The sequence below is a fragment of the Leifsonia sp. 10N434 genome, assembly GCF_056394405.1.
In genome coordinates this window covers 228,555-284,123 of sequence record NZ_JBFTHV010000002.1, presented here as the reverse complement: position 1 = coordinate 284,123, position 55,569 = coordinate 228,555, and the positions used below count along the sequence as shown (strand labels likewise).

Genomic DNA, 55,569 nt, shown 5'->3' with positions numbered 1-55,569 from the left:
GGTGAGGGCGAACTCCAGGTGCACGGAAGCAGTCTTCTCGTGCAGTGGCTGCTGGAGCACGACCTCGTCGACGAGATGGAACTGCTGACCGTCCCCGTCATCCTGGGGCAGGGTGCCAGACTGTTCGCAGATTCCGGTCGGGACTTCGCGATGGACCTCATCGACTCGCACACCGATTCACGCGGAGTGATGATTCAGACCTTTCGGCCCGCCGGCCGCCCGCAGTACCACACCAACTGATCGCACGAAGAGAACGAAGGAGAGGATCGACATGCAGTATCTGGTTTCCGTCATCGATGACGGTCAGGCCTACGGGGCCGACAGGGACGAGTCGGCCAGTTCGGCCGAGGCGGCCGCGATCGACGAGTTCAACGACCGTTTGCAGGCCGAAGGCCATTGGGTGTTCGCCGGCGGCCTCGGCAGGCCCGTCGCCGCCACCGTCGTCGACAACAGGGGAGAGGCACCGATCGTCAGCGACGGGCCCTTCCTCGAGTCGAAGGAGTTCCTCGCCGGCTTCTGGATCCTCGAGGCCGCCGATCTGGACGTCGCGTTGGGGCTCGCGCACGACGCCTCCAAAGCGTGCAACCGCAAGATCGAGGTTCGGCCGTTCCTGGAGCCGTGAGCGCCGTCGACGACGCGATCACCCGGGCTCACCGCAACGAGTGGGCGCGGGTGGTCGCGACGGTGGCCAAGCGGTTCGGCGACCTCGATATCGCGGAGGAAGCGGCGAGCGAGGCCTTCGCCATCGCAGTGGAGCGCTGGCCGGCCGACGGTGTGCCGCCCAACCCCGGCGGCTGGCTGACGACCACCGCCAATCGCAAGGCGATCGACCTGATCCGCCGTGAGAACAAGCGCGACGGCAAACACAGGGAAGCACTGATGATCTTCGACGACGAGCCGGCCCCGTCTCTGGGCGCGATCGACGACGACCGGCTTCGACTGATCTTCACGTGCTGTCACCCGGCGCTCTCGATGGAGAGCCGGGTGGCGCTCACGCTGCGGATGGTCGGCGGCCTCAATGCGGATGAGATCGCGCGGGCGTTCCTCGTGCAGGAGTCCGCCATGGGACGCAGGATCACCCGCGCGAAGGTGAAGATCAGGGAGGCGCGCATCCCGTTCCGGGTGCCGGCGTCGGCCGACCTCCCGGAACGCATCTCCGGTGTGCTCGCCGTGCTGTTCCTCGTCTTCAACGAGGGCTATCTGGCGACGGGCGCCGACACGGATCCGGTGCGGGACGATCTCACGGCGGAAGCCATCCGGCTGGCCCGCGTGATCCACGAGCTGATGCCGGACGACGGCGAGGTGACAGGGCTGCTCGCGATGATGCTGCTCATCGAGGCGCGTCGCCCCGCGCGTGTCTCGACGAGCGGGGAGCTGGTCACCATCGACGAACAGGATCGCGGCGCGTGGAATCGGGACCTGATCGCGGAGGGGCACGCCCTCGTTCGGGAACGGCTGGCCACGGGCGAGCCCCCGGGGAGGTACCAGGTGCTCGCCGCGATCAACGCCGTGCACACCTCGGCCCGCGACGTGCGCGACACCGACTGGTCGCAGGTCGTAGCGCTCTACGACCAGCTGATCACGCTGGACCCGTCGCCGGTCATCGCCCTGAACCGGGCGATCGCGATCGCCGAGATCGATGGCCCGGATGTGGGGTTGGCGACGGTCGAAAGCCTCGAAGCCGCGTTGAACACCTACCACGCGTTCCACGCCACGCGGGCGGACCTCCTCCGCCGGCTCGGACGGAGCCGGGACGCTCGCGACGCGTACGATCGCGCCATCGAACTCTCGGGCAACACCGCCGAGACGGCGAATCTCCTTCGTCGCCGCCGGCAACTAGCGGGCTGACCGGTCCATCACCCGGGAGGGGCGAGCCTTACGCGAGGTAGCCGCCAAGAGCCTCGAGCAGGCCGCGCGTCCCCTTCTCGCGGCCGGGCCCGTCGGCCCAGAACTGGTCGAAGAAGACACCGTGCTCGGCGTGCGTGAAGCGCGTGCCTCCGTCGATGGGCTGGAACTCCAGCGACGCCACCGAGGTGGACATGTGGATCCCGTCGAGCCACATGTCGTACGTGGTGACGATCCGCTCGTAGTCGACGATGTCCGTGTACGTGGCGACGTAGCGCGAGACCGGGCCGTCGTGGAACTCGGCTTCGGCGACGTCGCGGCCGCCGACCCGGAAGTCGTATGCCCACTCGCGGGGCTCCGCGGCGTCGCCCGCGCCCCACCAACTGAGCTTCTGGCTCTCGTCGGCGAAGGCGTCCCAGACGCGTTCGACGGGAGCCGGGTAGTCGCGGGTCAGGGTGAACTCCGCGCGGGCGAGGCGGCGCTCGATGGTCATGCGTGCTGCTCCCGCGTGAACGTGACATGGATCGTGCCGCTCTCGGCCACCTCGGTCGTCACCGTGTGGGTGCGGTCGAGGGCTGGTACGCCATCCCACAGCCGGAGTCCCCGGCCGAGAACGATCGGGGCGACCATGAGGTGCAGGTCGTCGACCAGGTCGGCGCGCAGGAATTCGAGCGCGGTGCTGATACCACCGCCGACCCGCACGTCCAGACCGCCGGCAGCGTCGGTCGCCTCGGCGAGCACGTCTCCGATCGCAGCGTTCCGGAAATGGAACGTCGTCCCGCCGTCCATCGAGATCGAGGGACGGGGGGCGGTGCGGGTGAGGACGTAGACCGGGGTGCCGAACGGCGGCCGGTCGCCCCACCATCCCTTCCAGTCCGGGTCGTCGGGGAACGTGTGCAGGCCGAACATCCCCGCTCCCATGATCTCGGAACCGATGCCCTCGAAGAATGCCGCGGCGTACGTTTCATCGACGCCGGTCGTTCCGGCGCCGCTGGTGTCGCCGAAGATCCGTTCGCGGAACGTGCGAGTCGCCGTGTAGGCCGCCGTGAGGCGCCCCCAGTCCGGGCCCATCGGGTCGTCGGGTGTCGGGTCGGACGTCGTGTAGCCGTCCAACGAGACGAAGAGGTCCATGCGAACGCGGGTCATGTCAGGTCTCCTTCGGGGTGGTTCTGGTCAAGTGGATGCCGAGTCGGTCGGCCATGTGCTCGGCGGGGGTTCGTTGCTCGCCGAGCCACAGGTGCAGGATGTCGAGCGCGCCGGGCCGCAGGCTCACGGTCCGGACGCGGCCGTGCTTCACGGAGGTGACGAGGCTCGCGCTCTCGAGGACGCCCAGGTGCTGCATGAACGACGGCAGCGCCATCGGAAACGGCTCTGCCAGCTCCGACACCACGGCCGGAGACTTCACCAGGCGTTCTACGATGGCCCGGCGCGTGGGATCCGCGAGAGCGCGGAGCACGGCGTCGAGCTCATCGTAATACTTCGGCATATGCCTAACTATTGTCGATGCGGCCGAATTCGTCAACCCGGATGTGGGGGAGTGGCGAGCGGGGTGGTGGATGGCGGCGGGTGGCCGCTGCGAAACGACCGTATCGCTCGGCGACGCCCGAGGAATAAAATGCGCCATGGCCAGCACGGAGAACAGCAAGAGTCAGGTCGAGAATGCGGCGACGCAAGCCAGTGCGGAAGCCGACGCAGCGACGACGCTGCCGGAAGCCATGACGGGGAGGGCGAGTCCCGCGAAGGCGGCCGTCGGCGACAAGCCGGTCTTCGCCTACATCGCCGGCCTGCCGCAGCCGCAGCGCGGAATCGCCGAGGCGATCGACGCCCTGGCGGCCAAGACCCTTCCCGACCTCCAGCGTTCGGTGAAGTGGGGGATGGCGTACTACGGCGTCGGCGACGGCTGGTGCTTCAGCAGCGGCGGCTTCGCCCGCCACGTCAAACTCATGTTCATCAACGGCAACGCGCTCGATCCGGAGCCACCGGTGACACCGGTGGGGATGGGCAAGGCGACGCGCGGCGTGGAACTCGAGTCGCTCGACGACATCGACGACGACCAGATCGCCTCGTGAATGAGGCAGGTCACGTCGGTCCCCGGCGTCGGGGGCAAGAAGCACTGATACCGCTTCCGCCACGTAAGGTCTCACCCAGCCACTCAGGGCAGGATGGAAGCGGACAGGGGAGCGGAGGAGCACACGTGACAGAACGTCGTTCGCGGAAGGGCGCCGAGCGGACGGACGACGCCACCCACGACGGGTTGTCACGGCGGGGCTGGATCCTGCTCGCCTCCGTCACCGCCGCGGTGGCCGTCGGCGCCGTCGTTCTGGCCGTGGGCTTCATCGCGGGCGGAATTCCTGGTGGAGACTCCCGAGCATCCGCTTCCTCGACACTCCAGGCGGCTCCGCCGCACATCCCGAGCCTCGCACCGGCGCCGACGCCGCTGGGGCTTCCTCCGCGGCCGACCCCGACCCACGTCGCCACCGTTCCCTCGACCTCGTTCGACTCGGTGAAGCCCGGTGATTGCCTTCAGACCTACGACTCGCAGTGGGCGAACGCCTACCCGGTGGTCGGCTGCTCGGCACCGCACATCGCGCAGCTGCTGACCAGGGGAGTGCTCCCTCAGCCGTCGGGAGCGGCGTTCCCCGGCACAGACGCATTGGACACCCAGGTCAGCGACCTCTGCGAGCCTTTTTTGAACTGGGACTGGGTCGCGGTCTGGAACGAAGACGTCCAGCTCGGTCTGCGGTATCCGAACACCAGTCAGCAGTGGGCGACGGGAACACGCTCGTACTCCTGCTTCGTGTACACGTTCTCACGACACGAGCTCACGGGGAGTGCGATGCGCTAGTCGGCTGTCCGCCGCACTCACTCCTCGGAGGGCGGTCGACGCTGCTTCTTCGTCTCCGAACGCCGGCCCTTCGCGGCGAGCCGCCGGAGTTCGGATCCGCGGGTCGCTTTGGTCGGGCGACGGGGAGCGGCATCCGGAGCCAGCGCGGCAGCGAGTATCTCGGCCAATCGGTCGAGCGCGGTCTCGCGATTGCGCAACTGGGACCGTCGTTCCGAGGTCGTGACGACCACGGAACCGGCGACGAGCCGATGCCCGAGACGCGACAGAAGTATGGCTCGTTGACTATCGGACAGCGCCTTCGACCCGCGGATGTTCCAGATCAGTTCGACCCTGCTGTCCGAGGTGTTCACGTGCTGGCCGCCAGGACCCGATGATCGCGAGAATCGCCACGCGAGTTCAGACGACGGAATCGTCAGCGCAGGTGACACGACGAGGTCCATGCATCAAGGGTGGCATGTCCAGACCGGACGGGGGAGAGCTGGCGGAGCAGCAGGTGCCGTATCCGACGCCAGTCGGTGATTGGCCCAACCCGGGAACCTCCGTCGCGCCTGACGAGGTCCCCGGGTTGCGCCGGTCGTCAGGCCGTGTGGAGGTGCTTCTGGACGAAGGCTCCGACTTCGGCGGACACAGCGGCCTCTTCCGGTGCGTTGCCGTACCCGGCGTGGGGGCGGCCGTCGAAAATGTGCAGGTCGGCATCCACACCGGCCTCGCGCAGCTTTCGGTGCATACGAACGGTGTTCGAGAGGTACAGGTCGCGGGTTCCCGAGATCAGGAGCGTCGGCGGGAACCCGGTGACGTCGCCGAAGAGCGGGGAGAGGTATGGCTCGGTGAGGTCATGCCCGTTCGCATAGAGGGCGTTGACGTCGAGAAGGCTCTGCAGGCCGACGCTGACATCGGCCAGGGTGGTGAAGCTGTCTCCCGATTCGGTCAGGTCCACCTCGGGAGTCAGCAGTACGAGGCCGGCGGGCATGGGCAGGTTCTCGTCTTTCGCTTTCAGGATCAGAGCTGCGGCGAGGTTGCCTCCGGCAGAACCGCCTCCCACGATGATCTGGGAAGGGTCGCGGACTTCCAGGAGCGCCCGGTAGACGGCCATGACATCGTCGAGGCCGGCGGGGTAGGGGTGCGCGGGCGGCATCCGGTAGTCCGGCGCCCAGTGGACGAGGGGCGAGCTGAGCGCGGAGATCTCGGTCATGACCCTGGTGAGGTCGCCGCCGCCCATGATCAGAGCGCCACCGTGGATGCTCAGGAACACGGGGGAGTCGTCGCCGGTCGGGGCGCCGGAGGGGGTGACGACATAGGTCGGGACGCCGGCGATCTGTTCCAGGGACGACTCCATCGGGAAGGCCATCCCACTGAGCATGTCGGCGACGAAGGCGTCGGACTGCTCGACGTAGGTGGTCCAGCCGGCGACATCGTCCACGGCGGGGAACGGGGTTCGAACGATCGGGACGTCGAGTCCAGCCCGGGCCGCTTCACTGAGAAAGCTCGGGGCGGCTGGGGGAATGACGGGAATGACGGTGTCTTCGGGCATTGCATCTCCTTTGATGGTCACGGCAGTCATATTGAATACGGCCCGTCTCCTAATTGCAAGCATTGATGGGATACTCTCAGGGCGTGAGCGCAGAGCAGGAGCCTTCGGGTACACGTCGGGGTCGACCACGTGACCCGCAACTGCGTGCCCAGGTCTTGACCGCCGCGTCCCGTCAGCTGGAGAACGCCGGCTACACGGCCATGACGATGGAGGGCATCCTCGCGGACACCGGGATCGCCAAGCGCACCCTGTATCGGTGGTGGCCGAGCAAAGCTGCAGTCGTCGCCGAGGCCATTTTGGAGGGCTTCGTTTCGGTGCCCGAGAACAGGATCGCGCATACCGAGGATGTGTGGGAGGACCTGCGCAACTGGCTTGAGTCCGTCGCGGTCTCGGTGCGTGGATCGTATGGCGAGGTACTCCGCGCGGCAACGGCGATCGGCGCGACCGACGCCGCATTGGGGGAGAGTCTCACGAACGCGTTCGCCCGCCCCGCACGGGCCGACGTCATCGCGCGGCTGCAAGCGGCGGCGAAACGCGGTCAGGTCTCCCCGGGCGCCGACCTCGATGCGGTGGTCGACCTGTTGATGGCGATCATCGTCTATATCGGGGTGAGCCGCGATGATGCTGCCCGTATTCCGGGAGCCCTGGGGGTCATTCGGTTAGGCATCGAACCTTAGTGTCACGAGCGCCCGACCAGCGCTGAGACGACGGCACCTGGCGCGGCGGGGTTTGCGCCTGGGGTGAGTGCCCCGAAGAGAACGGTGCCGATGAGGGCATCCGCGACTGCGATTTCATCGACCTCGACGCGCAGTTGCCCAGCGGCTTTGCCTTTCGAAATTCGGTCGACCAGGCTCTGACGAACGGGGCCGGTAGTCATGGAGTACAAGAGTCGCGCCTCCTCCGGATCGTCGGATGCGGCAGTGATGAGCGCGCGTGTGATGGATGCCTGGAGCGGATCTCGCATGGCCGCGGCGATAGCCTCGAGCCAGCTCGTGAGGTCCCGCTCCAGGCTGCCCGTATCCGGAACTGCTTCGGACGGTAGGTCAAGTTCTCCGGCGAGCAGCAGGTCGGCGATGATGAGCGCCTTCGTCGCCCACCACCGGTAGATCGTCTGCCGACCCGTTCCCGACCGATCCGCGATCTCCTGAATGGTGAGCCGCTCGTAGCCCTTCTCGGCGAGGATCTCTCGCGCGGCCGTCAGGATGGCGCGCCGAGCAACCTCACTCCTCGGACGCCCTCGGGAACTTGTCGGCACGAATCGATTCTAAGTCGCTTGCTTGATTTCGAGACAGGTGTATCGTAAATACGTTCGCACGTGCTCAAAGGAGAAAAATGACGAAGACTGCCGTGATCACCGGTGGGACCGGCGGGATGGGGATGGCCACAGCCAGGATCCTCGGAACTGATCACCGCATTGTTCTGGCTGATCTGAACCAAGAGCGCATTGACGCGGCGATCGTCGAGCTCAGTGCTTCTGGCATCGATGCTTATGGAACGGTGTGTGACATCACCGATCGGGCTTCGGTGGAGAAGTTGATGGTCTTTGCGGAAGCGGGGGATCACCACGTCCGAGCTGTCGTACACACGGCCGGCGTCAGTCCCCAGATGGGCTCAGCCCAGTTCGTTGCGCACATCAATGCAATCGGCACCGTCAATGTGACGGAGGCCTTCCTCGCGCGGGCGGCCGAGGGGGATGCTCTCGTGAACGTCGCCTCCGTCGCAGGCCACGGTTTGCCAAAGGTGCTTGTTCCTTCGGGTGCCTTCCCGAAAGCGGCGAGCGACCCGGTCGCGTTCGAGAAGATCATCGTCCGGCGGTCGCGTGTGTTCGGGAAGAAGCTGCATTCTGGCCTTGCTTACAGCTTCAGCAAGGCGTTCGTCATCTGGTACTCCCGCAAGCAAGCTGCAGCATTCGTGCCCGGGGAGCGCGCATCGTCTCCGTTTCACCCGGCAGCTTCGATACCGCGATGGGCAAGCTCGAGGCAGATCACGGCGCTGCAGACTTGCTCACGTTCTCGGCCATCAAACGATTCGGCAAACCGGAAGAAGTTGCTGCCGTTCTCGCCTTTTGCGCGAGCGAGGCACCGGGTTACCTAACCGGCACGGACATCCTTGTCGACGGTGGCACACGAGCCGGTCAGGAGTTCAAGAAGTCCTGATCGACCGCGCGGCAACCAAGATCGGTCGCACCATGGGGTGCAGGGTTTCTGATGAAGCGAGCAGCAGACTCATCGCCCTGGGCACGGCAGGACCCTATTGCGGCATCGGTATGCAGGGATTCGAAATCCCTGGATGACGCAGCTCTGAATACGGTTCGCAGGAAAGCGGAGCATGGTTCTCATCGAGCATGCGGGCGAGTGCCCGCTCACTGAAGGAGACTTTCCATGCCCCGCGCACCCATCGAGATCGCCGTACCGGACCTGACCGGCAAGCTCGCGCTCGTCACAGGCGCCAGCGACGGGATCGGGCTCAGTATCGCCGCCCGCCTCGCCGACGCCGGCGCAGAGGTCCTGATGCCCGTCCGCAACAAGACCAAGGGAGACTCGGCCGTACAAAGCATCCTGACGCGCACGCCCGAAGCGAAGCTGTCCCTGCGCGAGCTGGACCTGTCATCGCTGACCTCGGTGGCCACCCTTGCCCGCAGGTTGCTGGAAGAGGGCCGGCCGATCGACATCCTGATCAATAACGCAGGGGTGATGACTCCGCCGACCCGCCAGGTCACGAAGGACGGCTTCGAGTTGCAGTTCGCGACGAATCACCTCGGGCATTTCGCCCTGACCGCGCAGTTGCTGCCTCTGCTGCGCGAGGCCGGGTCGCACGTGACCAGCCAGGTCAGCCTGTCGGCGAACCAGCACGGGATCAACTGGGATGACCCGAACTGGGAGAAGGGTTACAACCGATTCGCGTCATACAGTCATTCCAAGATCGCCCTTGGACTCTTCGCGATGGAGCTGCAGCGTCGCAGCGTCGCCGAAGGCTGGGGGATTCAGAGCAACCTTTCGCACCCCGGAATCACTCCCACCAACCTCCTCGCGGCGCAACCCCAGATGGGGCGCCCGAAGGACACGATGGCAGTGAGGAGCATCCGCGCGATGTCGCGGCTTGGCTTCCTCGTCGGCACGCCCGAATCCGCGGCGTTGCCTGCCGTCTACGCCGCAACGAGCCCGGATGCCGAGGGAGGGCATTTCTACGGACCGAAGGGATTCAATCACCTTGGCGGCGCGCCGGCCGAAGAGCCGCTGTACAACCGCCTCGTCAGCCCAGAGGACAGTCGCAGGATGTGGGAGCTGTCGGAGCGATTGGTCGGCGTGAACTTTCCCGCGTGAACCCGGTGGCATACAGATGAACTGACATAATGTGCATTATCAGCGCATCGAAATAACCGATTCCAGAGTCTCGTCACGCGTCGGCCCAGTATCGTGACCTCGACCCGAACATTCGCTTCACGAGTACTGAAACCGACCACCGACTCACGCCAGGAGCGACATGACCGCCGCCGTGTTGCCCGAGATGCTCTGGGAATCCGCCGATCCTCAAGCCGAGCTGGCCCGCAGGTTCCGCTTCGTCTCACCCGAAGCCGCCGTCCGCTGGGCCAGAGATCTGTTGGCCGACGACTACGGTCTTCGCGTTGCGAGCATCGACCGAATAGTGATGAGCTCTCATAATCTGATGATCTGGGTGACGTCCCGCAGTGCCGGCCGACTGGTGATCAAGGCATGCCACCTCGCTGGGGCGCACGGTTGGCTCACCGCCCGCGGCGCGCTTGTGGTCTGGCTGGCCGACCGCGGCCTGCCGGTCGCCGCACCATTGCCGACCCTCCGCGGCGACCACCAAGTGCTACGGGACGGCCGATCGATCGCCGTCCAGCCGGTGCTGCCCGGTGACCTACTGGACGCCACAGACGCCGAGCACGTCCGCGCCGCCGGAACAGCCTTGGCCGCTCTCCACAGCGAACTGGCTTTGTGGCCAGACGCGCACCTGCTCGAAAATGTGCAGCCGGTGGCCGGAGGCAACAAGCTCTGGGTGTATCCGGAGGGGCACTCCGAAACGATTCCCCCAGACCTCCGCGACCGGCGCGACCGGCTCGCCCTGGGGGTCGTCGACCTGCCCGAGCTTCCTCGTCAGCCGATTCACGCGGACTTCCGGGGTGCGAACGTGTTGTACGCCGACGGGAGGATCTCCGGCATCATCGACTTCGAGGAATCGAGGAACGACGCCGCGGTGGTCGACCTCGCGAATGCCGTGTGCCTGCTCGGCACGTGGTATCACGATTGGCAGCCGATCTCACGTCAGGCGCAGAGTCTCTTCCTCGCGAGCTACGCCGAGCGCCGCCCGCTCACCGACGCCGAGCACGCGTGGCTCTCCCCTCTGATCGGCTGGGTCATGCTCCGGCAGGGATGGTGGGACGATGCGCGGCATTGGCTCCCCTAGGACCGACGGAACACGCGCCCTCAGCGCCGCCGCCGCAGGAAGATGCCGACGCCCACGACGATGATCACCAGCAGGACGGCGCCGACGATCCACGGACTCGAGTTGAAGCCATCGGGCTTCACAGCGACCAGATGCAGCACGTCGTCAGCTTACTGAGCACTGCTCGGACGGCCGAGCTCCCAACGCCTCACGCGCCGACGTACGCCGCCAGATGCTCGCCGGTCAGCGTGGAGCGACCGGCGACGAGGTCTGCCGGCGTTCCCTCGAAGACGATCCGTCCACCGTCGTGGCCCGCGCGCGGTCCGATGTCGATGATCCAGTCGGCGTGCGCCATCACGGCCTGGTGGTGTTCCACGACGATCACCGACTTGCCGGATTCGACCAGGCGGTCCAGCAACCCGAGCAGGTTCTCGACGTCGGCGAGGTGCAATCCGGTGGTCGGCTCGTCGAGGATGTAGACCCCGCCCTTCTCCCCCAGGTGCGTCGCCAGCTTCAGCCGCTGACGCTCGCCGCCCGACAGCGTCGTCAGGGGCTGCCCGATGGTCAGGTAGCCGAGCCCGACGTCCTTCAATCGGCTCAGGATGGCGTGCGCCGCCGGGGTCTTCGCGTCGCCCGAACCGAAGAAGGCCTCCGCTTCGGCCACCGACATCGCGAGCACCTCGCTGATGTCCCTCTCCCCCAGTTTGTAGTCCAGCACGGACGCCTGGAAGCGCTTTCCCTCGCAGACCTCGCAGACGGTCGATACGCCCGCCATGATTCCGAGGTCGGTGTAGATGACGCCGGCGCCGTTGCAGTTCGGGCAGGCGCCCTCCGAGTTGGCGCTGAACAGGGCCGGCTTCACGCCGTTGGCCTTGGCGAACGCCTTGCGGATCGGCTCGAGCATCCCGGTGTAGGTGGCCGGGTTGCTGCGGCGTGAGCCCCGGATCGCTGCCTGATCGATCGAGACCACGCCGTCGCCCTCCGGGATCGAGCCGTGCACGAGGGAGCTCTTTCCCGAGCCGGCCACGCCCGTCACGACCACGAGCACGCCGAGCGGGATGTCCACATCCACGTTCTGCAGGTTGTTGGAGCTCGCGCCGCGCACCTCGAGGGCGCCATCCGGCGTTCGCACCTGCTCTTTGAGGCGGGCACGATCGTCGAGGTGGCGGCCGGTGAGGGTGTCGCTCGCGCGCAGCCCTTCGACGCTCCCCTCGTAGCAGACCGTTCCTCCGGCGGATCCGGCGCCCGGGCCGAGATCGACCACGTGGTCGGCGATGACGATCGCCTCCGGCTTGTGCTCGACGACGAGCACCGTGTTCCCCTTGTCGCGCAACTGCAGGAGCAGCGTGTTCATCCGTTCGATGTCGTGCGGATGCAGCCCGATCGTCGGCTCGTCGAAGACATAGGTGACATCCGTCAGCGACGACCCGAGGTGCCGGATCATCTTGGTGCGCTGCGCCTCTCCCCCGGACAGCGTCCCCGCCGGCCGGTCGAGCGAGAGGTACCCGAGCCCGATCTCCACGAACGAGTCGAGGGTCTGCTGCAGCGCGTTCAGCAGCGGCGCCACGGAGGGCTCGTCGAGTCGACGGATCCACTCGGCCAGGTCGCTGATCTGCATCGCGCAGGCGTCGGCGATGTTGACGCCGGCGATCCGCGACGAGCGCGCACCCTCGTTCAGGCGCGTCCCGTTGCAGTCCGGGCAGGTGGTGAAGGTGACCGCGCGATCCACGAAAGCCCGGATGTGCGGCTGCATCGCCTCGCGATCCTTCGACAGGAACGACTTCTGCACCTTGGGGATCAGACCTTCGTACGTCAGGTTGATGCTGCCCACCTTGACCTTCACCGGTTCCTTGCGCAGGAAGTCGTCCAGTTCCTGCTCGGTGTAGTCGCGAATCGGCTTGTCCGCATCAAGGAAGCCGGATTCAGTGAAGATGCGCACACCCCAGCCGTCGGCGGTGTAGCCCGGGATGGTCAGGGCGCCCTCGCTCAGCGACTTGCTGGCGTCGTAGAGCTGGGTCAGGTCGATGTCGTTCACGGTGCCCATGCCCTCGCAACGCGGGCACATACCGCCGGTGAGCGTGAAGTCGCGACGCTCCTTGGTGACGGTCCCTGCGCGCTCGTAGGTGACGGCTCCCGCGCCGGACATCGACGCGACATTGAACGAGAACGCCTGCGGCGAACCGACGTGCGGCTGTCCGAGCCGGCTGAACAGGATGCGCAGCATCGCGTTGACATCGGTGGCGGTGCCGACGGTGGAACGCGCGTTGGCTCCCATCCGCTCCTGGTCCACCGTGATCGCCGTCGTGAGCCCCTCGAGCACGTCGACGTCGGGTCGGGCCAGCGTCGGCATGAATCCCTGCACGAACGCGCTGTAGGTCTCGTTGATCATTCGCTGCGATTCGGCGGAGATGGTGCCGAACACCAGCGAACTCTTTCCCGAGCCGGAGACGCCCGTGAACACCGTCAGGCGGCGTTTGGGGATCTCGACGCTGATGTCTTTGAGGTTGTTCACGCGCGCGCCTTGCACGCGGATCACGTCGTGGCTGTCGGCACCGTGCGGCGCATGTCCCTGCGCGTCGGTCGTCGTGGCCGTACTCATCGGTCTCCCTCTGTCGGTGCGGTGTCCGTCGGGATCACTCTACGGACGACCGGGCGGTACCCGCTTCTCCATACGTGCTCGGGCCGCTACGGGTGACGCGTCCTGCCGCGTACGCGTCGTTCGAGGCACACATACAACTCTCAGGAAACGCCGGGAATCACCCGCTCCCCTGCCCCGAGCGGCGCTACTGTCTCCCCACGGTCGCATCTCGCGCGACCCGTAAGGAAGGGGATCATCATGACGACCACAGACCCGGTCGACTCCGTACTGCACGACTTCTCGCTCGACGCCAAGAACCTCACCCGCTCCGCGATCAACGGCGTGCGCGTGGCTCTCGGAATCAGCGGCGTCGCCGCGCTCGTCCTCGGCATCGTGCTGCTCTTCTGGCCCGTCAAGACCCTCGCGGTCGCGGCGGTCTTCCTCGGCATCTACTTCATCATCTCCGGTGTGATGCGTGTCGCCCTCGGCATCTTCAGCAAGGGCATCAGCGGCGGCCTCAGAACGCTCAACATCATCCTGGGCGTGCTGCTGGTGATCGCCGGCATCATCGCGCTGAAGAACGTCTCGGCCGCCGCGGTGACGCTCGTCATCGTCGCGATCGCCTTCGTCGGCGTCGGCTGGATCATCGAGGGTGTCATGTCGATCGCCGAGTCGGGCCGCGCTTCGTCGTCGGGCTGGGCCATCACCTACGGCATCATCAGCATCCTCGCGGGAATCGTCGTGCTCTTCCTCCCGGCGTCGTCCGCCGTGTTCCTGCTCTGGTTCGCCGCGATCGCGCTCGTCGTGCTCGGCGTCATCGGGATCGTGCGCGCCTTCACCTTCGGCCGCGAGACGCTCAAGGCGACAGCGGCCACCCCCGCGACGGCCTGACACTCCGGCGTACGACGAAGGCCCCCGCTCTGCAGCGGGGGCCTTCGTCATGCCACAGGCGAGTGCGGCTCAGAGCGCGTTGCGCGAACTCGGCAGATACCGTGCCCACCAGTCCAGGATGGCGTCGAACCGTTCGCGACGATGACGCGGGCGTCCGCCGCGGCTGAGTTCATGGTCCTCGCCGGGGAAGACCAGCAGTTCCGCCTCGGCGCCGTTGCGCTTCAGCTCGGCGTAGTAGCGCTCGGCCTGGCTGAGCGGGCAGCGCAGGTCATTGGCCGAGTGCATGACGAGCGTCGGCGTCGTCACCTGCTCGACGACGGCCTGCGGACTCTGCGACGCGATGAGTTCGGGATCCGTTCCCGTGTACTCATCGCCGAAGAAGCTGCCGATGTCGCTGGTTCCGACGAACGCCACCGGGTCGAGGAACCCGCGCTCGACGATCGCGGCCGCGAACCGGTGGTCGTGCGCGATCGTCCATGCGGTGAGATAGCCGCCGTACGAGCCGCCCATGATCCCCACGCGCGACGCGTCGAAACCGGCGTTCGCCTCGAGCGCACCGTCGAGGAAGTCGAGCACGTCCGTCAGGTCGACCGTCCCCATCGCCTGACGGATCACCCGGCCGTGCTCCTGACCGTAGCCCGCCGACCCGCGCGGGTTGCACATGACGACGGCGTAGCCGGCGTCCGCGTACACCTGCGCCTCGTCGAACAGCGCTCCCGTGTACGACGCGTACGGGCCGCCGTGGATGTTCAGCAGCACCGGATGCGGGCCTTCGCCCTCGGGCACGACCACCCAGCCGTGCACCTGGTAGCCGTCGCGTGCGGTGACGGTAAGTTCGCGGGCGGCGATCACACCGCTCCCCCGCAGTGCGCGCGAGAAGTCAGTGAGGCGGCGCAGGCCGGTCGGCTCGACGACAGCGACATCACCGGCGCTCGTGGCGTCGGAGATCGAGACCACCACGAGCTCTCCTGCGGCCGCGGCTCCGTTGACGATGCTCTGCTCGTCGGTGAGGCGACGCGCTGCGCCCTGGGAGGTGACAGCGGTCAGCACGACCCCGCCACGCACCGCGTCGAGCACGAGCACCGAATCGTCTTCGAAGGCCACGATGTCCGAGCCGGTCAGGTCGACCGTCTCCGGATCGGTCAGGCGGCGCGGCGCGGAATCCACCGAGTCGAAGGCGAACAGGGCGGTGTTGCGGGCGACGAAGTCGCGTCCGGTCGGTCCGACGTCCTGAGCGCTGAAGTACAGGACCCCGTTGAGCCCGTAACCGACGGCTCCGGCCGAGAAGTCGCCGAACGCGCCCGTGACGTCGCGCGGCTCCTCGTCCGACCCGATCGTGAGCAGGAACACGTTCTCACGCAGGTCGTCGTCGCGGCTGTCGTGACGTGCCGAGAGGAAGGCCAGGGTGGTGCCGTCGGGCGAGAAGGCGACCCCGTGGTCGTCCCAGTCCCCGTCGGTCAACTGCCGCGGCTCGACGACGAGCGGGCGTGCCGGCGACGTGCCCTCCGCCGTCGGCGCCGGCTGCACGATCGGCTCGCCCCAGACATCCGGGACCGGGATCGAGAACACGTGCGAGCGCCGGTCGGTGATGTAGCCGACCCCGTTCGCGCGGTAGTTCAGAGTGCTGATGCGTCGGGGCGACTCGGCGTCGGGCTCCAGGCCGTCGACGGTCCCGTAGCGGCCCTGCTCCGGGGTGCGGCTCACGAACGCCAGGGAACGCCCGTCGGGCGCCCAGGCGAACTCGGACACCCCGAGCGTGCGGTCGGTCGCCTGCACCGGCTCGCCGCCCGCCGCATCCACCACGTAGAGCTGCGGAGCGGATTTCGGCACCGCACGCAGGAAGGCGATGAGCCGCCCGTCGGGTGAGAACTGCGGTGCGACATCGCGGAAGCCGCGCGTGAGCCGCTTGGGCGCCGCGTGGCCGGTGAGCGGGACGGTCCACAGCTGGCCGACGGTCGCGTCAGCCTCGAGCGACGGATGCGTCACGGACACGACGGCGCGGCCGCCGCCCGGGTGCACGGTCGGCGCGGAGACGCTGGTGAGGAGCCCGAGATCGACGGCCTTCATTCGGCGACCGGCACGAAGCTCGAGACGTCCCCGACCAGTCGGGTGTGGTCGGCCGGGATCGGGTCGACCACCGCCTGGGCGATCTCGGCCGCGAACTCGCTGACGTTGTACAGCTTGCCCGCTGCCTCCTTACGTGCGTCGATGGCGCCCGGGTTGAGGCGGTTGAGCAGGGTGGCCGTGATGGTGCCCTCGATCATGTCGCCGGAAACGACGACGAACTCGATGCCCTTCTCGGTGAGTGACGGGATGAGCGCACGCAGCGCGTCCTCGCCGGCCCGCTTGCTCAGCGCGACCGCCTCGTATTCGGGCATGGTCTCGGTCGTCGTGATGAAGTGCGCCTGGTGACTGGTGACGAACACAACACGGGAGCCGGGGCCGAGCAGCGCCAGCGCGGCGTTCAGCACATTCAACTGCGCGTCGCGGTTGAGCTGCATGGCGTAGTCCTCGGCCATACCCGACTCCATGCCGCCGGAGGCGTTCAGCACGAGCACGTCGAGACCGCCCCACTCCTCCTTCACCGTGTCGAACATGCCGGCGACCGACTCGGGGTCGGTCAGGTCGGCGCCGACCGTGATGGCCGTTCCACCTGCCTCGCGGATGGCGTCGGCGAGCTTGAGCGCGCGCGCCTCCTTGTTTCGGAAGTTGATGACGACGCCGGCGCCGGCCGAGGCCAGATACTGCGCAGTGTCAGCCCCGATTCCGCGCGAGGAGCCCGTGATCAGGGCGCGCTTTCCGTCGAGGCTGCCGGGGGCGAGAGGGTTGGACACGAAGACTCCTAGCAAGATCGGTTTCTCGTCCCTGAGACTACCAAGTGCGTTACCCGTAGCCGCCCTGTGCACCTGCTACCGTCGAATCATCCAGTGAAGGGAGCCGACATGGACATCACGTCTTTTGCCTGGATCGTGTGGCTCGTCCTCATCCTGGTCTTCATCATCATCGAAATGCTGACGCTCGACTTCGTCTTCCTGATGATCGCCGTCGGCAGCGTCGGCGGGTTGATCTCCGGGCTGTTCGGCGCCGAATGGTGGGTACAGCTGCTGATCGCCGCCGCCCTCTCGGTGCTGCTGATCTTCCTCATCCGGCCACCGCTGCTGCGCGCCCTCAAACGCGGCGGCGATCCGGCCAAGAGCAATGTGGAGGCGCTCATCGGCATGCCCGGCGTCGTCGTCTCCACGGTCTCCCGAACCTCCGGGCAGGTGAAGCTCGCCGTCGGCGAGACCTGGACCTCCCGGCTCGCGTCCGTCACTCCCCCGGCCCCGGCCGAGCTGGTGCCGGGCGAGCATGTCGTCGTCGTCGCGATCGAGGGGGCCACCGCAGTCGTCACTCCGGCGCCCATCGCGACCGGCGCCGGCGACGTCACAGAAAGGAGTGCGTCGTGAGCGACGCCAGCCAATTGGTCGTGCAGATCGTGGTGTTCGTCATCGTTGCGATCATCGCGATCTTCGTGCTCGTCACCCTGTTCAGGGCCATCCGGATCGTTCCGCAGGCCACGGCGGGCGTGGTGGAGCGCCTGGGCAGGTATCACAAAACCCTCAACCCGGGGTTGAACATCGTGGTCCCGTTCATCGACCGTGTACGGCCGCTCATCGACATGCGCGAGCAGGTCGTCTCCTTCCCGCCGCAACCGGTGATCACCGAGGACAACCTCGTGGTCTCGATCGACACGGTCGTCTACTTCCAGGTGACGGATGCGCGTGCGGCGACCTACGAGATCGCCAACTACCTCGGCGCGGTCGAGCAGCTCACCACCACCACCCTTCGTAACGTCGTCGGTGGCCTCAACCTCGAAGAGGCGCTGACCAGCCGAGACGAGATCAACGGACAGCTGCGCATCGTCCTCGACGAAGCCACCGGCAAGTGGGGTATCCGAGTATCGCGCGTCGAGCTGAAGGCGATCGACCCGCCCCTCTCCATCCAGGACTCGATGGAGAAGCAGATGCGCGCCGAACGTGACCGTCGTGCCGTCATCCTCACCGCCGAGGGAACCAAGCAGTCCGAGATCCTGAACGCCGAGGGCATGCGGCAGGCCGCCATCCTCAAGGCGGAGGGTGACGCGAAGGCGGCCGTGCTCCGCGCCGAAGGTGAGGCCAAGGCCATCACCACGGTGTTCGGCGCCATCCACGAAGGAAACCCCGACAACCTCCTGCTCGCCTACCAGTATCTGCAGACGCTCCCGAAGCTGGCGGAGGGTCCTGCGAACAAGCTGTGGATCATCCCCAGCGAGCTCACGCAGGCGCTCCAGGGGCTCGGACAGGCGTTCAGCCAGAAGAGCGCGCCGACGCCGGATGCGCCCGAGGCCTCGACGACCGGGCCAGTGGCTTCGGCTCGTCCGCCCGCGCCCGCCGCGGCCTCAGCGGCTCAGCCGGCCGCTGGTCCGGCCGGCAGCGAGTCATCCAGCCCGGCGTGACGTTCCTCTCGGGTCCGCTCCCGCGGATCATCGCTCACCGGGGCCTCGCTCTCGAGGCCCCGGAGAACACCCTCCTGGCGTTCCTCCGTGCCCTGAGCGCCGGAGCCACGCACCTCGAGACCGACGTGCACGCCAGTGCCGACGGCGTAGCCGTGATCAGTCACGACCCCGATCTCTCGCGACTCGTCGGCAGGGACGTGCGCATCGATCAACTCACGATGCCCGAACTCCGCCGCATCGACCTGGGACACGGTCAGACCTTCTGCTCGCTCGGCGAGGCCCTCGAAGCCTTCCCCGAGGCCCGGTTCAACATCGACATCAAAGACGCCCGCTCGGCCGCACCGGCCGCTACGGCGATCCTCACAGCCCGCGCGACCGATCGGGTGCTCGTCACCAGCTTCGACGAGAAGCGGCGGCGGGCGGCGGCGGACGCGCTCCCCGGCGTCGCCAGCTCCGCGTCCGCCACCCGGGTGCTGCCCGCCATCCTCGGTGCGAAGCTCGGACTCCCGGGCATCGTGCGTCGCGCCGTCGACGGCGTCGTCGCGCTCCAGATCCCCGAACGCCAGGGCCCGCTCCGCCTGGTGACCCGGCGAACGGTCCGTGCGCTGCACGCGGCAGGGGTCGAGGTGCACGTCTGGACGGTCAACGATCCCCTCACCATGGCCCGCCTGCTCGATCTCGGCGTCGACGGCCTGGTGACCGACCGCTGCGACATCCTGAAATCGCTGGTCGGATCGCGAATTTAGCCTGTGAGGGGCCTGAGAGAAACGCGCCCACGGAAAGAGAATCCCCAGCTTCTTGGTTTATAAAAGTGAAGCATCGCGCGAAGAGGAGACCACACAATGGCAGATCGCAGTTTGCGCGGAATGAGGCTCGGCGCCCAGAGCTTACAGAGTGAAGAAGGCGTCGTTTACTCCCCGCGTTCCCGTTATACGTACCTGTGCCCCGAATGCGGCCAGGAGACCGAGATGGTGTTCTCGGCCGAGGCGGAAGCCCCTGACACGTGGGAGTGCAAGCACTGCGGACATGAGGCCACGTTGCTGGTCGGCGACTCCCCCGTGGAAGTCGACCGTTCCGACGTGAAGACCCCGCGCAGCCACTGGGACATGCTCCTGGAGCGCCGGACGCGCGCCGAACTCGAGGAACTCCTCGAGGAGCGGCTTACCTACCTGCGCGCCCGTCGTGGTGGCGAGCACAAGATCGGCGCCTGAGCGCCGGCAGAACGAACCCCCTGGAAGCCGTTCTCACCGTCTGGTGGGAGCGGCTTTCTCCGTTGATGCGTGACTCACGGGGCCTTAGGGACGTTCGGGACGTTCGGGACGTTAGAGAACTCCGAGACGACCGACACGTCCGGGAACGGACGCTTGCGCGAACCGAAGGCGACCACGAGCGCGAAGAGCCCCAGACCGCTGACGAGCAGCTCGACTCCCCGGCTGGCGAGCGATGCGGGTGTCGTCGAGGTGCCGAGCGGCACATCCGCCACCATGTGGCCCGGCTGGAACGGCGGGATGCTCGAGATCGTCCGGCCGGACGGATCGATGATCTGACTGCTGCCGACTGTCGAGATGTTCACGAGTGACCGCCCCGACTCGATCGAGCGCAGCCGCGCGATGGCCAGCTGCTGCTGGTTCTCATCCGTCTGGCCGAAATCGGCGTTGTTGGTCTGCGCCAGGATGACCTGTGCTCCGCCGTTCATCATGTCGGTGAGCAGCTGATCGTCGACGATGTCGAAGCAGATGGAGATGCCCGCCCGCACCCCGTTGATGTCGAACACGTTGTCACGCGTGCCCGGCGTGTAGTCGCGCCCGATCAGATCGATCAGCGACGGCGCGAACTGCCGCCAGAAGCCCCGGTCGGGCACATACTCTCCGAACGGCACCGGATGCTTCTTGTCGTAGTAGTCGACGGCCCCCTGGCCGTCCTTCCAGAGCAGGGACGTGTTGAAGTACTTGCCGTCCCGCGACGTGATCGTTCCGACGACGAACGGGGCGCCCATCCGGCGGCTCAGCGCGTCCAGGATGGCGGCGGAGTCGGCGTCTCTGGTCGGATCCGGCTGCGCCGAGCCCTCCGGCCAGACCACCATGTCGACCTTCTCGTCCTCGATCTTCTGCGTCTCGGCGATCTGGCTGTTCAGCACCGCATCGGGCGCGGCGTTGTCGAAGTAGCCGGCGGGCCCGTTGCCCTGGACGGCCGCGACGCGCGTCGTGCCGTGGGTGGTCGCCGGCCAGGCCGGAATCACCAGCACGAGAGCGACGGCGCCGATCGCGAGAGCGCCCCGCCAGACGGTGCGCACATCCACCGCGAAGTACAGCTCGAGGAACAGCGCGACGAGCCAGACCATGACGAAGCCCAGGCCGGAGATGCCGAGCCACGCCACGAGCGGAGCGAACGGACTCTCCGACTGCGACTCGGCGACCCGGCCCCAGGAGAACCCACCGTACGGCCAGTTGCCCGCGACGAATTCGCGGAGCACCCACAGGCCGGCGACGACCACCGGCAGCAGGCCGACACGGCCGAGACGCGACGGCCACGCGCGGGGCACCCAGCGATAGGCCAACGCGATGAGCAGCCCGCCGAGCCCGAAGAAGAGTGCCTCGAGCGTCGAGAGCGCCACCCACGGGACGGGGCCGAGGTACAGGGAGGTCCACGCGACGTGCACGAGGTAGAAGGACTCCCCCGCCACCGTCGCGACGAGGAACGCGCTCCCCGCACGACGACCGCGCACAGCGAGCAGCACCATGCCGATGCCGACGAAGGTCAGCGGCCACCAGTCCATATCGGGGAAGCCCGCGTCGAGCACCGGGCCGGCCAGCATGGCCACCACGAGGGCGAGCCAGAGCGGCAGCGGCGCGCGGGGGGAACGGGTCACGGAGTCAGAGCCTAGAGCACGCGCGTGGGTGATCTCCGCACGAACGCTAGGCAACGGATGAGTAGGCGACGATTCCGCGCCGGATCGACTCGAGCGCCTGCCGGGCCGTGCGCCCGACAGGTCCCTGGGCGACGAGGGAGAGCTGGTCGAGCAGGTCGATGGTCTGCTTCGTCCACCGCACGAAGTCGCCGGCGGCCATGTCGGCCTCCGACAGCACCGTGTTCAGGCTCGTCCCCTTCGCCCACGCGTGCATGGCCAGCGCCAGGCTGGTCGACGGCGGCTCGCTGCCCTGAAGACGGTTGTCCCGCTCCAGGTCGTCGAGCCTGCTCCAGATGTCGATGGTCTTCTCGAACGCGGGCCGGAACGCGCCCCGCGGCAGATAGCGATCGTGGGCGAGGCCCTCGTCGCGCCGCGGCTCGAAGACGAGCGCGCAGGCCATCGCCGCGAGGCTCGGCGCGTCGAGCTGGTTCCAGATGTTGCGGCGCAGGCACTCCGCGACCAGGAGGTCGCGCTCACCGTAGATGCGCTTGAGGGTGCGTCCGTGAACCGTCAGCTGCGTGGTGCCGTCGGCAGCCGTGAGGTAGCCGAGTTCCAGCAGCACGTCGGAGACGCGGTCGAACACCTTCGCGACGGCACCGGTACGCGACCGGATCTGCGAGCTGAGGGCATCCGTCTCGCGCTTCAGCTTCCACCAGCGCTCCGCCCAGCGGGCGTGCTGCTCGCGGTCGGGGCAGCGGTGACAGGGGTGCTCCTTCATCCGCTTGCGCAACGCGGTCAGCTGCCGCTGACGCTTGTCGCGGTCGGCTCTCGACGCGTTCTCCATCCGCGCGCCCTTGCGTTCGAGATCGCTGAGCTCACGCCGGATGCCGGAGTACTCGCGGAAGTCGCCGAGGTGACAGGTCATCGCCTTCTCGTACCCGGCGAGCGACTCCTCCTGCTGCCGCACTTTGCGGGCCAGGTCGACGACCGCACGGTCCGCCTGGAACTGGGCGAACGACGACTCCAGGATCTCGCGGGTGCGCTCGCGCCCGAACTGATCGATCAGGTTGACCGCCATGTTGTAGGTCGGCCGGAAGCTCGAGTTGAGCGGGTAGCTGCGCCGCGACGCCAGCGAGGCGACCGACTGAGGGTCGAGGCCGTCCTGCCACTGGATGACCGAGTGTCCCTCGACGTCGATGCCGCGTCGCCCGGCGCGCCCGGTGAGCTGGGTGTACTCCCCCGGCGTGATCGGAACGCGGGCCTCGCCATTGAACTTCTCGAGCTTCTCCAGCACCACCGTGCGCGCCGGCATGTTGATGCCGAGCGCCAGTGTCTCGGTCGCGAAGACGACCTTCACCAGCTTGCGCCGGAAAAGCTCCTCCACGACCTCCTTGAAGGCGGGCAGGAGACCCGCGTGGTGCGCTGCGACGCCCCGCTCCAGCCCTTCCAGCCATTCCCAGTAGCCGAGCACGGCCAGGTCTTCATCGAGCAGGGTGCGGCAGCGGTCCTCGACGATGGCGCGGATCTCGTCGCGCTCGTGCTGCTCGGTCAGTCGCACGCCGGAACGGAGCGTCTGCCGCACGGCCTGATCGCAGCCGTTGCGGCTGAAGATGAAGAAGATGGCCGGAAGCAGGTTGCGCTCGCGCAGCAGATGCACGATCTCGGCGCGATCCATCCGGAACGACTCGACGCGACCGCCGCGCGAATGGTAGCGGCCGACATCCCGCATCTGTCGCGAGTTGAGCGTGCGGCCTCCGTAGCGCGCCATCTGCACGAGTTCCGGATTCACGCGGTTCGTGGCCGCGAGGCCGGACGAGTCGAACAGGTCGATCAGCTTGGAGCGCATCAGGATGTGCTGCTCGAGCGGCACGGGGCGCTCCTCCGACACAATCACATCGGTGTCGCCGCGCACGGCCTGCAGCCAGTCGCCGAACTCCTCGGCGTTGGAGACGGTCGCGCTGAGCGACACCATCCGCACCGACGCGGGCAGGTGGATGATGACCTCCTCCCAGACGGCGCCACGGAAGCGGTCGGCGAGGTAGTGCACCTCATCCATCACGACGTACGCGAGATCCGGCAGCAGGTCGGAGTCGGCGTAGAGCATGTTGCGCAGGACCTCGGTCGTCATGACGACGATGCGAGCGCGCGAGTTGACATTGGTGTCGCCGGTGAGCAGGCCGACCGACTCCGGGCCGTACTGGTCGACCAACTCCTGGTACTTCTGGTTGCTCAGCGCCTTCATCGGCGCCGTGTAGAAGACCTTCGCATTGGCTTCGCGCATCGCGAGGAAGACGGCGAACTCGGCGACGATCGTCTTGCCGGCTCCGGTCGGAGCAGCGACGAGCACGCTCCTGCCGTTCTCCAGGCTGGCGCAGGCCTCCCGCTGGAACGGGTCCAGTTCGAACCGGAGCCCGGCTCGGAACGCCTCGAGCTGCGGCTGACGGGTGCGGGAACGGGACGCCTCGTAGCGTTCTGCCGGAGACAGCTGATCGGTCACCCGCCCAGCCTATGTCGCCAGCTCGGCCTCGATGCGCAGCGCCGCCTTCGCCGCGCGGCGATCATGCAGCCAGGTGACCCCGTAGGCGGCGAGATAGAGCAGCACCATGGGGATCGCGAGAAGGAACATCGACAGCACATCCGCCGCGGGTGTCGCGATTGCAGTGAACAACGCGATCAGGATGAACGCCCACCGCCACGACCGGATGATCGATGAGGCGCTCAGCACCCCCACGAAGTTGAGGAGCACCAGGAACACCGGAAGCACGAACGCCACCCCGACGGCGATCACCAGCTTCAGCACGAAGTCGAAGTAGGTCTTGGCCGAGATGATCGACGAATCGCCCTCCCCGGCGAAGCTCGTGAGCAGGGTGACGATGTGCGGCACGAGCAGCCACCCGACGTACGCGCCGGCGAGGAAGAGCGGGACGGCCGTGAAGAAGAAGCCGAACCCGTACTTGAGCTCCTTGCGGCTGAGCGCAGGGACGAAGAACGCCCAGATCTGGTACAGCCAGATGGGGCTCGAGATCAGCACGCCGATCGTGATAGCGATCTGCATCTTCAGGTCGAAGGCGCCGGTGATGCTGTCGTAGTTGAGCTGCGCCTGCCGTCCCTGCTGCGTCGCGATGTCGGTGATGGGACCGCGGAGCGCGTTGAGGAGGTAGTCGGAGAGGAACCAGCCGACGATCGCACCGGCCAGGAGGCCGAGGGCAGAGCGGAAGAGGCGCTTGCGAAGTTCGACGAAATGCTCGCCGAGCGTCATCCGTCCTTCGCGGTTCTTGCCTCGCTTGACGGAGGCCACGGCTTACGGCTTCGTGGGCGATTCAGACGAAGGAGCCTGCGACTCGCCGGCGGGAGCGGACGGCTCGTCCTTCTTGTCGCCGTCTTTCTTCATCTCGTTGACCTCGCCCTTGAAGATGCGCATCGACTGACCGATGCTCTTGGCGAGAGCGGGGAGCTTCGGCGCACCGAAGAGCAGCAGGATCACTGCGAGGATGATGAGCAGGTGCCATCCGGTGAGGCCGCCGAGCATAGGATCAGGTCCTTTTGGTCAAGTAGGTGTACGGGGTTGGGTCCGCGTTGACCAGAAGTTTACCTCTTCTGACCCGGGCATCCCTGCGAGCTTGCCGCGCAACCGAGCGTTCGGCGATCGCCTGCTCGCGCGCCTCGCGGAGTTCCTCCGCGTCCTGGAAGACGGCCGCCCGGAACGGCGCCTCTCGCAGCTCCTCGGCGCGCTGCGACAGGATCTGGGCCTTGTCCGCCAGCGCGCTCACCTCGGCCGCGGCCGCCATGAGCTTGCGGAACAGGCGCACGGCGAAGAACGCGAGCATCCCGAGCAGTGCCAGTACGAGCACCACCCAGATCACGAGCCACGACCACCAGGGCATATCCGCAGCCTACTGGTAGCGCTCGGCGCCGGCCCGCGCCCACTCGGCGACGACCCGACGTGCCTCGGGAGGATCGAGCACGGTCAGCACGCCGGAGAGGCCGGCGACCAGGCGCTTGAGCCCGTGGTAGTGGGCGACCCTCACGCTGGTGCGCACGCGGCCGTCTCGTTCGTCGCGGGGCGCGCCGTCGGGGATGTAGTCGATGATCAGGGGAATCGCAGAGGCCGAGACTTCGATCTGCACCAGCAGGTCGTCGGGGGTGCCCTCGAAAAGCGTCTCCGGCAGGGTGACGTCGCCCGGTCGGTAGGTGATCGGCTCGTCGGTGGCGCGCAGGTCGTCGATGCGGTCGAGGCGGAAAGTGCGGATGGCCGTGCGGAGGTGGTCCCAGCCGCGCAGGTACCAGTCCTGGTCGATCGACTCGATGCGCAGCGGATCGACCCGGCGTCGCTCGCGCTCGCCGCGCGAGTTGAGGTAGTCGAAGTCGAGCTGGGTGCCGGCGGCCACAGCATCCCGGATGACCGCGAGCGTCTCGTCGGTCTCGGAGCCCGCGACGGCCACCTGGCTGGGCGCCGCCGAGGCTCCGCGGGCGAGCTTGGCCATCAGCGAGCCGATCACGTCGCGGTCGGCGTTCTCCGGGAGCGCGGACAGATACTGCAGACCGGCGATCAGCGCCGCGGCCTCACGTGCGGAGAACCGCGGCGAGTCGTCGATGGCGACCTGATGAGTGAGCACGATCTGGTCGTTCTCTTCGAAGTCGTCCCACGCGATGTCGAAGAGATCGCCCGGCTGGTACTGGTTCGTCTCCCCAGGGATGCCGGAGACGGCGATCAGGCGCACGGCGTCGCGCAGCTGCGCCTTCTCGACGCCGAAGTGCTCCGCGGCTTCGGCGACGCTCACCCTGTCGCGATCCATCAGGTACGGCACGAGCGCAAGCAGGAAGGCGAGCTTGTCCTGAGCCTGCATCGGCTTGCGGCGCTCAGCCATCGGTGCCCTCCCCCGTGTCGTCATGCGCGCGGAACGTCGCCTGCAGTCGTTCCCGCACCTTGTCGCGCAGGTGCGCCGGCGAGAGCACGACGACCTCGGGCCCGAAGCTGGCGAGCTGGTCGGCGAGGATGTTGGAGTCGGAGTAGTTCACGGTCAGCCGGAACGATTCACCGTCGCGCGCCACCGGCACGGCGTCGCCGTAGCGCTTGCCGAGCCGGGCTGCGGCGTCGGTGCCGGCGGTCACCTCGATCTCGGCCACGCTGCGCGCCCAGATGCGCTCGAGTTCGTCCAGCGCCTTGGCCGCGAAGTCGCTGCCGTCCGGCTCGAAGGTGCGATTGGTCACCTTCACCGGCCCGACCATGCGTGAGAGCAGGAACGTGCGCGAGCCCTGCGCGTCCTGGTCGATGCCCTGCAGATGCCAGCGCCCCTGGTGCTGCACGAGGGCGAGCGGGGCGACGGTGCGGATGCGCGAGGCGCTCTCACCCGGCTTGAGGTACGGGAACTGCACGATCGTGTGCCGCTCGAGCGCCAGGTTGAGCGGATCGAACGCACTCTCCCTCGCGCGGAGCCGCGGCGCGTAGCCGACGATCGGATCGTTCGCCTCGACGCCGAGCGAGCGCAGCTTCATCAGCGCGCGACGCGACTCCGACGACAGGCTGCCCTCGCGCCACACCGTGGCGGCCAGGCCGAGCAGGGTGATCTCCTCCGGGGAGAAGACGACGTCGGCCGGAAGATCGTATGCCCCTTTGGGAATGCGATACCGCAGCAGCTGATTGTTGCCGGAGTCCCCCGGGGCCTCGACCGTCTCCAGCGGAACGCCGAGTTCGCGGATGTCGTCTTTGTCTCGCTCGAACTGCCGCTCGAGACTGCTGTTGTCGCCGCGCGACGCGTACCGCTGGCGGTAGCCCTGCACCGTCGAGAGGATCTCGTTCTTGGTCAGCCCGGTCTCCGTCGCGAGCAGCGCGAGCACCAGGCTGAAGAGTCGCTCCTCGACGGGCACGCGAGCAGGCGAAGACGAGGACGGAGGCACCCGTCCATCCTAATCGGCTAGCGCACTCCGAGGATGTCGACGACCCAGACGAGAGCGGGCGTGCTGCCGTCGGCCGGCGTCACGACACCGATCTGCGAACCGACCTTCTTGCCCACCAGCTGTTTGAGCATCGCCTGCGGCAGCGCGGAGCCCTGCTGCACGACCGAGGCGCCCGTGTTCACCGGGACGACGTCGGGCGTTCCGCTGGTCCAGGTGCTCAGTGCGACGTTCTTGTTCTCCCAGCCGACGGCGGTGTAGTGGAGCACGGCCGTGCTGTCCTTCTTGACCGTCTCACCCGAGCCGGCCTTCAGCGTCTCGGCCTGCACCTTCTTCGGTGCCGAGCTCCCGGGCACCGTGATGCCCGGCTGCCCGGTCGGGGCGAGGACCACCGTGGGGAAGCCGGAGACCGACGGCTGCGGAGCGCCGTTCGCCTTCGGCAGGAACGCCTTGACGACGTCGACGACGGCGACCACCGAGTTCGGCAGCTGCGAGGCGGACTCGGTAGCGGTGTCCTTCGGCGCCATGGCGATGGCGAGGCGCGAGCCGACCGTCGAGCAGAGGAGCCCGTCGTTGAGCGCGGGGATCGGCACCTGTCCGATCGCGACGAGCTGCGGCGAGTTCGCCTCGTACGTGCTCGCGCCGAGGCTCTGCTTCGTCGCGCCGTCGAAGAAGGAGTACTGGAGCTCCACCATCTGGCCCTTGATGACCTGCTCGCCCGAGCCCTCCACCAGGGTCGAACGCTGCGACGTGGTGGTGTCGATCGGCGTGGGGAACGTGACCGTCGGCTTGGATCCGACCTTGCCCGTCGCGCTGATCAGAGCGGACGCCGCGCCCGGCTTGAGTGCGGCGTCGCAGTTCGCGTTCGGGTCTGACGAGCATCCCGTGAGTGTGATGGCCAGCAGCCCAGCGGCTACGACGAGTGCGGTTGCTCTGCGCACGAGTCCTCTTTCAGTGCTATCGACGGGAACCGGAAGGACGCGCCCTCCGGCCTCCCATGCTAGTTGATGGCGGAGTCGTCCTCCGACGACGCGTCGAGCCCGCGCGCCTTGGACAGCTCGGCGCTCGACGCGGCCGCGCGGACCCGCTTGCGCAGGCTCTTGGGGCTCGACTGGCGCTCCCCGAGCGCTCCAGGGGTCCAGGCCTCGACGTCGTCGTCGCTGTAGTCGCTCTTCGACGGACGGCGCTTGAGCTCGGGCAGCACCGTGCCGGGGGCGAGGCGTCGTGCCGTGATGAGGAAGCCCGTGTGGCCGATCATCCGGTGGTCGGGGCGGACGGCGAGACCCTCGACATGCCAGCCGCGCACCATCGTCTCGCTCGACTGCGGATGCGTGTACTCACCGGATGCGCGGATCGCCTCGGCGACGCGGGAGAGCTGGGTGACGGTGGCGATGTAGCAGAGCAGCACTCCGCCGGGCTTGAGCGCCGCGGTGACGACATCCAGGCATTCCCAGGGCGCGAGCATGTCGAGCACGACGCGGTCGACGCTCTGCTCCTCGACCGCCGTCGGCAGGGCCTCCTGCAGATCGCCGACCGTCACCGACCAGTTCTCGGGGTCGCGTCCGAGGAACGTCGCCGCGTTCGCCCGTGCCACCTCGGCGAACTCGTCGCGGCGCTCGAACGACCGGAGCGTGCCGGCGGGCCCGATCGCGCGGAGCAGCCAGAGGGAGAGGGCACCGGAGCCGACGCCGGCCTCGACGACCGACGCACCCGGGAAGATGTCGGCCAGCGCCAGGATCTGCGCGGCGTCCTTCGGGTAGATGATCGCGGCGCCGCGCGGCATCGACATGACGAAGTCGTTGAGGAGCGGGCGCAGCGCGAGGTGCTCGACGCCGACGTTGTTGGTGACGACCGAGCCGTCGGGGATCCCGATGATCGCGTCGTGCTCCAGGATCCCCCGGTGCGTGTGGAAGACCTTGCCCGGTTCGAGCGTGATCGTGTTCAGCTTGCCCTTCGGACCGGTGAGCTGCACCCGGTCGCCCGCGCGGAACGGTCCGCTGCTCTGCGGCAGCTCCGAGGCGCTCATCGAACGACCGCCCTGGCGTCGGCCAGCGCGATGACGTCGTCGGCGCTCTTGCCCTCCAGCGAGGTCCACAGCGTGTGCTCGTCGCTCTCCGGGAGCGGCACGATGTGCGGGACGCCGATGGTGACCGCGCCCGACGCGACGGCGGAGGCCAGCCCGACGAGCGAGTCCTCGATTGCGACGGATGCGGCAGGGTCGACGTTCAGGAGCTCGGCGGCCCGGAGGTACGGCTGCGGGTGTGGCTTCGGGTGGCTGACCTCGTCACCGCTGACGATCACGTCGAAGGCGTCGAACGGGATGTGCGCGACGATCTGCTCGGCCATCCGGCGCACCGACATGGTGACCAGCGCGGTCGGGATGCCCCGCTCGCGCAGTTCGGCCAGCAGTTCCCTGGCGCCGGGACGCCACGGGACGCCATCCGTGTCGAGCTTCTCCTGCACCCGCGTGGTCAGCCATTGCACGATCTCGTCCGGCGTGAGGTCGACGCCGCGCGACTGCAGGATCTCCGCCGAGTTCCAGAGACCCAGGCCGACCAGGGTGAGCCCGTCGTCGTGGGTCCAGGTGCCGCCGAAGGAGCCGACCAGCTCGACCTCGGAGGCCATCCAGTACGGTTCGGTGTCGACGAGGGTGCCGTCCATGTCCCAGAAAACGGCGGCGGGCAGCGACGGAGGTGTCAGAGAGGTCACGGGCCACAAGTCTAACGGTGAGCCACGGGCCTATCCTGGATGGATGGCGTCCGTCCGGGCGCACGACGAGAGGACGAGGTACACCCACTGTGACGCAGGGCACGAACTTCCTCGGCGGCCGCATCCTGGTCGTGGCGTTCGAAGGCTGGAACGACGCGGGTGAGGCGGCGAGCGGCGCCGTCAAGACGTTGCAGGACGTCCTCGACGTCGTGCCCATCGCCGAGGTCGACCCCGAACTCTATTTCGACTTCCAGTTCAATCGCCCGACAGTGACCGATGACGACGGCCAGCGCCGCCTCGTCTGGCCGTCGGCGATCACCTACGGACCGGTGCATCCCGGCGATCCGTCGCACGCCCTCGCCGACGACGCGAACCTCCGGGTGAGCGGTGACAATGTCGGCAACATCTACCTTCTGCTCGGCACCGAGCCGTCGCGCAGCTGGAAGAGCTTCACGGCGGAGATCCTCGACGCGGCCCTCGCCTCCGACATCGGCGGCATCGTCTTCCTCGGCGCCATGCTCGCCGATGTGCCGCACACCCGTCCCATCTCCATCTTCGCGTCCAGCGAGAACTCGGCGGTCCGCACCGAGCTGGGCATCGAGCGCTCCACGTACGAAGGGCCCGTCGGCATCCTGAGCGCGATCGCGGAGGGCGCAGAGGCCGTCGGCATCCCCACGGTGACCATCTGGGCGTCGGTGCCGCACTACGTGCACAATGCGCCGAGCCCGAAGGCGATGCTCGCCCTCATCGACAAGCTCGAGGAGCTGGTCGACGTCACGATCCCGCGCGGCGGGCTGGTCGACGAGGCCGCAGCGTGGGAGGCGGGGATCGACGCGCTGGCGGCGGACGACGAAGAGATGGCCGCATACATCCAGCAGCTGGAGCAGGCGCGCGACACGGTCGACTCCCCCGAGGCCAGCGGCGAGGCGATCGCGCAGGAGTTCGAGCGTTACCTGCGCCGCCGCGGCGACGGACGAGACGGCCGCGACGGCCAGGCCGGCGGGCGGCCCGACGAACCCTGGCGCTCCTAGCGCGCTAGCGATCCAGCGGTCTCATCGCCGTCAGGCGCGCAGGCGGATCCCGAGCAGGGCGTCGATCGCGTCGAGCATCAGTGGTGAGACGGCGGCCGGGGCGGTCGCGACCCAGAGGTCGATCGCGATCAGCGCCGTGGGAGTGTCGAGGTCGGCGCGCACGGCGGAGCGGACCTCTTCGAGCAGCTCGCCTTCCACGCGCGCAATGTCGGCGGTGATATCCACGGATTCACGGCGAGCGAGCTCGCTCCAGCGCTCCAGACGCTGCGTCGCCTCGTCGATGTCGCCGTCGAACCACTCCCAGTCCGACCGGTAGTGGTGGGCGAGCAGCGCCAGCCGGATCGCTCGCGGGTCGACGCCGCCCTCACGGAGCCGCGAAACCATCACCAGGTTGCCCAGAGACTTGCTCATCTTCTCGCCCTGGTAGGCGACCATGCCCGCGTGGCTGTACACCCTGGCCAGCGGATGGCCGCTGAGCGCGGCAGCGTGGCCGGCGCTCAGCTCGTGATGCGGGAAGATCAGATCGGACCCGCCGCCCTGCACCGTGAAGTCGCGCCCGAGGTGCATCAGGGCGATCACCGAGCACTCGATGTGCCAGCCGGGCCTGCCGTCTCCGACCTCCGACGGCCACGAGGGCTCGCCGTCGCGCGACGCGCGCCAGAGCAACGGATCGAGGGGGTCCCGTTTGCCCGGGCGGTCGGGGTCTCCCCCGCGCTCGGCCGACAGCGCCAGCATCGTCTCGCGGTCGAGGTTGCTCTCCTCGCCGAGCTCCCACGGCGCGGCGTCCTGAGCCGCCTGGACGTCGAAGTAGACGTCGTCGTCGACGCGGTAGCCCATCCCCCGGTCGAGCAGGATGCGCGTGGCACGCCCGATCTGCTCGATCACCTCGGTCACGGCCACGTAGTCGTCGGGCGGGATGATCGCCAGGCTCTCCATGTCGCCGCGGAACAGCTCGATCTGCTCGGCGGCGAGCTCCCGCCAGTCCACACCCGTCTCCGCGGCGCGCTCGAGGAGCGGGTCGTCGACGTCGGTGATGTTCTGGGCGTAGTGCACGCGGTAGCCGGCATCCAGCCACACGCGCTGCAGTGTGTCGAACGCCAGGTAGGTGGCGGCGTGACCGAGATGGGTAGCGTCATACGGCGTGACACCGCAGACGTAGAGCCGAGCGACGTCGTCGGGGCGGGCCTCGACCAGTTGCCGGGTCGCGGTGTCGAATAGGAACGGCGGTCGTGATTCGCCCTCGACGTGCGGCACGACGGGCCGCGACCAGGTGCGCATCCGGTGCTAGGCGGCGAGGACGCCGGTGAGCAGCAGGATGATCAGCAGAACGCCGAGCGCAAGCCGGTAGATGACGAACGGGAGGAAGCTCCGGCGCGAGATGTAGCTCATGAAGAAGACGATCACGAGCAGGCCCACGATGAACGCGACGATGGTGGCCACGATGGTCGGGCCGGTGCCGAACACCTCGACGGTGCAGGTGTTCGTCGCCGCCAAAGCCTGCGTGCACGGCTCCTTGATCGACTTGTAGAGCTGGTAGAAGCCGCTTCCGAAGACGGCGGGGAGCGCCAGCAGGAACGAGTAGCGCGCCGCGGCCTTGCGCTGGTACCCCATGAACAGCCCGGCGGTGATCGTGCCACCCGAACGCGAGACGCCGGGGATCAGCGCGAGCGCCTGGGCGAAACCGAAGATGATGCCGTGGCCCCAGGTGAGGTCTTTCAGCCGCCGGGTCTTGGCTCCGACGGCGTCGGCGACGCCGAGCAGGATGCCGAAGATGATCATGGTCGCCGCGACGATCCAGAGCGACCGCAAGGTGGTCTCGATGGCGTTCTGGAACAGCAGCCCCAGCACCACGATCGGGATGCTGCCGATGATGACGAGCCAGCCCATGCGGGCATCCGGGTCGTTACGCGGGATGCGGCCGAAGAGCGCCAGGAACCAGGCCTTGACGATGCGGACGATGTCGCGCCAGAAGTACAGCAGGACGGCTGCCTCGGTACCGAGCTGGATGATCGCCGTGAAGCGCGCGCCGGGGTCGGCCCCGGTGCCGAGGAGTTCCCCGACGATCCGGATGTGCGCGCTCGACGAGATCGGGAGGAACTCGGTGAGGCCCTGCACGAGCCCGAGGATGATGGCGTTGATGTAGTCCATGCGTCGCTTTCGCTGCCGTGGGGAGGTCGGGTCGTGTCGTCAGTAGCTGAGCAGCAGGTCGCGCAGCACAGTCCTACCGAAGATTAGCGCGTCGAGTGGCACGCGCTCGTCGACGCCGTGGAACATCCCGGGGAAGTCGAGCTCGGCCGGCAGACGCAGCGGCGCGAACCCGTAGCCGGTGATTCCGAGCTTGCTGAGCGCCTTGTTGTCGGTGCCGCCCGAGAGCAGATACGGCAGCACCGGAGCGCCGGGATCGTGGGCTCCGAGGGTCTCCACGATCGCGTCGATGAGGGGGCCGTCGAACGCCGCCTCGAGTCCGACGTCGCGGTGCATGATCTCGATCTCGATGTCGTCGCCTACGAGCTCCCGCACCCGCGCGAGCACGTCGTCCTCCTCGCCGGGCAGGGTGCGGATGTCGATCAGCGCCTCTGCCGTGTCCGGGATCACATTGTGCTTGTAGCCGGCGGTGAGCATCGTGGGATTGGTGGTGGTGCGCAGCGTGGCCAGGATGAACCCCGCGGCGGTCCCGGTGCGGAGCACGAGTTCGTCGGGCCCGACCTGCTGCGGGTCGACGTCGAGGATGCGCGACAGCTCGGCGAGCAACTGGGTCGTCGTGTCGCTGAGCTGGATGGGCCAGTCCTGACGCCCGATCGCGACGACGGCCTCCGCCAGGCGGGTGATCGCGTTGTCCCGGATGAGCCGCGAGCCGTGCGCAGCGCGGCCCCTGGCGATGAGCTTGATCCAGACGAGCGACTTCTCCCCCGTCTGCATCAGGTAGGCACGCCGGCCGTCGAGGTCGATCGAATAGCCGCCGACCTCGCTGATCGCCTCGGTCGCGCCGGCGAAGAGCTCCGGGTGGTTGTCGACGAGGTAGTGCGAGCCGCGCCGGCCGCCGTCCTCCTCGTCGGCGAAGAACGCCACGACGAGGTCGCGCTCCGGCTGCTTCCCCGCGCTCAGGATGTCGCCGACCGCGGTCAGGATCATCGCATCCATGTTCTTCATGTCGACGGCGCCGCGGCCCCAGAGCAGGCCGTCCTTGATGTCGCCGCCGAACGGGTCGACGCTCCAGTTGCGCGGGTCGGCGGGCACGACATCCAGGTGTCCGTGCACGACGAGTCCCGGCTTGGACGAGTCCCGTCCGGCGACCCGCGCGACGACGCTCGTGCGCCCAGGATCCGAGTCGAACAGCTGCGGTTCGAGGCCGATCGCACGCAGCTTCGCCTCCACGTACTCGGCGGCGTCCGTCTCGCCGTTCGACTTCCCCTCGCCGTAGTTCGTGGTGTCGAACCGGATGAGATCGCGAGCGATCTCCGCGGTCTCGTCGAGCTGAGTCTCGTTTCGGGCATCCGTCATGGTGTCAACGCTATCAACGCGACCGCGGTGTGAAATCGGGACCGGTTTTCATGCTAATGTCTTTCTTCGGCGGCCGGTTCGAACGGCTTCCGGAAACACCCGTCCGGGTGGCGGAAATGGCAGACGCGCTAGCTTGAGGTGCTAGTGCCCGTATAGGGCGTGGGGGTTCAAGTCCCCCCTCGGACACAGACAGAACCCCGGTCTCACGACCGGGGTTCTTCGTTTGTTCGGGGCTAGTGTGAACCGCATGTCGGACGACCGCGGATCCTCCAGCCTCCTCACCGTTCTCATCGCGTTCGGCGCCAATGTGATCGTCGCGCTGGCCAAGACATTCGCTGCCGTGATCACCGGGTCCGCGTCGATGGTCGCCGAGGCGGCGCACTCGTGGGCGGATGCCGGCAACGAGATCTTCCTGCTGCAGGCCGAGCGCAGCTCAGCGAAGCCGCGGGACTCCGCGCATCCGGGCGGCTACGGTCGCGACGCGTACGTCTGGTCGCTGTTCGCCGCGGTCGGGTTGTTCACCGCTGGGGCCGTCGTCTCGATCATGCACGGGGTGTCGCAGCTGACGAGCGAGGAGCCGGGCGGCGACTACCTGATCAACTACATCGTGCTCGCGGTCGCCTTCGTGTTCGAGGGCATCTCGTTCCTACAGTCGTACCGGCAGGCGCGCGGGAAGGCGTCGGAGCGGGGAACCAGCACCCTCGGCCACATTCTCAGCACGTCGAACCCGACGCTGCGTGCGGTCTTCGCCGAAGATGCGGCGGCGCTCATCGGACTGGTGATCGCCTTCTTGGGCATCCTCCTGCACGAGCTCACCGGCAACGCGGTCTTCGACGCGATCGGGTCGATCCTGGTCGGCGTGCTGCTGGCGATCGTCGCCATCATCCTGATCGACCGCAACCGGCGGTTCTTGCTCGGGGAGCCGGGCTCGGAGCGGGTGAATCAGATCTTCCTCTCGGCATTGCTCGAGCATCCTGAGGTCGAGAAGGTGACATACCTGCATCTGGAGTACGTCGGGCCCGAGCGCTTCTACCTGGTCGCCGCCGTCGATCTGATCGGCAACGATCCCGAGTCCGATGTCGCCTCCGATCTGATGGCGGTCGAGGCGGCGCTCGAGGAGAGCCCGTACATCACGGAGGCGGTGCTGACGCTGTCGCGCCCGGGGGCGACAGCACTGCAGGAGACGACCGCCGGCTGACGTCCGCGGATTGCGGTCAGTAACCGTCCGCAATCCGCGGCAGACTGGGTCGCATGGCGACGACCGGTTCACGCACCCTCCAGCTGCTCTCGCTCCTTCAGACGCAGCGGTACTGGCCCGGAAGCGTTCTCGCCGCACGGCTCGAGGTCTCGGTGAGGACCCTGCGCCGCGATGTCGACCGGCTGCGCGAGCTCGGCTATCCGGTCGACGCCACCCGCGGTGTCGACGGCGGGTACCAGCTCGCCGCCGGCGCCTCGCTCCCGCCGCTCGTCGTCGACGACGAGGAGGCGGTGGCTCTCGCCGTCGGGCTGCGGACCGCTGCGCAGAGCGGCATCGCCGGTATCGAAGACGCGTCGGTGCGCGCGCTCACCAAGGTCGTGCAGGTCATGCCTCCCCGGCTGCGCCGCCGCGTCGAGGCGCTGCGTTCCGCGACGGTCGCCGGTTCCCTGCGCCCCGGCCCCAGCGTCGACGCCGAGGTGCTCACCACCATCGCGCAGGCCTGCCGCGACGAGGAGCGGCTCGACTTCGTGTACACCGCCCGCGACGGTGAGCGCACCGACCGTCGCGTCGAACCGCACCGGCTCGTCTCGGTCGGGCGCCGCTGGTACCTGGTCGCCTACGACCTGACCCGCTTCGACTGGCGCAGCTTCCGCCTCGACCGGCTTTCCGGCCCCCGGGCGACGGGCTCGCGTTTCCGTCCGCGTGACCTGCCGGCCGACGACGCCGCCGCGTTCGTTCGCGCCTCGCTCGGTGGCGTCGCGCCGACCCCGCTGAACGTCGTCGCGATCGTGCGCGCACCACTGGCGGATGTGCAGGCCACGATCGGCCCCTGGGCGACCACCGAGCCCGTCGACGACACGCGCACGCGCATCCGGATGACGGCGGACAATGCCGACTGGGCGCTCTACGGCCTCGGCGCCGTCGACGCCCCGATCGAGTCGGTCTCGCCTCGCGCGGTCGCGGAGCGGATGCACGTCTGGGCCGAGCGGTTCGCAGCGGCGAACGCCTCCGAAGGCACCGGCGAACAGGCACCGGGCATCCACGACGCATAGACTGTTCCACCGTTATGACCAACGACATTGCCCGGCGAGAGCCCAGTCCCGCCGACGTGCGCCGCTGGCGCCGATACCTCGCGGACGAACGGGCCGAGGCCTCCGTCTACCGCGACCTGGCCGGACGGCGGACCGGCGAGGAGCGGGAGATCCTCCTCGCGCTCGCCGAAGCCGAACGCCGGCACGAACAGCACTGGCTCGACCTGCTCGGCGACCGGGTGGGCAAACCCCTGCGCGGCGACCTGCGCACGCGCGTGCTCGGCTTCCTCGCGCGGCGCTTCGGCTCCGTGTTCGTGCTCGCGCTCGCACAACGCGCCGAGGCGCGATCGCCGTACGGCGCGGATGTCGACGCGACGCCGCAGATGGCCGCCGACGAGCAGATCCACGAAGAGGTCGTGCGCGCGCTCGCGGCCCGCGGGCGTCAGCGGCTCTCCGGCACCTTCCGCGCGGCGGTGTTCGGCGCCAACGACGGGCTGGTGAGCAACCTCGCGCTCGTGCTCGGCATCAGCGCCAGCGGAGTGCCGAATCACGTGGTGCTGCTGACCGGCATCTCCGGTCTGCTCGCGGGCGCGCTGTCGATGGGAGCCGGCGAGTACGTCTCGGTGCGCTCCCAGCGCGAACTGCTCGAGGCATCCACCCCGAACCCGGCCGCACGCACCGTGCTGCCGGATCTCGATGTCGACGCCAACGAACTCACGCTCGTGTACCGCGCCCGCGGAATGAGTCCGGAGGACGCCACGACCCACGCAGCCGAGGTGCTGAGCGGGCTCGCGACCTACAACGTCGAACCGGATGCGGACGCCGTCGAGGTGGACGAGCACGAGTCCGTCGGCAACGGCTGGAGCGCGGCCGTCTCGAGCTTCTGCTTCTTCGCGTCGGGGGCGCTCATCCCGATCATCCCGTATCTGTTCGGGCTGCAGGGCACGACGGCGGTCATCGTCGCGGCGGTGCTCGTGGGCATAGTGCTGCTCGGCACGGGTGCGGTCGTCGGTCTGCTCTCCGGCGCCTCTCCGCTCAAGCGCGCCCTGCGTCAGCTCGCGATCGGGTACGGCGCCGCAGCGGCGACGTACCTCCTCGGCCTGCTGTTCGGCGCGACGCTCGGGTAGCCGGCGCGGCCGTCGGGTGCTGCGCCGGACGCCCGTGCTACCGGTTGCGGTTGCGGTCCCGCTCGCGGCCCTCGTAGCCGCTGCCGTACACGATGACGCCCACGATCGGGATGAGCAGGAACCACAGCCAGCTGTAGGCGAAACCCCAGATCCAGCTCGTCAAGAAGAACAGGATGAGCGCGATGAACGGCACGATCGAGACGATCACGTAGCCGTTGCGACCGAACGGGCGGCCGTCCGAGACGCGACCGGGACCGTAGCCGTCGCGGGTGCCGTAGCCGTCGGCGGAGCCGTACGCGGCGGGTGGACCGAACGACGCGGCCGATCCGGGCTGCGCTGCTCCAGGGGGCGCTGCGGCCGACGGAGCGGCGTCGTCGAATGCGACGAAGCGGGGCAGATCGGCGAACAGCGGCGCGAGGTCGCCGCGGGTCACGGCGGTGCGGGCGGACTGGACGCGAGCCTGGACCTCATCCTCGGTCAGCCGGCCGTCTGCGGCGTGCGACTGGAGGGCGGCGACAGCACGATCGCGCTCTGCATTGCTGAGGCGGAATGCACCGGACGCGTCCGAATTGTCGGTCATTCCGTCAGTATGGCAGCAGCCGTCACGCCGCGCGAGAGGTGCGGAATGGGGCTCTTGAGACGTCTCGAGACGCTGTTGTCGCCCCTGATCAGCGGTCGCCGCGCCCGACGAGCCGGCCGATCCAGTTCTGCCAGGAGATGAGGATACGCGGCGGGGTGTGGTGGCGCCGGCTGTTGTTCTGCAGGCGCGGACCCCGGTTGCCCTGACCGGCCCTCACCCGATTGCGATGCGGCTGATTGGCCGCGGGTGCGTCGCTGTGCGCCGGCACTCCGGGGACGCTGTGGGTGGCATCGTGCAGGGTGGATGCGAGGGTGTTCATGGGTTCTCCTGTCGGGATCAATCAGGGACGATGACGAGGCGGGTGCCCCGGAGATCGGTGCGGGTCCATGCCGACTCGATCTCACTGAGGGGCATGGTGGTGACGTCGATGGCGAGCTCGCCGCTGCGCAGCCAGTCGACGACCTGCTGGTAGGCGGCAGCCATACCGGAGGCCAGGTTGCGGGCGGCACCGTAGATCTCCAGGCCCGAGGTGCGCAGGGCGTCACCGGTGAGGCTGATCGCAGGGCCGGCGGACTCGCCGATCTGCACGAGGCGGGTGCGCTCTGGCATGGCGAAGCTGCCGGGGATCAGCGCGCGGGTCAGCAGCTCGGTGGGTCGACCCCAGAGGTAATCGATGACCACGTCGTACCCGTCGCCGGCGTGGTCCCGGAACGCCTGCACCAGTTCGGCGTCGTCGACGGCGGTGTTGATCACGGCGTCAGCGCCGAGCGCCGACAGCTGCCGGAGGGCCTCCTCGTCGCGTCCCGTGGCCACGATGCGTCCGGCGCCGAGGAGCCGCGCGATCTGAACGGCCAGTCGCCCGGCCACGCCGGTCGCGCCTTGCACCAGCACGGTCTCACCCGAGCTGAGACCGCCAGCGGTGCGCATGCTCATGGCGCTGATCGCGGAGGACAGCGCCGCCGCGATCGGCGCGCCGATCCCCTCCGGGATCGGCGCCGTGTGGGTGGCGGGCACCGCCGCATACTGCGCGAGCGTTCCGTACGGCGGCGTGACGCCGCCGAACCCGACGACGGTTCCGTCGGGCAGGCGGCCGATGCCGTCGAAGCACGGGATCGCCGGCAGCGCCGCCTGGAACGGCGCGGACGTGTAGTGGGTGCCGGCGACGATCGCGCGATCCACGTTCTCCACCGCGACCGCCTCGACGGTCACCAGCACCTGACCTTCTCCGACCTCAGGGTCGGGAAAGTCCTGGAAGCGCGGAACGGCTCCCGCGCGGTCCACGACTGCTGCCTTCACGGTCTTTCGCCTTCTCTCTTACAGTGTTAGAGCGCTAGGGTATTTCTAACACTGTAAGAGCGATCGTGCAAGGAGGGCTCATGGCGTTGGACCGGCAGCAGGTCGTCGACGAGGCCCTGAGTCTGCTCGACGACAAGGGTCTCGAATCCCTCAGTCTCCGCGCCCTCGCCGGCCGCCTCGGCGTGCAGGCGCCCACGCTCTACTGGCACATCGGCAGCAAGGCCGAACTCCTCGACGCCCTGGCCAACGCCATCATGGACGACGCCATCGCGGCGATCCCCGCACCCGGACCCGACGGCGAGTGGTCGGAATGGCTGCTGACCGCCCTGACCGAGCTGCGGAGGGCGATGCTCCGCCGCCGCGACGGCGCCCGGATCGTCTCCGGTGCCCGCCTTTCGTTGCGTCGCGCCGACTTCTCGGAGTCGGCCATGTCCACACTCGTCGACCACGGGATCGAGCTGCAGAGGGCGCGGCTCCTCGTGCTCGCCGGTGAGCGCCTCACGGTCGGCTACGTGCTCGAAGAGCAGGCGCCGACGGACGAATCGCAGCAGCCCCCCGATCTCGAGGAACTCCTCGGGCGATTCCCCGTCATGACCCGTGCCATCGGCGAGTACTTCCACGACGGTCGCACCTCGGACGACCTCTACCAGGACACCGCACGGCTCCTGCTTGGCCTTCCACCGCACGCCTGAGTCACCGGCATCTCGACGCTGCCTCGACCTTCGCGACGCCGGATCGCTATGCGCGCGACAGTGGTTGGATCTACACTCGGATTCGAACATACGTTCGAATCGACGAGGTGAGGACAATGGCGGAGATCGACGAGACCGTCGCGGTGTGGACGACGGAGGACGGCATCCCGACCCGATTGGTGTGGCGTGCGACCCGGTACCGCGTGAGCGACACCCCCACCGTCTGGGCCGACGTCTGCCGGTGGTGGCGCCCGTTCGGCGAGAACCGCTACGGCATCGGCGCACTCCCCCGCGAGATCGGCGGCTGGCGCTTCCAGGCCACCGACGACGACGGGCGTGCCCATGTCTTCGACGTAAAGCACGACGACGACCGGCGCACCTGGCAGCTGGTGCACATCTTCGACTGAGCGCGCGGTCCGGATGCCCGTCCCGTGCATGCTGGATGCGATTCCGCGCCCCGGATGCCGTTCTGCTCCGGATGCACAGCGGCCGCCGTCCGCCGCGTGCCTCCCCCGCCCGATCTGCGCGGCGGACTACTCTCACGGGGTGACGTACGACCGCTATGGATCCGATGTGCTGGCGACCGATTGGAAGAATGCCGACCGAAAGCCCGTGCCCTCCGTCGAAGCCGTCCGCGACCTCGTGGTCGAGGACGCCGCCAGCGGCTTCTGCGGCGCAGTGACCCGCATCGAGACCCAGACCGTCGAGCTCGAAGACTACTTCGGCAAGAAGCGCGTCTTCCCGCTCAGCGGCAGCTTCCTCATCGACGGCGAGCCGGTGACGCTGGTCGTCCCCAAGCAGAGCGGCGGCACCAGGGCGCGCACCGCATCCGGATCGTTCGCGGTCGACGACCAGCGTGCGCGGACCGCGCGCGCGAGCCGCATCTTCGTGGAGGGCAAGCACGACGCCGAACTCGTCGAGCGCGTGTGGGGCGACGACCTGCGCGTCGAAGGCGTCGTCGTCGAATACCTCGAGGGCGTCGACGACCTCGACGCGATCGTCCGCGAGTTCGCACCCGATCGCAGCCGCAGGATCGGCGTTCTGGTCGATCATCTCGTCCCGGGTTCGAAAGAGAGCAGAATCGCAGGAACCGTGGCGCGCGGGCCGTTCGGTGCCCATGTCATGGTGGTCGGGCATCCGTACATCGACATCTGGCAGGCGGTCAAACCGGAGCGCGTCGGGCTCCGGTCGTGGCCGGACATCCCCCGCTCGATCCCCTGGAAACATGGGATCTGCGAGGCGCTCGGTCTCCCCCATGAGACGCAGGCCGACGTCGCCAGAGCGTGGAAGCGCATCCTCGGAACGGTACGCAGTTACGCCGATCTCGAGCCGGAGCTGCTGGGCCGGGTCGAGCAGCTGATCGACTTCGTGACAGAGCCGTAACAACTCGAACGGGTGCCTTTTTGGCGTTTCTGCCACTAGGCTGGGGCATACGCCGTGTGTTTTGCATGTGTTGGAGCGGTACGATCCGGAACCGGAGCGTGGCCACCTTTTCAGGAGCAGGCTTACAACACTCGGCGAGGCCCCGACGTTCGGGGTCGAGAATTCGCTCCTGGAGGAGACATGGCAACAGGTACGGTCAAATGGTTCAACGCCGAAAAGGGCTTCGGCTTCATCGCTCCCGATGATGGTGGCGCTGACGTTTTCGCCCACTACTCGGCGATCACCTCGAGCGGCTACCGCTCGCTGGAAGAGAACCAGAAGGTCGAGTTCGAGGTAACCCAGGGCCCCAAGGGCCTGCAGGCGGAGAACATCCGCCCGCTCTAATCGTTGAGCTCGTGAGAAGGGGTCGGACCGTTCGCGGTCCGGCCCCTTCTTCTGTGCCCGGGGGCTACTGCCAGCCGAACTCCGTGTAGGTCTCGCCCTGCCCGATCGCCTCGATCGCGTGTCGGACGGCCGGCACCACGTCGTCGGGCAGCCGATCGACCCCGGCCCAGAGCAGCTCGGAGCATTTGTCCGGCTCGCCGATGGCCGGCCGGGCGTCACCGCGCTCGGCGGTGAAGAAGAAGTCGATGTAGGTCTCGCCGTCGGCGCGGCCGTGCTGCACGAGCGCCATGCGCACGTCGTCCGGAGCGAGCTCGACCAGGATCTCCTCGCGGGTCTCCCGCAGCAGCGCCTGGGTCGCCGACTCCCCCACCTCGATGTGGCCGGCCGGAACGGCGAGCTCCCCGTCGCGGTACCCGGTGCCCGCGCGGCGGAGCAGCAGGATGTCGTCGCCGTCGCGCAGGCAGAGATAGACGGCGGCCGGGTAGGTGGAGCGCATAGTCGATTGTCACACCGGGGGCGTATCGTTCGTCGTGTCCGCCTGGGTCCGTCGCCGGGCGGACCGGGTTCGGACCCGTTCAGGCGCGACACGCGCGGGGCGCTCTTTCGCAGCAGATTCCATTTGCGATCTTCGAACATATGTTCGAAAATTGATGTGTGTTCTCCACAGCAGCCGCCCTCGCCTCGCCGGTCTCCGACCGGTCGCAGGTGCATGAGCTGCAGTCGCGCATCCGGCAGATGCAGGCCACCAAGCTCGACGACAGGCGGCAGGAGACGCATCCGGCCCTCGCCTCGCTGCTGCCCGGCGGAGCGCTCAAATCGGGGGCGGCCTATTCGGTGCGCGGCTCCACCACGCTGGTGATGGCGCTGCTCGCCGGCCCGAGCGCGGCCGGCGCCTGGTGCGGAGTCGTCGGCATGCCCGACTTCGGCGCCGAGGCCGCTCGCCGGTTCGGCATCGATCTGGAGCGGCTCGTGCTGGTTCCGCATCCCGGCGAGAACTGGCTCACCGTGACGGCCGCGGTGGTCGACGTGCTGAGCGTCGTGGTGATCGTGCCGCCGGCACGAGCGAGAGACGGCGATGTCGCACGGCTCACCGCCCGGCTGCGGCAGCGCGAGTCCACCCTCATCGTGGTCGGCGACTGGCCCCAGGTCGAGGCGACCCTCACGGTGTCGCGCAGCGGGTGGGACGGCCTCGGCGACGGAACGGGCTATCTCGCGGCGCACCGGGTCACCGTGGAATCGGCGACCCGCGGTGGCCCAGGGTCCCTACGGCGAGCCGACCTGTGGCTGCCCGATCCGAGCGAGAGTTTCCGGGCCGTCTCGCCTGCGACCGTCACCGGGCTCTCCGCGGTGGATGACGTCCCGCATCTGGAGGCGGTGATCTGAGTGCCGGCCGTGACCAGAGCGATCGTGCTGTGGTGTCCGGACTGGCCGGTCACCGCGACCGTGCAGACCCTCGAGCTCCCCGCCACCGCCCCGCTCGCGCTCGTCGACCGCAACCTCGTGTTCGCCTGCTCGGCGGCGGCGCGCGCCGACGGGGTCAAGCGCGGCCTGCGCATCCGGGAAGCCCAGGCCCGCTGCACCCAGCTGCTGGTGCATCCGTACGATCCGGTGCTGGATGCGCGTGCCTTCGAGCCGGTGCTGGCCGCCATCGAAGAGATCACCCCCGGCGTGCAGGCGGTGCGTCCCGGTACCTGCGTGCTGCGTGCCCGCGGGCCGGCGCGGTATTACGGAGGCGAGCAGCAGGCGGCGGCCGAGCTGCTGCGCTGCCTCGAAGGACTCGGCATCCCCGACGCGCGCATCGGCATCGCCGACGGCCCGTTCGCAGCGGAGCAGGCGGCACGCAGCACCGGCCTCGATCGCGTACGGATCATCCCGCCCGGCGCCTCCCCCGACTTCCTGGCGCCGCTGCCGGTGTCGATGCTGGGCCAGGATGCGCTCACCCCGCTCCTGCACCGTCTCGGCATCCACCGGCTCGGTGACCTCGCCGCGCTCGATCCCACCGACGTGCGCGAGCGGTTCGGGGAACTGGGCGCACGCTGCCACACTCTGGCCAGCGGCCTCGACGGGGCGGCCGTCGTGCCCCGCACCCCGCCCAAGCAGCTCGACCGGGTCATCGAGTTCGAGCCGCCGCTCGACCGGGTCGATCAGGTGACCTTCGCCTTCCGCGGCACCGCCGAGACCTTCATCGCCGGCCTCACCAAGGCCGGACTGGTGTGCACGGCCCTCCGCATCGAGGTGACCGACGAGTCGGGCCGGGCGAGCGAACGCACGTGGCTGCATCCACGGCTCTTCTCCGCCGCCGACGTCGTCGACCGGGTGCGCTGGCAGTTGCAGGGCAGCGGGGCGGTCGACAGCGGACTCGGCTCCCCCATCATGAGCGTGCTCGTCGCCCCCGAGAGCGTCGACGACATCGGCCACCACGAAGACGGTCTGTGGGGCGGAGGCGCCGACGAGCGCATCCACCACGGGTTGTCCCGGGTGCAGAGCATGCTCGGTCACGACGCCGTGCTCACCGCGACGATCGGCGGCGGTCGAGCCCTGGCCGAGCGGCAGATCCTGGTGCCGTGGGGCGACCGCGCGGTCGGCGCGGCCCGCGCCGAGCAGCCCTGGCCGGGGAGCCTGCCGGCGCCCGCCCCGGCGACGGTGTTCGAGGTGGCGCGTCCGGTGGGCGTCTACTCCGCCGGCGGAGACCCGGTGACGGTGGATGAGCGGGGAACGGTCAGCGCGCCCATCCACCGCTTCTCGGCCGCCGGGTCGGCCCTGGATGCCCGCGAGGCGCGCAACGCCCGCGAGGTGACGGCGTGGGCGGGTCCGTGGCCGGTGCGCGAACGCTGGTGGGACCCGGAGCACGCGCGCACGGTGCAGCGCTTCCAGGTGGTCGATGCCGACGGCACGGCTTGGCTGCTGGTGCTCGGTGACGAGGGCTGGCGGGCGGAGGCGCGGTATGACTAGGGAGCGCAGCGATGGGCTGGAATAACCCCCCGATCCCGTGGGCCGAGTTCGAGAGGCGGCTGTCGGGCACCCGGCGAACCGGCGAACAGGTCGATGAGCGGCCGTCGTCGCGCAAGCGTGCCCCGTACATCCCGCCGCCCGTCGTGCCCGATGAGCCCGACGACGGCCACGTGCCATACGCCGAGCTGCACGCGCACTCCAACTTCAGCTTCCTCGACGGCGCCAGCTCGCCGGAGGAGCTGCTCGAGGAGGCCACCCGGCTGCGCCTGCACGGTCTCGCCATGACCGACCACGACGGGCTCTACGGGGTCGTGCACCTCGCCGAGGCCGCCGAGGCCTACGACCGCGTGAAGACGGTGTTCGGCGCCGAGCTCTCGCTCGAGCTCAGCAAGCCGCAGAACGGTGAGGCCGATCCCGAGGGCAGCCATCTGGTCGTGCTCGCCCGGCAGCAGGCCGGCTACCACGCGCTCGCCGCCGCCCTCACCGCCGCCCAGCTCGCCGGACAGGAGAAGGGTCGACCGCTCTACGACCTGGCCGACCTCTCCGACCGTTCCGGCGGGGACTGGGCCGTGCTCACCGGCTGCCGCAAAGGCGATGTGCGACGGGCGCTGGCCTCCGACGGCGAACGGGCGGCCGAGCGCGAGGTGGCGCGCCTGGCCGAACTGTTCGGGCGCGACAACGTGCTCGTCGAACTCACCGACCAGGGCAATCCGCGCGACACCACCGACAACGACGCACTCGCCCGCATCGCCGAGCGGCTCCGCATGCCCGTGATCGCCACCAACAACGTGCACTACGCCTCGCCGGCCCAGCATCCGCTCGCGTCCGCGCTGGCGGCCGTGCGGTCCCGGCGCAGCCTCGACGAGCTCGACGGATGGCTCCCCGCGGCGAACACCGCCCACCTGCGCAGCGGCCGCGAGATGGCGGCCCGGTTCGCCCGCTACCCAGGCGCGGTGGAACGCACCGTCGAGATCGCCGACGACCTCGCGTTCCGGCTGCGTAGTGCCCGGCCCAACCTCCCCGCCCAGGAGGTGCCGGAGGGGCACACCCCGATGAGCTGGCTGCGGGAGCTCACCTGGCAGGGCGCCGCCGAGCGGTACCGGCACATCGACGAGGCCAAGCGGGAGCGCATCCAGCGGGAGCTCGACGTGATCGAGGCCAAGAACTTCCCTGGCTACTTCCTGATCGTGTACGACATCGTCCGATTCGCGCGCAGCCAGGGCATCCTCTGCCAGGGGCGCGGGTCGGCGGCCAACTCGGCGGTCTGTTATCTGCTGGGCATCACGGCAGTCGACTCCATCAAGTACGACCTGCCGTTCGAGCGGTTCCTCTCCAGCATGCGCGAGGAGGAGCCCGACATCGACGTCGATTTCGACTCCGACCGGCGCGAGGAGGTCATCCAGTACGTCTACCGTCGCTACGGCCGCCTCAACGCCGCCCAGGTGGCCAACGTCATCACCTACCGCCCCAAGAACGCGGTGCGCGACATGGCGAAGGCCCTCGGCTACAGCCCCGGCCAGCAAGACGGCTGGTCGAAGCAGATCGACTCCTGGGGATCGATCCAGCCGACGGCCGACCACGACATCCCGGATGAAGTGGTCGACCTGGCACAGCAGGTGCTCAAGTTCCCGAGACACCTCGGCATCCACTCCGGCGGCATGGTGCTCACCGACCGCCCGGTCGGCGAGGTGTGCCCGATCGAGCACGCCCGCATGGAGAACCGCACCGTGCTGCAGTGGGACAAAGACGACTGCGCCTGGATGGGGCTGGTCAAGTTCGACCTGCTCGGGCTCGGGATGCTCAGCGCGCTCGACTACTCGATGAAGACGATCGCGTCGGCGCTCGGCGAGGAGTGGACGCTCGACAGCATCCCGAAAGAAGAGCAGGGCGTGTACGACATGCTCTGCCGAGCCGACTCGATCGGCGTGTTCCAGGTGGAGAGCCGGGCGCAGATCGGCACGCTGCCGCGCCTGCAGCCGCGATCGTTCTACGACCTGGTGATCGAGATCGCGCTCATCCGGCCCGGTCCCATCCAGGGCGGCGCCGTGCATCCGTACATCCGGCGCAAGCTCGGGCAGGAGAAGGTGACCTACCTGCATCCGAAGCTGGAGCCCGTGCTGGAGCGCACGATGGGTGTCCCGCTGTTCCAGGAGCAGCTGATGCAGATGGCGGTCGCGGTCGGCGACTGCACCGCAGAAGACGCGGACCTGCTGCGCCGGGCGATGGGATCCAAGCGCGGGCAGGAGAAGATCGGCACCCTGCGCGAAAAGCTCTACACCGGCATGGCGAACAACGGGATCACCGGCGACGACGCCGACGCGATCTACGCCAAGATCGAGGCGTTCGCCAACTTCGGGTTCGCCGAGAGCCACGCCATCAGTTTCGCCCTGCTCGTCTACGTGAGCTCCTGGATGAAACTGCACTACCCCGGCGCCTTCCTCGCCGCGCTGCTGCGGGCGCAGCCGATGGGGTTCTACTCGCCGCGCACGCTGACGGCCGACGCCCGACGGCACGGTGTGGTGGTGCATCGTCCCGACATCCAGCTCTCCGAGGTGTTCCCGGTGCTCGAACCGCTCGACGAGGCGCACCGCGAGCCCACCGGCGACGACCCGTGCCTGCAGACCGACCAGCCCGAGATCGGGCCCTTCCGGCGCGCGATCCCGCTCGACTACGCCCGGCATCGCCGTGACGCCGGACATGCCGTGCGCCTCGGGCTCGCCGGTGTCACGTCGATCGGCGAGAAGCTGGCGGCCCGCATCGTGGCCGAGCGGGCATCCGGTGGTCCGTACACCGACCTCGGCGACCTGTCCCGCCGCGTCGGGCTGAATGTCGCCCAGCTGGAGGCCCTGGCCGCCGCCGGCGCCTTCGAGAGCATGGACCTCAGCCGGCGTCAGGCCATCTGGGGCGCCGGCAATGCAGCACAGGAGAAGCCGGAGTACCTCAGCGGCACCAGCATCACGGTGCAGCCGCCGCTGCTGCCGATGCTCACGCCGGCCGAGCAGCTCGCGAGCGACCTGTGGGCGACCGGCATCTCGACCGACGACCACCCGATCGGCTTCCTGCGCTCGGAGCTGGCCGGTCGCGGCGTGCTGAGCGCCGAGCAGCTGCCGTTCGCCGAATCCGGCCGGCGCGTCGAGGTCGGCGGTGTGGTCACGCACCGCCAGCGTCCGGCGACCGCCGCCGGGGTGACCTTCCTCAACCTCGAAGACGAGACCGGCCTGGTCAACGTGATCTGCCCGGTGGGGGTCTGGAACCGCTACCGCCGCGTCGCCAGGGAGGCGCCGGCCATGGTCATCCGGGGCATGCTGGAGCGCTCGGAGGAGGGCGTGATCAACGTGATCGCCGATCGCCTCGAGACGCTCGGGGTCGGGATGCGCACAACCTCCCGGGACTTCCGCTGACGAACGCGGCTAGGCGTTGCCCGACTTCTCCTCGTCCTCGAAGCGGAGGTGGCGCACGCTGCGGCCGTTGCGGCGCACGAGCTTCAGCGCCTCCACCCCGATCCGAATGTGCCGGTCCACGAACTCCGCGGTGACGCTGCGGTCGCTCGCCTCCGTCTTCACGCCTTCCGGCACCATCGGCTGGTCGGACACCAGGAGCAGGGCACCGCACGGGATCCGGTTGGCGAAGCCGGCGGCGAAGATCGTCGCGGTCTCCATGTCGACGGCCATGCACCGGGTGCGCCGCAGGTAGGTCTTGAACGCGTCGTCATGCTCCCAGACACGGCGGTTGGTCGTATAGACCGTGCCCGTCCAGTAGTCGAAGCCGAGATCGCGGATCGTCGTCGAGACACCGCGCTGCAGCTGGAACGCCGGCAGCGCCGGCACCTCGGGCGGCAGGTAGTCGTTCGATGTCCCCTCGCCCCGGATGGCGGCGATCGGCAGCACCAGGTCGCCGATCGCATTCTTCTTCTTGACGCCGCCGCACTTGCCGAGGAACAGCGCCGCTTTGGGCGAGATCGCGCTCAGCAGGTCCATGACCGTCGCGGCGTTGGGGCTGCCCATCCCGAAGTTGATCATCGTGATGCCGTCCGCGGTCGCATTGGGCATCGCGCGGTCGGATCCGCGCACCTCGACACCGCTCCAACTGGCGAAGCGTTCGACGTAGTCCCCGAAGTTGGTGAGCAGGATGTGCTCGCCGAAGTCGGCCAGCGGCGTCCCGGTGTACCGGGGCAGCCAGTTGGAGACGATCTCCTGTTTCTCTTTCATGATCACACCATCCACCGTCCGCGCCGGCTCGCGCTCAGACCACGCCGGTCGTCCCCAGCAGCGCTCCGATCACAAAGGTCGCCGCGAGGGCGAGTGCTCCCCCGATCACGACGCGGAGGGTCGCCCTCCCCCGTTGGCTCCCGCCGATGAACGCGGCGACCCAGCCGGTGACGGCCAGCGCCACGAGCACGGCGACGAACGTGACCGGGATCCGGATGGCCGCCGGTAGCAGCAGGATGGGCACGAGCGGGAGGATGCCTCCGATCGTGAATGCGACGGCCGACGCCAGCGCGGCGTGCCACGGGCTGACCACGTCGTTCTGGTCGATGCCGAGCTCGGCCGACAGATGCGCGGAGAGCGCGTCGTGCTCGGTCAGTTCCACCGCCACCTGGCGCGCCGTCGTCCGGCTGAGGCCCCTCGCTTCGTAGAGGCCCGTGAGCTCCTCGAGCTCCGCCTCCGGCATCTCCGCCAGCTCGCGACTCTCCTTCGCGATCAGCGCGTGCTCGCTGTCACGCTGGCTGCTCACGGACACGTACTCGCCGAGCGCCATCGAGATCGCACCGCCGACCAGCGCGGCGAGGCCGGCGGTGATGAGCGGGGCGAGCTGCGGCGTCGCGCTCGCGACACCAACGGCGACGGCGGCGACCGACACGATGCCGTCGTTCGCCCCCAGCACTCCGGCGCGCAGCCAGTTCAGCCGTTTGGCCAGCCCCTCACGGTGCGGCTCCTCGGGATGCTGCCCGGGGATCGCTGCCCCGCTCGCGCCGTCAGTCATACGCCAAGCACAGCACGTCCGCGCCGCGCGCGCCAGGCGACTGCGCGCTCGCTCGCCAGCGACTTGCGCCGAATGTGCGGTCCCGCACACCCCCAACCGCACATTCGCCGCAACTCGACCGGCGCCCCGGCGCCGGCGCCAGGCCGCCTCCGCGAACGGTGCCTAATGTCGCCCATTTCGCCCGAGTGCGCGACATTTCGCACCTCTCGCGCGAAGCGACCTGCGCTGGCACCATGACGCGCTCGCGAACGGTGCCGAAAGTCGCTCATTCGGGCGAAATGCGCGACATTTCGCGCCTCTCGCGCGAACGCCTCACCACGGAGACTCACGCGAGCCCACCACGTGGCATCGAGTTGCGCCGAATGTGCGGTCACGCGCACCTCCAACCGCACATTCGCCGCAACTCGACCACCGTGCCTGCGCCGGCACCGGCACCGCACCGGCGCGGTGCGCCTCTCGCGAGAATCGACCTGCGCGGGCACCGTGACGCACTCGCGAACGGTGCCGAACATCGCTCATTCCGCTCGAATGCGCGACATTCGGCACCGCTCGCGGGGGCCGCCCGCGCGCGCCGCCGCTCAGACGAGCGGGCGGCCGAGGCGCTTGCGCAGGAAGTCGATGCGCGACTGCAGCTGCGTCACGCTCGCCTGCGCCACCGCCGGCCCGCCGCAGACGCGGCGCAGCTCCGCGTGGATGAGGCCGTGCGGCTCGCCCGTGTTCTTCGAGTAGAGGCCGACGAGGCTGTTGAGCAGTGAGCGCTGCTCCTTGAGGTTGCGGTACAGCGGCGCCGGCGGGTGCCCCTCCGCCGTGGCCGGGCGCGACGACGTGCGGCGCGCCTGCCGCTGCTGGCGCTGGGTGAGCAGCTCGTGCACCTGGTCCGGCTCCAGGATGCCCGGCAGTCCGATGAAGTCGTGCTCCTCGTCGCTTCCCGGCACCGCGTAGCTGCCGAACTCCTTGCCGTCGTACAGCACACGGTCGAAGTTCGCCTCGGAACCGAGCGCCTCGAACGCGAACTGCTCGGTCAGCGCCTCCGACGCCTTGTCGTCGCGGTTGGCCTCGGCCATCATCGCGTCTTCGGGGTTGTAGAAGTCGCCTTCGGCGAGCTCCTCCGACGCGCGGTCGAGCGCGTGGTCCCGTTCGAGTTCGAGCGCATTCGCCAGCGCCATCAAGGCGGGCACATTCGGCAGGAACACCGAGGCCGTCTCACCGCGGCGACGCGCACGCACGAAGCGTCCGATTGCCTGCGCGAAGAACAGCGGCGTCGAAGCGCTGGTCGCGTAGACCCCGACGGCGAGCCGCGGCACGTCCACGCCCTCGGACACCATGCGCACCGCGACCATCCACCGCGACGTTCCGGCCGCGAAGTCGGCGATCCGGTCGCTCGCCTCCTTCTCGTCGGAGAGCACGACCGTGACCGGCTCCCCCGAGATCTGCTGAAGCAGGTCGGCGTAGGCCCGCGCCGCGTAGTGGTCGGTCGCGATGACCAGGCCGCCGGCATCCGGGATGGCGTTGCGCACCTCGGTGAGGCGCCGGTCGGCCGCGTTGAGCACCGCCGGGATCCATTCGCCGCGCGGATCGAGCGCGGTGCGCCACGCCTGCGACGTGATGTCTTTGGTGTTGCCCTCGCCGAGACGGGCCTCCATCTCGTCGCCGGTCTTGGTGCGCCAGCGCATGTGCCCCGCGTAGACCATGAAGATCACCGGACGGACGACACCGTCTTCGAGCGCGCGCCCGTAGCCGTAGTTGTAGTCGGTGAGCGAGGTGCGGATGCCGTGCTCGTCGGGCAGGTACGTCACGAACGGGATGGGCGCCGTGTCAGAACGGAACGGCGTTCCCGTCAGCGAGAGGCGGCGGGTCGCCCGCTCGAACGCGTCACGGATGCCGTCGCCCCAGCTGAGCGCGTCGCCGCCGTGGTGGACCTCGTCGAGGATGACGAGCGTGCGGTAGCTCTCGGTGATGTCTTTGTGCAGGCTCGGCCGCATCGCGACCTGCGCGTACGTGACCGCGACACCCTTGTAGTGCCGCGCGTACCGGCCGTCGGAGTTCTTGAACTCGGGGTCGAGGTGCAGCCCGACGCGCTCCGCCGCCTCGGCCCACTGCCGCTTGAGGTGCTCGGTTGGAGCCACAACGGTGACGCGCTCGATGATGCGGCGCGACAACAGCTCCGTCGCGAGACGCAGCGCAAAGGTCGTCTTGCCGGCGCCGGGCGTCGCGGCCGCGAGGAAGTCGCGTGGTTCGCTCTGGAAGTAGACGTCGAGCGCCTCGGCCTGCCACGCGCGAAGCTTGTTCGCTGTTCCCCAGGCCGCACGCTCGGGGAAGGAGGGAGAGAGATGTTCCGCCGCGAAGGTACCCGCGTGCGCGCCCGGACGATCGGGTTCGGAGGGTGAGGTCGGCGTTTCCACGTGTATCGAATTTACCGCCTGCCGCCGACATCCGCCGACCCGTCGTGCGGCCCGGGCGCGCCGAACCCGGCCCGGTCGCGACGACCGCGCATCGCGAGAAGTGCAGAATGGAAGCATGGCCGAAGCACAGCATCCCTGGTCCCGCTACGTCGCTCTGGGCGACTCGTTCACCGAAGGGATCGGCGATCCTGAGCCTCGGAGCCCCGGTGGCCACCGCGGCTGGGCCGACCGCGTCGCCGAGGTCCTGAGCCGGCAGACCGACGACTTCGCCTACGCCAACCTCGCCGTGCGCGGCAAGCTGATCCGCCAGATCCTCGACGAGCAGGTCGAGCCGGCGGTCGCGCATCGCCCCGACTTGATCACGATCTCAGCCGGCGGCAACGACGTGATCCGCCCTGGCACGGACCCCGACCAGATCGCCGCGCTCTTCGACCAGGCCGTGCAACGGCTGAGCGCGGAGGGCGCGACCATCGTCGTCTTCACCGGCGTGGATGTCGGCTTCTCCCCCGTGTTCCGCGGCATCCGCGGCAAGGTCGCGATCTACAACGAGAACGTGCGTGCCATCGCCGCCCGCTACGACTGCATCGTCGCCGACCAGTGGTCGCTCACCGAGATCCAGGACGCGCGGATGTGGGCCCCCGATCGCCTGCACCTCGCCCCGCTCGGCCACCACACCGTGGCCCGCATGGTGCTCTCCGCCCTCAACGTCGAGAACGACCTGCAGCCGCTCGAACCCGAGCCGCTGCCGGAGCGCACCTGGCGTCGGGCCCGCTCGGAAGACCTCTCGTGGGCGCGCGAGTACCTCGTCCCGTGGGTGATCCGGCGCATCCGGCACCAGTCATCGGGCGACCTGGTCAAGCCGAAGCGTCCGGATGCCGGCCCGTTCGTGATCGACACGGAGGACTGACCGCAAGCGGCCGTCAGGCCGCAAGCGCCCGTCAGGCCGCAAGCGCCCCTCAGGCCCCGAGACCGCCCGGATGCGCGAGGCGCCACCACAGCCCCGGATCCGGCAGCGCGTCCTTCAGCGCCAGCTGAGCCGTCTGCGTCTTCCCGTTCAGCGTGAAGGTCACCTGGCCGACGACGTCGCCAGCCTTGCCCGACTGCACCGTGCGGGTCTGCAGCGCCACCTGGATCGGCGTGTCCGACCAGACCAGGAACATCTTCGTCGACGTCGAGACCAGGGTCGTCTTCGCACCCCACGGCGTCGTGTACGTGCCGTACGACTGCCCGACATGCGCCGCATCCACCTCGGCGAAGCCGTTCTTCATGCTGGTCAAGAGCTTCTGCACTCCCGCCCAGAGATCGTTGTGGGTCGGAGCCCCCAGCACGACGCCGATGACGCGCACCGTGCTCTGGCCGACGGTCACCTTCGCCGAAAACAGCAGGCAGTTGCCGGCTTCGTCGGTGTTGCCGGTCTTGATGCCGTCGATGCCGCCGACACCGAGCAGGGTGTTCGTGTTGTCCTGCTTGCCTGCGCCCGGCAGGGTGACGTTCTTCTGCGACACGATCGCCGAGAGCACCGGGTCGGCGAGCACGAGCTTGCCGATGCCGATCAGGTCCTTCGTCGTACTGACGCTGCCCGGAGTCAGGCCGTCGGGGCTGTCCAGGTGCGTGCCCGTGAACTTCTTCGCCTTCAGCCACGAGTTGGCCGCTGACACGAAGGAGCCGGTCGATCCGTACGCCCAGTTCGCCAGGGAGATCGCGTAGTTGTTGGCCGACGGCAGCAGCATCGCTTCCAGCGCCTGCCGCTCGGTCATCCTCGTCCCGGCCACCACCGGGGCCCACGAGCCGCCCTCAGCGATCACCTGATTCCAGATGTCGACGTCCTTCTGCGTGAAGGAGATCGTCGGGCCGTCTTTACCCGACGCGATCGGCTTCTTGTCCAGGATCACGAGCGCGGTGATCGTCTTGGTCACGCTGGCGATCGGAACGCTCGCCGATGATCCGTGGAACTTGGTCGCCCCCGGATAGTCCGGCGCGGTGATCGCGCTCGAGCCCCAGGTCGGCCAGACCAGATCGGCGGCCGGCTGCGCGATGCTCGCCTGATGCTGGGTGACGGCCGCGGTCGCCGGCATGGGTGCGAAGAGCGACCCCGTGATGTACAGGATGCTGACCAGCACGATCCCGAGGAATCCGAAGACGACGATGCGACGACGACGGTAGACCTGTTGTCGGGTGTAACGGCGGGGCTGATCGTGCACCCGGAGATTCTACGGTGGGCTAGTCAGCAGATCCCTGAGAACGCGCCCGCAACGCCCAGAGTGCCACGGCGCTCGCGGCGGCGACGTTGAGGGAGTCGACTCCGTGCAGCATCGGGATGGTCACCACCGTGTCTGCGGCGGCGAGGGCCCGCCTGCTCAACCCGTCGCCCTCCGACCCGAGCACCATCGCCACCCGCTCCGGTGGATCGGCGGCGTACTCGTCCAGTCCGACCGCGTCGTCGGAGAGCGCGAGCGCCGCGATCTCGAAGCCCGCGTCGTGCAGGATGGGCGTGGCTTCGTTCCACTCCGGGATGCGCGTCCACGGCACCTGCAGCACCGTCCCCATGCTCACGCGCACGCTGCGCCGGTAGAGCGGATCGGCGCAGCGCGGGCTGACCAGCACGGCATCGGCGCCGAGCCCGGCCACCGCTCGGAAGATCGCCCCGACATTGGTGTGATCGACGATGTCTTCGAGCACGACGACGCGGCCGGCATCCGCGAGGAGGTCGGCGAGCGGCGGAAGCTCGGGCCGGTGCATCGCCGCGAGCGCGCCGCGGTGCAGGTGGTAGCCGGTCAGCTCCTCGAGCACGCCGCTGTCGCCGACGTACACGGGAACGTCCGGGTACGCGCTGAGCAGCGGTTCGATGTCGGGGAGCCATTGCTCCTGCAGCAGCACCGAGCGCGGCCGATGTCCCGCGGCCAGTGCCCGCGTGATCACCTTCGACGACTCGGCGATGTAGAGCCCGCCCGCCGGCTCGCTGACGCGCCGCAGGGCGACGTCGGTG

57 protein-coding genes, 1 tRNA gene and 1 pseudogene (2 of these 59 running past the window's edge) are annotated in these 55,569 nt (G+C 68.6%); 28 read left to right on the top strand and 31 right to left on the bottom strand.

What is annotated here, in order from left to right; translation table 11 throughout:
- The 3 genes in view from AC1DB1_RS07015 to AC1DB1_RS07005 are tightly spaced (at most 31 nt apart) and all read left to right on the top strand, a layout consistent with a single transcriptional unit that may run on beyond the window.
- Positions 1–240, top strand: partial view of a dihydrofolate reductase family protein gene (locus AC1DB1_RS07015; RefSeq protein WP_271178642.1) — the 3' portion only. It extends 372 nt beyond the left edge of the window; the window shows 240 of its 612 coding nt (coding positions 373–612); its start codon lies beyond the left edge, outside the window; its stop codon occupies positions 238–240.
- Positions 241–271: 31 nt separating this feature from the next.
- The gene (locus AC1DB1_RS07010; RefSeq protein WP_477200257.1) at positions 272–622 is read left to right on the top strand and encodes a YciI family protein; all 351 of its coding nucleotides are present in this window, start codon (positions 272–274) and stop codon (positions 620–622) included.
- Positions 619–1,848 (top strand): RNA polymerase sigma factor, encoded by a 1,230-nt coding sequence (locus AC1DB1_RS07005; protein ID WP_477200256.1) that lies wholly within the window; start codon positions 619–621, stop codon positions 1,846–1,848. Before AC1DB1_RS07010 ends, AC1DB1_RS07005 begins: the two co-directional genes overlap by 4 nt.
- Before the next feature lie 28 nt (positions 1,849–1,876).
- On the opposite strand, the gene AC1DB1_RS07000 is transcribed toward AC1DB1_RS07005, so the two are convergent.
- Genes AC1DB1_RS07000 through AC1DB1_RS06990 form a run of 3 tightly spaced genes read right to left on the bottom strand, consistent with a single transcriptional unit; the run spans position 1,877 to position 3,331 of the window.
- The gene (locus tag AC1DB1_RS07000) at positions 1,877–2,338 is read right to left on the bottom strand and encodes an SRPBCC domain-containing protein (RefSeq protein WP_477200255.1); all 462 of its coding nucleotides are present in this window, start codon (positions 2,336–2,338) and stop codon (positions 1,877–1,879) included.
- Complete coding sequence (locus tag AC1DB1_RS06995; protein ID WP_477200254.1) at positions 2,335–2,991, bottom strand: dihydrofolate reductase family protein; 657 nt, start codon at positions 2,989–2,991, stop codon at positions 2,335–2,337. The genes AC1DB1_RS07000 and AC1DB1_RS06995 overlap by 4 nt, the downstream gene beginning before the upstream one ends.
- 1 nt (position 2,992) lies before the next feature.
- Positions 2,993–3,331 (bottom strand): ArsR/SmtB family transcription factor, encoded by a 339-nt coding sequence (locus AC1DB1_RS06990; protein ID WP_477200253.1) that lies wholly within the window; start codon positions 3,329–3,331, stop codon positions 2,993–2,995.
- A 136-nt stretch (positions 3,332–3,467) separates the two neighbouring features.
- On the opposite strand from AC1DB1_RS06990, the gene AC1DB1_RS06985 reads away from it, so the two are divergent.
- Together AC1DB1_RS06985 and AC1DB1_RS06980 are read left to right on the top strand one after the other, a co-directional pair.
- Complete coding sequence (locus tag AC1DB1_RS06985; RefSeq protein ID WP_477200252.1) at positions 3,468–3,914, top strand: DUF1801 domain-containing protein; 447 nt, start codon at positions 3,468–3,470, stop codon at positions 3,912–3,914.
- A 125-nt stretch (positions 3,915–4,039) separates the two neighbouring features.
- Entirely contained in the window at positions 4,040–4,690 is a 651-nt protein-coding gene (locus AC1DB1_RS06980; RefSeq protein ID WP_477200251.1) for a septum formation family protein, read from the top strand.
- A gap of 17 nt (positions 4,691–4,707) precedes the next feature.
- Here the strand turns inward: AC1DB1_RS06980 and arfB are convergent, their stop codons facing one another.
- The gene (arfB, locus tag AC1DB1_RS06975) at positions 4,708–5,130 is read right to left on the bottom strand and encodes an alternative ribosome rescue aminoacyl-tRNA hydrolase ArfB (RefSeq protein WP_477200250.1); all 423 of its coding nucleotides are present in this window, start codon (positions 5,128–5,130) and stop codon (positions 4,708–4,710) included.
- A 137-nt stretch (positions 5,131–5,267) separates the two neighbouring features.
- On the bottom strand, positions 5,268–6,221 hold the full coding sequence (locus AC1DB1_RS06970; RefSeq protein ID WP_477200249.1) for an alpha/beta hydrolase: 954 nt from the start codon (positions 6,219–6,221) through the stop codon (positions 5,268–5,270).
- A gap of 83 nt (positions 6,222–6,304) precedes the next feature.
- Here AC1DB1_RS06970 and AC1DB1_RS06965 point away from each other — a divergent pair, with 83 nt between their 5' ends.
- On the top strand, positions 6,305–6,898 hold the full coding sequence (locus tag AC1DB1_RS06965; RefSeq protein ID WP_271178652.1) for a TetR/AcrR family transcriptional regulator: 594 nt from the start codon (positions 6,305–6,307) through the stop codon (positions 6,896–6,898).
- Between the two features lie 2 nt (positions 6,899–6,900).
- On the opposite strand, the gene AC1DB1_RS06960 is transcribed toward AC1DB1_RS06965, so the two are convergent.
- Entirely contained in the window at positions 6,901–7,476 is a 576-nt protein-coding gene (locus AC1DB1_RS06960) for a TetR/AcrR family transcriptional regulator (RefSeq protein ID WP_477200248.1), read from the bottom strand.
- Between the two features lie 77 nt (positions 7,477–7,553).
- On the opposite strand from AC1DB1_RS06960, the pseudogene AC1DB1_RS06955 reads away from it, so the two are divergent.
- The 4 genes and pseudogenes from AC1DB1_RS06955 to AC1DB1_RS06940 all read left to right on the top strand — a co-directional run.
- Positions 7,554–7,937 (top strand): annotated as a pseudogene (locus AC1DB1_RS06955) (SDR family NAD(P)-dependent oxidoreductase); the annotation flags it as partial.
- A gap of 164 nt (positions 7,938–8,101) precedes the next feature.
- Complete coding sequence (locus AC1DB1_RS06950) at positions 8,102–8,377, top strand: SDR family oxidoreductase (RefSeq protein WP_477200550.1); 276 nt, start codon at positions 8,102–8,104, stop codon at positions 8,375–8,377.
- Positions 8,378–8,602: 225 nt separating this feature from the next.
- Positions 8,603–9,544, top strand: coding sequence for an SDR family oxidoreductase (locus AC1DB1_RS06945; protein WP_477200247.1), 942 nt, complete (start codon positions 8,603–8,605; stop codon positions 9,542–9,544).
- A 160-nt stretch (positions 9,545–9,704) separates the two neighbouring features.
- Positions 9,705–10,649, top strand: a complete 945-nt coding sequence (locus AC1DB1_RS06940; RefSeq protein ID WP_477200246.1) for a phosphotransferase — start codon at positions 9,705–9,707, stop codon at positions 10,647–10,649.
- A 187-nt stretch (positions 10,650–10,836) separates the two neighbouring features.
- Here the strand turns inward: AC1DB1_RS06940 and AC1DB1_RS06935 are convergent, their stop codons facing one another.
- Complete coding sequence (locus AC1DB1_RS06935) at positions 10,837–13,227, bottom strand: ATP-binding cassette domain-containing protein (protein ID WP_477200245.1); 2,391 nt, start codon at positions 13,225–13,227, stop codon at positions 10,837–10,839.
- A 237-nt stretch (positions 13,228–13,464) separates the two neighbouring features.
- Here AC1DB1_RS06935 and AC1DB1_RS06930 point away from each other — a divergent pair, with 237 nt between their 5' ends.
- Positions 13,465–14,097, top strand: a complete 633-nt coding sequence (locus AC1DB1_RS06930) for an HdeD family acid-resistance protein (RefSeq protein ID WP_477200244.1) — start codon at positions 13,465–13,467, stop codon at positions 14,095–14,097.
- Between the two features lie 69 nt (positions 14,098–14,166).
- On the opposite strand, the gene AC1DB1_RS06925 is transcribed toward AC1DB1_RS06930, so the two are convergent.
- Entirely contained in the window at positions 14,167–16,164 is a 1,998-nt protein-coding gene (locus tag AC1DB1_RS06925) for a S9 family peptidase (protein ID WP_477200243.1), read from the bottom strand.
- Entirely contained in the window at positions 16,161–16,931 is a 771-nt protein-coding gene (locus AC1DB1_RS06920) for an SDR family oxidoreductase (RefSeq protein WP_477200242.1), read from the bottom strand. The genes AC1DB1_RS06925 and AC1DB1_RS06920 overlap by 4 nt, the downstream gene beginning before the upstream one ends.
- A gap of 108 nt (positions 16,932–17,039) precedes the next feature.
- Here AC1DB1_RS06920 and AC1DB1_RS06915 point away from each other — a divergent pair, with 108 nt between their 5' ends.
- The 4 genes from AC1DB1_RS06915 (at position 17,040) to AC1DB1_RS06900 (ending at position 19,782) form a co-directional block, all read left to right on the top strand.
- Positions 17,040–17,543 carry an NfeD family protein gene (locus AC1DB1_RS06915; RefSeq protein ID WP_271178670.1) on the top strand — a complete coding sequence of 168 codons (504 nt, stop codon included), beginning with the start codon at positions 17,040–17,042 and terminating at the stop codon, positions 17,541–17,543.
- Positions 17,540–18,571: an SPFH domain-containing protein gene (locus AC1DB1_RS06910; RefSeq protein ID WP_477200241.1), complete on the top strand. Its 1,032-nt coding sequence runs from the start codon at positions 17,540–17,542 to the stop codon at positions 18,569–18,571. The genes AC1DB1_RS06915 and AC1DB1_RS06910 overlap by 4 nt, the downstream gene beginning before the upstream one ends.
- Entirely contained in the window at positions 18,568–19,317 is a 750-nt protein-coding gene (locus tag AC1DB1_RS06905) for a glycerophosphodiester phosphodiesterase family protein (protein ID WP_477200240.1), read from the top strand. The genes AC1DB1_RS06910 and AC1DB1_RS06905 overlap by 4 nt, the downstream gene beginning before the upstream one ends.
- Before the next feature lie 96 nt (positions 19,318–19,413).
- Positions 19,414–19,782 carry an RNA polymerase-binding protein RbpA gene (locus tag AC1DB1_RS06900; RefSeq protein WP_271178673.1) on the top strand — a complete coding sequence of 123 codons (369 nt, stop codon included), beginning with the start codon at positions 19,414–19,416 and terminating at the stop codon, positions 19,780–19,782.
- 74 nt (positions 19,783–19,856) lie between these two features.
- Here the strand turns inward: AC1DB1_RS06900 and lnt are convergent, their stop codons facing one another.
- From lnt to AC1DB1_RS06850, 10 genes are read right to left on the bottom strand one after another with little or no spacing between them, the layout of a single operon-like run.
- Positions 19,857–21,440, bottom strand: a complete 1,584-nt coding sequence (lnt, locus tag AC1DB1_RS06895) for an apolipoprotein N-acyltransferase (RefSeq protein WP_477200239.1) — start codon at positions 21,438–21,440, stop codon at positions 19,857–19,859.
- A gap of 46 nt (positions 21,441–21,486) precedes the next feature.
- Positions 21,487–23,916 carry a DEAD/DEAH box helicase gene (locus AC1DB1_RS06890; protein WP_477200238.1) on the bottom strand — a complete coding sequence of 810 codons (2,430 nt, stop codon included), beginning with the start codon at positions 23,914–23,916 and terminating at the stop codon, positions 21,487–21,489.
- Positions 23,917–23,925: 9 nt separating this feature from the next.
- Positions 23,926–24,678, bottom strand: coding sequence for a twin-arginine translocase subunit TatC (gene tatC / locus AC1DB1_RS06885; RefSeq protein ID WP_271178944.1), 753 nt, complete (start codon positions 24,676–24,678; stop codon positions 23,926–23,928).
- 42 nt (positions 24,679–24,720) lie between these two features.
- Positions 24,721–24,948 carry a Sec-independent protein translocase subunit TatA gene (gene tatA / locus AC1DB1_RS06880; RefSeq protein WP_271178676.1) on the bottom strand — a complete coding sequence of 76 codons (228 nt, stop codon included), beginning with the start codon at positions 24,946–24,948 and terminating at the stop codon, positions 24,721–24,723.
- 4 nt (positions 24,949–24,952) lie between these two features.
- Positions 24,953–25,303: a hypothetical protein gene (locus AC1DB1_RS06875; RefSeq protein ID WP_477200237.1), complete on the bottom strand. Its 351-nt coding sequence runs from the start codon at positions 25,301–25,303 to the stop codon at positions 24,953–24,955.
- Positions 25,304–25,312: 9 nt separating this feature from the next.
- On the bottom strand, positions 25,313–26,287 hold the full coding sequence (locus tag AC1DB1_RS06870) for a helix-turn-helix transcriptional regulator (RefSeq protein WP_271178678.1): 975 nt from the start codon (positions 26,285–26,287) through the stop codon (positions 25,313–25,315).
- Positions 26,280–27,317, bottom strand: coding sequence for a helix-turn-helix transcriptional regulator (locus tag AC1DB1_RS06865; protein WP_477200236.1), 1,038 nt, complete (start codon positions 27,315–27,317; stop codon positions 26,280–26,282). Before AC1DB1_RS06865 ends, AC1DB1_RS06870 begins: the two co-directional genes overlap by 8 nt.
- Before the next feature lie 17 nt (positions 27,318–27,334).
- The gene (locus AC1DB1_RS06860) at positions 27,335–28,255 is read right to left on the bottom strand and encodes an FKBP-type peptidyl-prolyl cis-trans isomerase (protein WP_477200235.1); all 921 of its coding nucleotides are present in this window, start codon (positions 28,253–28,255) and stop codon (positions 27,335–27,337) included.
- 59 nt (positions 28,256–28,314) lie between these two features.
- Positions 28,315–29,340 carry a tRNA (adenine-N1)-methyltransferase gene (locus tag AC1DB1_RS06855; RefSeq protein ID WP_477200234.1) on the bottom strand — a complete coding sequence of 342 codons (1,026 nt, stop codon included), beginning with the start codon at positions 29,338–29,340 and terminating at the stop codon, positions 28,315–28,317.
- Positions 29,337–30,023: an HAD family hydrolase gene (locus AC1DB1_RS06850; protein ID WP_477200233.1), complete on the bottom strand. Its 687-nt coding sequence runs from the start codon at positions 30,021–30,023 to the stop codon at positions 29,337–29,339. Before AC1DB1_RS06850 ends, AC1DB1_RS06855 begins: the two co-directional genes overlap by 4 nt.
- A gap of 89 nt (positions 30,024–30,112) precedes the next feature.
- Between AC1DB1_RS06850 and AC1DB1_RS06845 the strand changes: the two genes are divergently transcribed.
- A complete protein-coding gene (locus AC1DB1_RS06845) occupies positions 30,113–31,054 on the top strand; it encodes a proteasome assembly chaperone family protein (RefSeq protein WP_271178683.1) in 942 nt (313 codons plus the stop codon).
- Positions 31,055–31,084: 30 nt separating this feature from the next.
- Here the strand turns inward: AC1DB1_RS06845 and mshC are convergent, their stop codons facing one another.
- Genes mshC through AC1DB1_RS06830 form a run of 3 tightly spaced genes read right to left on the bottom strand, consistent with a single transcriptional unit; the run spans position 31,085 to position 34,555 of the window.
- A complete protein-coding gene (mshC, locus tag AC1DB1_RS06840) occupies positions 31,085–32,332 on the bottom strand; it encodes a cysteine--1-D-myo-inosityl 2-amino-2-deoxy-alpha-D-glucopyranoside ligase (RefSeq protein ID WP_477200232.1) in 1,248 nt (415 codons plus the stop codon).
- A 6-nt stretch (positions 32,333–32,338) separates the two neighbouring features.
- The gene (locus AC1DB1_RS06835; RefSeq protein ID WP_477200231.1) at positions 32,339–33,202 is read right to left on the bottom strand and encodes an undecaprenyl-diphosphate phosphatase; all 864 of its coding nucleotides are present in this window, start codon (positions 33,200–33,202) and stop codon (positions 32,339–32,341) included.
- Between the two features lie 39 nt (positions 33,203–33,241).
- Complete coding sequence (locus tag AC1DB1_RS06830; RefSeq protein WP_271178686.1) at positions 33,242–34,555, bottom strand: M20/M25/M40 family metallo-hydrolase; 1,314 nt, start codon at positions 34,553–34,555, stop codon at positions 33,242–33,244.
- Between the two features lie 101 nt (positions 34,556–34,656).
- Here AC1DB1_RS06830 and AC1DB1_RS06825 point away from each other — a divergent pair.
- The 4 genes from AC1DB1_RS06825 to AC1DB1_RS06810 all read left to right on the top strand — a co-directional run bounded on the left by AC1DB1_RS06825 (position 34,657) and on the right by AC1DB1_RS06810 (position 37,911).
- A tRNA-Leu gene (locus tag AC1DB1_RS06825) sits at positions 34,657–34,741 on the top strand.
- A 61-nt stretch (positions 34,742–34,802) separates the two neighbouring features.
- A complete protein-coding gene (locus tag AC1DB1_RS06820; RefSeq protein ID WP_271178687.1) occupies positions 34,803–35,753 on the top strand; it encodes a cation diffusion facilitator family transporter in 951 nt (316 codons plus the stop codon).
- Between the two features lie 53 nt (positions 35,754–35,806).
- Entirely contained in the window at positions 35,807–36,805 is a 999-nt protein-coding gene (locus AC1DB1_RS06815) for a helix-turn-helix transcriptional regulator (protein WP_271178688.1), read from the top strand.
- 14 nt (positions 36,806–36,819) lie between these two features.
- Positions 36,820–37,911, top strand: a complete 1,092-nt coding sequence (locus AC1DB1_RS06810; protein ID WP_271178689.1) for a VIT1/CCC1 transporter family protein — start codon at positions 36,820–36,822, stop codon at positions 37,909–37,911.
- A gap of 37 nt (positions 37,912–37,948) precedes the next feature.
- Here the strand turns inward: AC1DB1_RS06810 and AC1DB1_RS06805 are convergent, their stop codons facing one another.
- The 3 genes from AC1DB1_RS06805 to AC1DB1_RS06795 form a co-directional block, all read right to left on the bottom strand.
- Positions 37,949–38,491, bottom strand: coding sequence for a DUF1707 SHOCT-like domain-containing protein (locus AC1DB1_RS06805; protein WP_477200230.1), 543 nt, complete (start codon positions 38,489–38,491; stop codon positions 37,949–37,951).
- A gap of 88 nt (positions 38,492–38,579) precedes the next feature.
- A complete protein-coding gene (locus AC1DB1_RS06800; protein WP_271178691.1) occupies positions 38,580–38,810 on the bottom strand; it encodes a hypothetical protein in 231 nt (76 codons plus the stop codon).
- 17 nt (positions 38,811–38,827) lie between these two features.
- On the bottom strand, positions 38,828–39,787 hold the full coding sequence (locus AC1DB1_RS06795) for a quinone oxidoreductase family protein (protein WP_271178692.1): 960 nt from the start codon (positions 39,785–39,787) through the stop codon (positions 38,828–38,830).
- Between the two features lie 80 nt (positions 39,788–39,867).
- Between AC1DB1_RS06795 and AC1DB1_RS06790 the strand changes: the two genes are divergently transcribed.
- The 4 genes from AC1DB1_RS06790 to AC1DB1_RS06775 all read left to right on the top strand — a co-directional run bounded on the left by AC1DB1_RS06790 (position 39,868) and on the right by AC1DB1_RS06775 (position 42,246).
- A complete protein-coding gene (locus tag AC1DB1_RS06790; protein WP_477200229.1) occupies positions 39,868–40,479 on the top strand; it encodes a TetR/AcrR family transcriptional regulator C-terminal domain-containing protein in 612 nt (203 codons plus the stop codon).
- Positions 40,480–40,595: 116 nt separating this feature from the next.
- Positions 40,596–40,886, top strand: coding sequence for a DUF6504 family protein (locus tag AC1DB1_RS06785; protein WP_477200228.1), 291 nt, complete (start codon positions 40,596–40,598; stop codon positions 40,884–40,886).
- 139 nt (positions 40,887–41,025) lie between these two features.
- On the top strand, positions 41,026–41,862 hold the full coding sequence (locus AC1DB1_RS06780; RefSeq protein ID WP_477200227.1) for a DUF3097 domain-containing protein: 837 nt from the start codon (positions 41,026–41,028) through the stop codon (positions 41,860–41,862).
- Between the two features lie 180 nt (positions 41,863–42,042).
- Positions 42,043–42,246, top strand: coding sequence for a cold-shock protein (locus AC1DB1_RS06775; RefSeq protein ID WP_271178696.1), 204 nt, complete (start codon positions 42,043–42,045; stop codon positions 42,244–42,246).
- A gap of 64 nt (positions 42,247–42,310) precedes the next feature.
- Here the strand turns inward: AC1DB1_RS06775 and AC1DB1_RS06770 are convergent, their stop codons facing one another.
- A complete protein-coding gene (locus tag AC1DB1_RS06770) occupies positions 42,311–42,742 on the bottom strand; it encodes an NUDIX hydrolase (RefSeq protein ID WP_477200226.1) in 432 nt (143 codons plus the stop codon).
- A gap of 158 nt (positions 42,743–42,900) precedes the next feature.
- On the opposite strand from AC1DB1_RS06770, the gene AC1DB1_RS06765 reads away from it, so the two are divergent.
- Genes AC1DB1_RS06765 through AC1DB1_RS06755 form a run of 3 tightly spaced genes read left to right on the top strand, consistent with a single transcriptional unit; the run spans position 42,901 to position 48,599 of the window.
- Complete coding sequence (locus AC1DB1_RS06765; protein WP_477200225.1) at positions 42,901–43,629, top strand: hypothetical protein; 729 nt, start codon at positions 42,901–42,903, stop codon at positions 43,627–43,629.
- Positions 43,630–45,198 carry a DNA polymerase Y family protein gene (locus AC1DB1_RS06760; protein WP_477200224.1) on the top strand — a complete coding sequence of 523 codons (1,569 nt, stop codon included), beginning with the start codon at positions 43,630–43,632 and terminating at the stop codon, positions 45,196–45,198.
- Between the two features lie 11 nt (positions 45,199–45,209).
- Positions 45,210–48,599 carry an error-prone DNA polymerase gene (locus AC1DB1_RS06755; protein WP_477200223.1) on the top strand — a complete coding sequence of 1,130 codons (3,390 nt, stop codon included), beginning with the start codon at positions 45,210–45,212 and terminating at the stop codon, positions 48,597–48,599.
- Positions 48,600–48,608: 9 nt separating this feature from the next.
- Here the strand turns inward: AC1DB1_RS06755 and AC1DB1_RS06750 are convergent, their stop codons facing one another.
- The 3 genes from AC1DB1_RS06750 to AC1DB1_RS06740 all read right to left on the bottom strand — a co-directional run bounded on the left by AC1DB1_RS06750 (position 48,609) and on the right by AC1DB1_RS06740 (position 52,583).
- Complete coding sequence (locus AC1DB1_RS06750; protein WP_477200222.1) at positions 48,609–49,406, bottom strand: AMP nucleosidase; 798 nt, start codon at positions 49,404–49,406, stop codon at positions 48,609–48,611.
- 34 nt (positions 49,407–49,440) lie between these two features.
- Complete coding sequence (locus AC1DB1_RS06745; RefSeq protein WP_477200221.1) at positions 49,441–50,181, bottom strand: VIT1/CCC1 transporter family protein; 741 nt, start codon at positions 50,179–50,181, stop codon at positions 49,441–49,443.
- A 578-nt stretch (positions 50,182–50,759) separates the two neighbouring features.
- A complete protein-coding gene (locus AC1DB1_RS06740) occupies positions 50,760–52,583 on the bottom strand; it encodes a DEAD/DEAH box helicase (protein ID WP_477200220.1) in 1,824 nt (607 codons plus the stop codon).
- 115 nt (positions 52,584–52,698) lie between these two features.
- On the opposite strand from AC1DB1_RS06740, the gene AC1DB1_RS06735 reads away from it, so the two are divergent.
- Complete coding sequence (locus AC1DB1_RS06735) at positions 52,699–53,490, top strand: SGNH/GDSL hydrolase family protein (protein WP_477200219.1); 792 nt, start codon at positions 52,699–52,701, stop codon at positions 53,488–53,490.
- Positions 53,491–53,539: 49 nt separating this feature from the next.
- Here AC1DB1_RS06735 and AC1DB1_RS06730 read toward each other — a convergent pair whose 3' ends face one another.
- A complete protein-coding gene (locus AC1DB1_RS06730) occupies positions 53,540–54,784 on the bottom strand; it encodes a D-alanyl-D-alanine carboxypeptidase family protein (protein ID WP_477200218.1) in 1,245 nt (414 codons plus the stop codon).
- A gap of 19 nt (positions 54,785–54,803) precedes the next feature.
- On the bottom strand, positions 54,804–55,569 hold the 3' portion of the coding sequence (locus tag AC1DB1_RS06725; protein WP_477200217.1) for a TrmH family RNA methyltransferase. It continues 59 nt past the right edge of the window; only the last 766 of its 825 coding nucleotides appear in the window; its start codon lies beyond the right edge, outside the window; the stop codon is at positions 54,804–54,806.

Bases quoted from the DNA above. Each gene is read 5' to 3' on its own strand.
- mshC (WP_477200232.1), bottom strand. From the start codon at position 32,332: ATGCGCACCTGGTCGCGGCCCGTCGTGCCGCACGTCGAGGGCGAATCA.
- AC1DB1_RS06900 (WP_271178673.1), top strand. From the start codon at position 19,414: ATGGCAGATCGCAGTTTGCGCGGAATGAGGCTCGGCGCCCAGAGCTTA.
- AC1DB1_RS06805 (WP_477200230.1), bottom strand. From the start codon at position 38,491: ATGACCGACAATTCGGACGCGTCCGGTGCATTCCGCCTCAGCAATGCA.
- AC1DB1_RS06735 (WP_477200219.1), top strand. From the start codon at position 52,699: ATGGCCGAAGCACAGCATCCCTGGTCCCGCTACGTCGCTCTGGGCGAC.
- tatC (WP_271178944.1), bottom strand. From the start codon at position 24,678: ATGACGCTCGGCGAGCATTTCGTCGAACTTCGCAAGCGCCTCTTCCGC.
- arfB (WP_477200250.1), bottom strand. From the start codon at position 5,130: ATGGACCTCGTCGTGTCACCTGCGCTGACGATTCCGTCGTCTGAACTC.
- AC1DB1_RS06790 (WP_477200229.1), top strand. From the start codon at position 39,868: ATGGCGTTGGACCGGCAGCAGGTCGTCGACGAGGCCCTGAGTCTGCTC.
- AC1DB1_RS06875 (WP_477200237.1), bottom strand. From the start codon at position 25,303: ATGCCCTGGTGGTCGTGGCTCGTGATCTGGGTGGTGCTCGTACTGGCA.
- AC1DB1_RS06830 (WP_271178686.1), bottom strand. From the start codon at position 34,555: ATGACGGATGCCCGAAACGAGACTCAGCTCGACGAGACCGCGGAGATC.
- AC1DB1_RS06945 (WP_477200247.1), top strand. From the start codon at position 8,603: ATGCCCCGCGCACCCATCGAGATCGCCGTACCGGACCTGACCGGCAAG.
- AC1DB1_RS06970 (WP_477200249.1), bottom strand. From the start codon at position 6,221: ATGCCCGAAGACACCGTCATTCCCGTCATTCCCCCAGCCGCCCCGAGC.
- AC1DB1_RS06935 (WP_477200245.1), bottom strand. From the start codon at position 13,227: ATGAGTACGGCCACGACGACCGACGCGCAGGGACATGCGCCGCACGGT.
- AC1DB1_RS06815 (WP_271178688.1), top strand. From the start codon at position 35,807: ATGGCGACGACCGGTTCACGCACCCTCCAGCTGCTCTCGCTCCTTCAG.
- AC1DB1_RS06995 (WP_477200254.1), bottom strand. From the start codon at position 2,991: ATGACCCGCGTTCGCATGGACCTCTTCGTCTCGTTGGACGGCTACACG.
- AC1DB1_RS06750 (WP_477200222.1), bottom strand. From the start codon at position 49,406: ATGAAAGAGAAACAGGAGATCGTCTCCAACTGGCTGCCCCGGTACACC.
- AC1DB1_RS06775 (WP_271178696.1), top strand. From the start codon at position 42,043: ATGGCAACAGGTACGGTCAAATGGTTCAACGCCGAAAAGGGCTTCGGC.
- AC1DB1_RS06855 (WP_477200234.1), bottom strand. From the start codon at position 29,340: ATGAGCGCCTCGGAGCTGCCGCAGAGCAGCGGACCGTTCCGCGCGGGC.
- AC1DB1_RS06770 (WP_477200226.1), bottom strand. From the start codon at position 42,742: ATGCGCTCCACCTACCCGGCCGCCGTCTATCTCTGCCTGCGCGACGGC.
- AC1DB1_RS06785 (WP_477200228.1), top strand. From the start codon at position 40,596: ATGGCGGAGATCGACGAGACCGTCGCGGTGTGGACGACGGAGGACGGC.
- AC1DB1_RS06925 (WP_477200243.1), bottom strand. From the start codon at position 16,164: ATGAAGGCCGTCGATCTCGGGCTCCTCACCAGCGTCTCCGCGCCGACC.
- AC1DB1_RS06810 (WP_271178689.1), top strand. From the start codon at position 36,820: ATGACCAACGACATTGCCCGGCGAGAGCCCAGTCCCGCCGACGTGCGC.
- AC1DB1_RS06800 (WP_271178691.1), bottom strand. From the start codon at position 38,810: ATGAACACCCTCGCATCCACCCTGCACGATGCCACCCACAGCGTCCCC.
- AC1DB1_RS07010 (WP_477200257.1), top strand. From the start codon at position 272: ATGCAGTATCTGGTTTCCGTCATCGATGACGGTCAGGCCTACGGGGCC.
- AC1DB1_RS07000 (WP_477200255.1), bottom strand. From the start codon at position 2,338: ATGACCATCGAGCGCCGCCTCGCCCGCGCGGAGTTCACCCTGACCCGC.
- AC1DB1_RS06820 (WP_271178687.1), top strand. From the start codon at position 34,803: ATGTCGGACGACCGCGGATCCTCCAGCCTCCTCACCGTTCTCATCGCG.
- AC1DB1_RS06870 (WP_271178678.1), bottom strand. From the start codon at position 26,287: ATGGCTGAGCGCCGCAAGCCGATGCAGGCTCAGGACAAGCTCGCCTTC.
- AC1DB1_RS06835 (WP_477200231.1), bottom strand. From the start codon at position 33,202: ATGGACTACATCAACGCCATCATCCTCGGGCTCGTGCAGGGCCTCACC.
- AC1DB1_RS06930 (WP_477200244.1), top strand. From the start codon at position 13,465: ATGACGACCACAGACCCGGTCGACTCCGTACTGCACGACTTCTCGCTC.
- AC1DB1_RS06745 (WP_477200221.1), bottom strand. From the start codon at position 50,181: ATGACTGACGGCGCGAGCGGGGCAGCGATCCCCGGGCAGCATCCCGAG.
- AC1DB1_RS06915 (WP_271178670.1), top strand. From the start codon at position 17,040: ATGGACATCACGTCTTTTGCCTGGATCGTGTGGCTCGTCCTCATCCTG.
- tatA (WP_271178676.1), bottom strand. From the start codon at position 24,948: ATGCTCGGCGGCCTCACCGGATGGCACCTGCTCATCATCCTCGCAGTG.
- AC1DB1_RS06990 (WP_477200253.1), bottom strand. From the start codon at position 3,331: ATGCCGAAGTATTACGATGAGCTCGACGCCGTGCTCCGCGCTCTCGCG.
- AC1DB1_RS06755 (WP_477200223.1), top strand. From the start codon at position 45,210: ATGGGCTGGAATAACCCCCCGATCCCGTGGGCCGAGTTCGAGAGGCGG.
- AC1DB1_RS06985 (WP_477200252.1), top strand. From the start codon at position 3,468: ATGGCCAGCACGGAGAACAGCAAGAGTCAGGTCGAGAATGCGGCGACG.
- AC1DB1_RS06940 (WP_477200246.1), top strand. From the start codon at position 9,705: ATGACCGCCGCCGTGTTGCCCGAGATGCTCTGGGAATCCGCCGATCCT.